General features: G+C 49.2%; 65 protein-coding genes (2 of these 65 cut by a window edge). 2 read left to right on the top strand and 63 right to left on the bottom strand.

Annotated elements, in window-relative coordinates; translation table 11 throughout:
- From prfA to L7E55_RS04460, 4 genes are all read right to left on the bottom strand, one after another.
- Nucleotides 1-14, bottom strand: partial view of a peptide chain release factor 1 gene (gene prfA / locus L7E55_RS04475; RefSeq protein WP_277442850.1) — the beginning only. It extends 1054 nt beyond the left edge of the window; 14 of the gene's 1068 nt are visible here — the first part of the coding sequence; the start codon lies at nucleotides 12-14; the stop codon falls past the left edge of the window.
- A gap of 2 nt (nucleotides 15-16) precedes the next feature.
- Complete coding sequence (locus L7E55_RS04470) at nucleotides 17-883, bottom strand: DUF1385 domain-containing protein (protein WP_277442849.1); 867 nt, start codon at nucleotides 881-883, stop codon at nucleotides 17-19.
- A gap of 71 nt (nucleotides 884-954) precedes the next feature.
- A complete protein-coding gene (gene rpmE, locus L7E55_RS04465) occupies nucleotides 955-1158 on the bottom strand; it encodes a 50S ribosomal protein L31 (RefSeq protein ID WP_277442848.1) in 204 nt (67 codons plus the stop codon).
- A gap of 175 nt (nucleotides 1159-1333) precedes the next feature.
- Nucleotides 1334-2587 carry a radical SAM family protein gene (locus L7E55_RS04460; protein ID WP_277442847.1) on the bottom strand — a complete coding sequence of 418 codons (1254 nt, stop codon included), beginning with the start codon at nucleotides 2585-2587 and terminating at the stop codon, nucleotides 1334-1336.
- A gap of 204 nt (nucleotides 2588-2791) precedes the next feature.
- Between L7E55_RS04460 and L7E55_RS04455 the strand changes: the two genes are divergently transcribed.
- Nucleotides 2792-3061 (top strand): hypothetical protein, encoded by a 270-nt coding sequence (locus L7E55_RS04455; RefSeq protein ID WP_277442846.1) that lies wholly within the window; start codon nucleotides 2792-2794, stop codon nucleotides 3059-3061.
- A gap of 115 nt (nucleotides 3062-3176) precedes the next feature.
- Here L7E55_RS04455 and L7E55_RS04450 read toward each other — a convergent pair whose 3' ends face one another.
- From L7E55_RS04450 to L7E55_RS04295, 32 genes are all read right to left on the bottom strand, one after another.
- Nucleotides 3177-4055, bottom strand: a complete 879-nt coding sequence (locus L7E55_RS04450) for a M23 family metallopeptidase (RefSeq protein ID WP_277442845.1) — start codon at nucleotides 4053-4055, stop codon at nucleotides 3177-3179.
- 108 nt (nucleotides 4056-4163) lie between these two features.
- Nucleotides 4164-5480 (bottom strand): transcription termination factor Rho, encoded by a 1317-nt coding sequence (gene rho / locus L7E55_RS04445; protein WP_277442844.1) that lies wholly within the window; start codon nucleotides 5478-5480, stop codon nucleotides 4164-4166.
- A gap of 160 nt (nucleotides 5481-5640) precedes the next feature.
- A complete protein-coding gene (locus L7E55_RS04440; protein ID WP_277442843.1) occupies nucleotides 5641-6129 on the bottom strand; it encodes a DUF2062 domain-containing protein in 489 nt (162 codons plus the stop codon).
- Between the two features lie 31 nt (nucleotides 6130-6160).
- Nucleotides 6161-6808, bottom strand: a complete 648-nt coding sequence (gene fsa, locus L7E55_RS04435; RefSeq protein ID WP_277442874.1) for a fructose-6-phosphate aldolase — start codon at nucleotides 6806-6808, stop codon at nucleotides 6161-6163.
- A 35-nt stretch (nucleotides 6809-6843) separates the two neighbouring features.
- Nucleotides 6844-7524, bottom strand: a complete 681-nt coding sequence (locus L7E55_RS04430; RefSeq protein WP_277442842.1) for a hypothetical protein — start codon at nucleotides 7522-7524, stop codon at nucleotides 6844-6846.
- Between the two features lie 160 nt (nucleotides 7525-7684).
- A complete protein-coding gene (locus L7E55_RS04425; protein ID WP_277442841.1) occupies nucleotides 7685-8413 on the bottom strand; it encodes a Yip1 family protein in 729 nt (242 codons plus the stop codon).
- 231 nt (nucleotides 8414-8644) lie between these two features.
- Nucleotides 8645-9568, bottom strand: a complete 924-nt coding sequence (sppA, locus tag L7E55_RS04420) for a signal peptide peptidase SppA (RefSeq protein ID WP_277442840.1) — start codon at nucleotides 9566-9568, stop codon at nucleotides 8645-8647.
- Between the two features lie 312 nt (nucleotides 9569-9880).
- Nucleotides 9881-11491, bottom strand: a complete 1611-nt coding sequence (locus L7E55_RS04415; RefSeq protein WP_277442839.1) for a CTP synthase — start codon at nucleotides 11489-11491, stop codon at nucleotides 9881-9883.
- Nucleotides 11492-11953: 462 nt separating this feature from the next.
- Nucleotides 11954-13639, bottom strand: coding sequence for an arginine--tRNA ligase (gene argS, locus L7E55_RS04410; RefSeq protein WP_277442838.1), 1686 nt, complete (start codon nucleotides 13637-13639; stop codon nucleotides 11954-11956).
- A 166-nt stretch (nucleotides 13640-13805) separates the two neighbouring features.
- Complete coding sequence (locus tag L7E55_RS04405; protein WP_277442837.1) at nucleotides 13806-14183, bottom strand: gas vesicle protein GvpG; 378 nt, start codon at nucleotides 14181-14183, stop codon at nucleotides 13806-13808.
- Nucleotides 14184-14201: 18 nt separating this feature from the next.
- Nucleotides 14202-14957 carry a GvpL/GvpF family gas vesicle protein gene (locus tag L7E55_RS04400; protein WP_277442836.1) on the bottom strand — a complete coding sequence of 252 codons (756 nt, stop codon included), beginning with the start codon at nucleotides 14955-14957 and terminating at the stop codon, nucleotides 14202-14204.
- A gap of 115 nt (nucleotides 14958-15072) precedes the next feature.
- A complete protein-coding gene (gvpN, locus tag L7E55_RS04395; protein ID WP_277442835.1) occupies nucleotides 15073-15984 on the bottom strand; it encodes a gas vesicle protein GvpN in 912 nt (303 codons plus the stop codon).
- 30 nt (nucleotides 15985-16014) lie between these two features.
- Nucleotides 16015-16278: a gas vesicle protein GvpO gene (gene gvpO / locus L7E55_RS04390; protein WP_277442834.1), complete on the bottom strand. Its 264-nt coding sequence runs from the start codon at nucleotides 16276-16278 to the stop codon at nucleotides 16015-16017.
- Nucleotides 16279-16281: 3 nt separating this feature from the next.
- Nucleotides 16282-16626, bottom strand: a complete 345-nt coding sequence (locus L7E55_RS04385) for a hypothetical protein (RefSeq protein ID WP_277442833.1) — start codon at nucleotides 16624-16626, stop codon at nucleotides 16282-16284.
- 113 nt (nucleotides 16627-16739) lie between these two features.
- Nucleotides 16740-16952 (bottom strand): gas vesicle structural protein GvpA, encoded by a 213-nt coding sequence (gene gvpA / locus L7E55_RS04380; protein ID WP_277442832.1) that lies wholly within the window; start codon nucleotides 16950-16952, stop codon nucleotides 16740-16742.
- A 298-nt stretch (nucleotides 16953-17250) separates the two neighbouring features.
- On the bottom strand, nucleotides 17251-18288 hold the full coding sequence (gene gvpJ / locus L7E55_RS04375; RefSeq protein ID WP_277442831.1) for a gas vesicle protein GvpJ: 1038 nt from the start codon (nucleotides 18286-18288) through the stop codon (nucleotides 17251-17253).
- A 51-nt stretch (nucleotides 18289-18339) separates the two neighbouring features.
- Nucleotides 18340-19479, bottom strand: a complete 1140-nt coding sequence (locus tag L7E55_RS04370) for a GvpL/GvpF family gas vesicle protein (RefSeq protein ID WP_277442830.1) — start codon at nucleotides 19477-19479, stop codon at nucleotides 18340-18342.
- An 11-nt stretch (nucleotides 19480-19490) separates the two neighbouring features.
- Entirely contained in the window at nucleotides 19491-19799 is a 309-nt protein-coding gene (gvpK, locus tag L7E55_RS04365; RefSeq protein WP_277442829.1) for a gas vesicle protein GvpK, read from the bottom strand.
- Between the two features lie 295 nt (nucleotides 19800-20094).
- A complete protein-coding gene (locus L7E55_RS04360; protein WP_277442828.1) occupies nucleotides 20095-20520 on the bottom strand; it encodes a hypothetical protein in 426 nt (141 codons plus the stop codon).
- Between the two features lie 41 nt (nucleotides 20521-20561).
- Nucleotides 20562-20939: a gas vesicle protein gene (locus tag L7E55_RS04355; protein WP_277442827.1), complete on the bottom strand. Its 378-nt coding sequence runs from the start codon at nucleotides 20937-20939 to the stop codon at nucleotides 20562-20564.
- A 32-nt stretch (nucleotides 20940-20971) separates the two neighbouring features.
- A complete protein-coding gene (locus tag L7E55_RS04350; protein ID WP_277442825.1) occupies nucleotides 20972-23104 on the bottom strand; it encodes a CDC48 family AAA ATPase in 2133 nt (710 codons plus the stop codon).
- 83 nt (nucleotides 23105-23187) lie between these two features.
- Nucleotides 23188-23697: an Hsp20/alpha crystallin family protein gene (locus tag L7E55_RS04345; RefSeq protein ID WP_277442824.1), complete on the bottom strand. Its 510-nt coding sequence runs from the start codon at nucleotides 23695-23697 to the stop codon at nucleotides 23188-23190.
- 466 nt (nucleotides 23698-24163) lie between these two features.
- Complete coding sequence (locus tag L7E55_RS04340; protein WP_277442823.1) at nucleotides 24164-25429, bottom strand: aminotransferase class I/II-fold pyridoxal phosphate-dependent enzyme; 1266 nt, start codon at nucleotides 25427-25429, stop codon at nucleotides 24164-24166.
- The gene (locus L7E55_RS04335; protein ID WP_277442822.1) at nucleotides 25426-25905 is read right to left on the bottom strand and encodes an Lrp/AsnC family transcriptional regulator; all 480 of its coding nucleotides are present in this window, start codon (nucleotides 25903-25905) and stop codon (nucleotides 25426-25428) included. Before L7E55_RS04335 ends, L7E55_RS04340 begins: the two co-directional genes overlap by 4 nt.
- Nucleotides 25906-26271: 366 nt before the next feature.
- A complete protein-coding gene (gene ypeB / locus L7E55_RS04330; RefSeq protein WP_277442820.1) occupies nucleotides 26272-27633 on the bottom strand; it encodes a germination protein YpeB in 1362 nt (453 codons plus the stop codon).
- Nucleotides 27634-27647: 14 nt separating this feature from the next.
- Nucleotides 27648-28343: a spore cortex-lytic enzyme gene (gene sleB, locus L7E55_RS04325; RefSeq protein ID WP_277442819.1), complete on the bottom strand. Its 696-nt coding sequence runs from the start codon at nucleotides 28341-28343 to the stop codon at nucleotides 27648-27650.
- A 246-nt stretch (nucleotides 28344-28589) separates the two neighbouring features.
- Nucleotides 28590-31850, bottom strand: coding sequence for a type I restriction endonuclease subunit R (locus L7E55_RS04320; RefSeq protein WP_277442818.1), 3261 nt, complete (start codon nucleotides 31848-31850; stop codon nucleotides 28590-28592).
- Nucleotides 31851-31864: 14 nt separating this feature from the next.
- Nucleotides 31865-32989 (bottom strand): restriction endonuclease subunit S, encoded by a 1125-nt coding sequence (locus L7E55_RS04315; protein WP_277442816.1) that lies wholly within the window; start codon nucleotides 32987-32989, stop codon nucleotides 31865-31867.
- A complete protein-coding gene (locus L7E55_RS04310) occupies nucleotides 32982-34583 on the bottom strand; it encodes a type I restriction-modification system subunit M (RefSeq protein ID WP_277442815.1) in 1602 nt (533 codons plus the stop codon). The genes L7E55_RS04315 and L7E55_RS04310 overlap by 8 nt, the downstream gene beginning before the upstream one ends.
- A gap of 26 nt (nucleotides 34584-34609) precedes the next feature.
- A complete protein-coding gene (locus tag L7E55_RS04305) occupies nucleotides 34610-37198 on the bottom strand; it encodes a S8 family peptidase (protein ID WP_277442814.1) in 2589 nt (862 codons plus the stop codon).
- Complete coding sequence (locus tag L7E55_RS04300) at nucleotides 37198-38199, bottom strand: AAA family ATPase (RefSeq protein WP_277442813.1); 1002 nt, start codon at nucleotides 38197-38199, stop codon at nucleotides 37198-37200. The genes L7E55_RS04305 and L7E55_RS04300 overlap by 1 nt, the downstream gene beginning before the upstream one ends.
- 30 nt (nucleotides 38200-38229) lie before the next feature.
- A complete protein-coding gene (locus L7E55_RS04295; RefSeq protein ID WP_277442812.1) occupies nucleotides 38230-38445 on the bottom strand; it encodes a helix-turn-helix transcriptional regulator in 216 nt (71 codons plus the stop codon).
- A 200-nt stretch (nucleotides 38446-38645) separates the two neighbouring features.
- Here L7E55_RS04295 and L7E55_RS04290 point away from each other — a divergent pair, with 200 nt between their 5' ends.
- The gene (locus tag L7E55_RS04290) at nucleotides 38646-39566 is read left to right on the top strand and encodes a DUF6550 family protein (protein ID WP_277442810.1); all 921 of its coding nucleotides are present in this window, start codon (nucleotides 38646-38648) and stop codon (nucleotides 39564-39566) included.
- On the opposite strand, the gene L7E55_RS04285 is transcribed toward L7E55_RS04290, so the two are convergent.
- The 27 genes from L7E55_RS04285 to rpsH form a co-directional block, all read right to left on the bottom strand.
- Complete coding sequence (locus tag L7E55_RS04285; protein ID WP_277442809.1) at nucleotides 39464-39919, bottom strand: dTDP-4-dehydrorhamnose 3,5-epimerase family protein; 456 nt, start codon at nucleotides 39917-39919, stop codon at nucleotides 39464-39466. The two genes, L7E55_RS04290 and L7E55_RS04285, sit on opposite strands and share 103 nt — an antisense overlap.
- 37 nt (nucleotides 39920-39956) lie before the next feature.
- Nucleotides 39957-40961 carry a dTDP-glucose 4,6-dehydratase gene (gene rfbB, locus L7E55_RS04280; RefSeq protein ID WP_277442808.1) on the bottom strand — a complete coding sequence of 335 codons (1005 nt, stop codon included), beginning with the start codon at nucleotides 40959-40961 and terminating at the stop codon, nucleotides 39957-39959.
- A gap of 17 nt (nucleotides 40962-40978) precedes the next feature.
- Nucleotides 40979-42046, bottom strand: a complete 1068-nt coding sequence (locus tag L7E55_RS04275; protein WP_277442807.1) for a glucose-1-phosphate thymidylyltransferase — start codon at nucleotides 42044-42046, stop codon at nucleotides 40979-40981.
- A gap of 156 nt (nucleotides 42047-42202) precedes the next feature.
- Nucleotides 42203-43006, bottom strand: a complete 804-nt coding sequence (cwlD, locus tag L7E55_RS04270; RefSeq protein WP_277442873.1) for an N-acetylmuramoyl-L-alanine amidase CwlD — start codon at nucleotides 43004-43006, stop codon at nucleotides 42203-42205.
- Between the two features lie 251 nt (nucleotides 43007-43257).
- Nucleotides 43258-44136 carry a lipid II flippase family protein gene (locus tag L7E55_RS04265; protein WP_277442806.1) on the bottom strand — a complete coding sequence of 293 codons (879 nt, stop codon included), beginning with the start codon at nucleotides 44134-44136 and terminating at the stop codon, nucleotides 43258-43260.
- A gap of 561 nt (nucleotides 44137-44697) precedes the next feature.
- Entirely contained in the window at nucleotides 44698-45090 is a 393-nt protein-coding gene (rpsI, locus tag L7E55_RS04260) for a 30S ribosomal protein S9 (RefSeq protein ID WP_277442805.1), read from the bottom strand.
- Between the two features lie 22 nt (nucleotides 45091-45112).
- Nucleotides 45113-45544, bottom strand: coding sequence for a 50S ribosomal protein L13 (gene rplM / locus L7E55_RS04255; protein ID WP_277442803.1), 432 nt, complete (start codon nucleotides 45542-45544; stop codon nucleotides 45113-45115).
- Between the two features lie 195 nt (nucleotides 45545-45739).
- The gene (gene truA / locus L7E55_RS04250) at nucleotides 45740-46498 is read right to left on the bottom strand and encodes a tRNA pseudouridine(38-40) synthase TruA (RefSeq protein WP_277442802.1); all 759 of its coding nucleotides are present in this window, start codon (nucleotides 46496-46498) and stop codon (nucleotides 45740-45742) included.
- Nucleotides 46499-46553: 55 nt separating this feature from the next.
- Complete coding sequence (locus L7E55_RS04245; protein WP_277442801.1) at nucleotides 46554-47351, bottom strand: energy-coupling factor transporter transmembrane component T family protein; 798 nt, start codon at nucleotides 47349-47351, stop codon at nucleotides 46554-46556.
- A 12-nt stretch (nucleotides 47352-47363) separates the two neighbouring features.
- A complete protein-coding gene (locus tag L7E55_RS04240; protein ID WP_277442800.1) occupies nucleotides 47364-48212 on the bottom strand; it encodes an energy-coupling factor transporter ATPase in 849 nt (282 codons plus the stop codon).
- Nucleotides 48203-49000 carry an energy-coupling factor transporter ATPase gene (locus L7E55_RS04235; RefSeq protein WP_277442799.1) on the bottom strand — a complete coding sequence of 266 codons (798 nt, stop codon included), beginning with the start codon at nucleotides 48998-49000 and terminating at the stop codon, nucleotides 48203-48205. Before L7E55_RS04235 ends, L7E55_RS04240 begins: the two co-directional genes overlap by 10 nt.
- 95 nt (nucleotides 49001-49095) lie before the next feature.
- A complete protein-coding gene (gene rplQ / locus L7E55_RS04230; protein ID WP_240083116.1) occupies nucleotides 49096-49434 on the bottom strand; it encodes a 50S ribosomal protein L17 in 339 nt (112 codons plus the stop codon).
- Between the two features lie 15 nt (nucleotides 49435-49449).
- Entirely contained in the window at nucleotides 49450-50397 is a 948-nt protein-coding gene (locus L7E55_RS04225; RefSeq protein WP_277442798.1) for a DNA-directed RNA polymerase subunit alpha, read from the bottom strand.
- Nucleotides 50398-50445: 48 nt separating this feature from the next.
- On the bottom strand, nucleotides 50446-51072 hold the full coding sequence (rpsD, locus tag L7E55_RS04220) for a 30S ribosomal protein S4 (RefSeq protein ID WP_277442797.1): 627 nt from the start codon (nucleotides 51070-51072) through the stop codon (nucleotides 50446-50448).
- A gap of 14 nt (nucleotides 51073-51086) precedes the next feature.
- A complete protein-coding gene (rpsK, locus tag L7E55_RS04215) occupies nucleotides 51087-51476 on the bottom strand; it encodes a 30S ribosomal protein S11 (RefSeq protein ID WP_277442796.1) in 390 nt (129 codons plus the stop codon).
- A gap of 226 nt (nucleotides 51477-51702) precedes the next feature.
- Nucleotides 51703-52074, bottom strand: coding sequence for a 30S ribosomal protein S13 (gene rpsM / locus L7E55_RS04210; RefSeq protein WP_277442795.1), 372 nt, complete (start codon nucleotides 52072-52074; stop codon nucleotides 51703-51705).
- 23 nt (nucleotides 52075-52097) lie between these two features.
- A complete protein-coding gene (gene rpmJ / locus L7E55_RS04205; protein WP_277442794.1) occupies nucleotides 52098-52211 on the bottom strand; it encodes a 50S ribosomal protein L36 in 114 nt (37 codons plus the stop codon).
- A gap of 152 nt (nucleotides 52212-52363) precedes the next feature.
- Nucleotides 52364-52582: a translation initiation factor IF-1 gene (infA, locus tag L7E55_RS04200; protein WP_240083110.1), complete on the bottom strand. Its 219-nt coding sequence runs from the start codon at nucleotides 52580-52582 to the stop codon at nucleotides 52364-52366.
- A gap of 25 nt (nucleotides 52583-52607) precedes the next feature.
- On the bottom strand, nucleotides 52608-52955 hold the full coding sequence (locus L7E55_RS04195; protein WP_277442793.1) for a KOW domain-containing RNA-binding protein: 348 nt from the start codon (nucleotides 52953-52955) through the stop codon (nucleotides 52608-52610).
- Nucleotides 52956-53026: 71 nt separating this feature from the next.
- Nucleotides 53027-53773, bottom strand: a complete 747-nt coding sequence (gene map, locus L7E55_RS04190) for a type I methionyl aminopeptidase (protein ID WP_277442792.1) — start codon at nucleotides 53771-53773, stop codon at nucleotides 53027-53029.
- An 8-nt stretch (nucleotides 53774-53781) separates the two neighbouring features.
- The gene (gene secY / locus L7E55_RS04185) at nucleotides 53782-55041 is read right to left on the bottom strand and encodes a preprotein translocase subunit SecY (protein ID WP_277442791.1); all 1260 of its coding nucleotides are present in this window, start codon (nucleotides 55039-55041) and stop codon (nucleotides 53782-53784) included.
- Between the two features lies 1 nt (nucleotide 55042).
- Nucleotides 55043-55483: a 50S ribosomal protein L15 gene (rplO, locus tag L7E55_RS04180; protein ID WP_277442790.1), complete on the bottom strand. Its 441-nt coding sequence runs from the start codon at nucleotides 55481-55483 to the stop codon at nucleotides 55043-55045.
- 53 nt (nucleotides 55484-55536) lie between these two features.
- Complete coding sequence (rpmD, locus tag L7E55_RS04175) at nucleotides 55537-55737, bottom strand: 50S ribosomal protein L30 (protein ID WP_277442789.1); 201 nt, start codon at nucleotides 55735-55737, stop codon at nucleotides 55537-55539.
- Between the two features lie 14 nt (nucleotides 55738-55751).
- Nucleotides 55752-56252 carry a 30S ribosomal protein S5 gene (gene rpsE / locus L7E55_RS04170; RefSeq protein WP_277442788.1) on the bottom strand — a complete coding sequence of 167 codons (501 nt, stop codon included), beginning with the start codon at nucleotides 56250-56252 and terminating at the stop codon, nucleotides 55752-55754.
- Between the two features lie 134 nt (nucleotides 56253-56386).
- Nucleotides 56387-56755 (bottom strand): 50S ribosomal protein L18, encoded by a 369-nt coding sequence (gene rplR / locus L7E55_RS04165; protein WP_277442787.1) that lies wholly within the window; start codon nucleotides 56753-56755, stop codon nucleotides 56387-56389.
- A 65-nt stretch (nucleotides 56756-56820) separates the two neighbouring features.
- The gene (gene rplF / locus L7E55_RS04160; RefSeq protein ID WP_277442786.1) at nucleotides 56821-57369 is read right to left on the bottom strand and encodes a 50S ribosomal protein L6; all 549 of its coding nucleotides are present in this window, start codon (nucleotides 57367-57369) and stop codon (nucleotides 56821-56823) included.
- A 45-nt stretch (nucleotides 57370-57414) separates the two neighbouring features.
- Nucleotides 57415-57671 carry the 3' portion of a 30S ribosomal protein S8 gene (rpsH, locus tag L7E55_RS04155; RefSeq protein ID WP_277442872.1) on the bottom strand. The gene runs 142 nt beyond the window's last position, so only the last 257 of its 399 coding nucleotides appear in the window; the start codon falls outside the window, past its right edge; its stop codon occupies nucleotides 57415-57417.

Below are 57671 nucleotides of genomic sequence, written 5' to 3'. Positions count from 1 at the left end.
AATTTATCCAGCACTTCTAATCACCCGCCTTAAGCACCGCCCCGAAGGCGGTTATCGCCACTTCCACCTGCCCGTCATCCGGCTGGCTGGTCGTTAATTTTTGCAGCCAAAGCCCCGGGGCGATCAAGCAGCGGCACCAGGGAACACTGGCATATTTACCTGATAGTTTAACCAATTCGTAAGAAATCCCCGCGATCACAGGCAACAGAAGCACCCTGGAGAGAATCCGCCACCAAAGGACCTGTTTGCCCAGCAGGGAAAATACCAGGATACTGACCACCAACACGATCAAGATAAAACTCGTGCCGCAGCGGGGATGCGCGGTGGAGTGCCGCTGCACTAGCCCCACGGATAGTTCGTCGCCGGCTTCATAGGCGTTGATCACTTTATGTTCGGCTCCATGGTACTGAAAAACACGCTTGATATCCTCCAGCCGGCCGATGGCAACCACGTATGCCAGAAAGATGACAATACGGAAGACGCCTTCAATCAGGTTTTGGATTAAGCTGCCTGGAGCGATTTTTTGCAGAAAATGGGCCAGGGCGGTGGGCAGCACGGCAAAAAGGAGCACAGCCAGTCCCAATGCCGCGCCGATGGTGAGCACCATTTCTTTCACGGTCAATTCTTCATCTTCACCGACGGCCTGGTTAGCCGAATAGGTCAGCGATTCGATTCCGAGCACCAGTGACTCAATCAGCACTACCACCCCGCGCACCAGCGGCCATTTTAAAACCGGCACCCGCTTGGTCAGTGAGCCCACCGGCTTCCGGTCCACCACAATGGTCTGGTCCGGCAAACGCACGGCGACGGCGCGTGAATCAGGCCCACGCATCATCACTCCCTCAATTACCGCCTGGCCCCCATACGGGTATTTCTCACCCATGACTTACACCTCTTTTAACGCTGACTGTCGCTTAAATCAGAAATAGCAGAGCGCCCGCCCTGCTACCTGTCCTACTTCGTTAAGCCGTATTTTTTACGGAAGCGCTCGGCTCTCCCGCCAGTATCTATGGTTCGTTGCGTTCCGGTGTAAAAAGGATGGCACTTCGAACAAATTTCCACCCGGAGTTCCTGTTTGGTAGACCCTGTTTCAAAAGTCTCGCCACAAACACAGGTCACCTTGGCTTTCCCATATTTCGGATGTATAGCTTCTTTCATCGGGTTTCACCTCTTTTCATTGCCAGGTATTCAGAATTCAGGAGTCAGGAGTCAGAATGTCTCTAGAAGATAAACTATCTTTTCATTCTGACTACTGATTACTGACTACTCTACTATAAAAAAAATACACTTATCTATTTTAGCATATCGATCAGCCGCCTGCAAGAAGAACCTGCTATCTTACCGGGCGGCTATAGTTTCCCACACTCAGCCCCGGCACTTCTTTCAGCGCCTCAATCAGACCTGCCACCCCGATAATGTCCCCCCCGCTCCCGGGTAAACGCTCAAAAAGCCAGTCCGGGTCGATATTCAGGTTGCGCAGCTGAACAAGATTCACACCTGTTTCTCTGACGAAAGCCGCTAGAGCCTTCACTTCATCCGCCCGGTCGGTCAGGCCGGGCAAGACCAGTAAATTCAGTGAAGTATACACGCCATGTGAGACCGCTACTTCAAGTGAACGGCGAACATCGGCCAAGCTATAGTCCTGTGGCCGGTAGTATGCGTCATAGGTGTCCCCAAGCGCGCTGATTAAGCTGACCCGGATCGCGTTCAGGCCGGCCCGGCAAATATCCTTCACACCGGCGGTACACCCGCCGTTGCTGTTCATATTAATCGTACCCTTACCTGTTAACCCGCGTACACGCTCAATTGTTTCCGCTATAGTGCCCGCCGCCAGCGCCGGCTCCCCCTCGCAGCCCTGCCCGAAACTGACGATTGCCCCATCCCCCCCGTTCAGGTGAGGGACCGCTACTTCCGCCAATTCCGCAGGGGAAGGCCGGAATTTTATGCGCGCCTGCGGCGAAGGGCAGCAACCCGCAGGTTGCAGCGATATACAGCCCAGACAACGGGCGTTGCAGGCAGGTGAAACTGGGATTCCGCCTTCCCACCGGCCATAAAAAATATTTTGGGCGGTGAAGCAGTGATACTCCAGGGCACAATGAGCCAGATGGCTGAGGATGCGATTTTCGGGTAATGACGCCAGCTTGTCGCGCACCAGCGCGGGTAGATCCGTTGTGTCATAATGAGCGGGGTCCCAACGGTGAGGCTCGTCGGTGCGCAACGCCGCTACATACAGCTCGCCATTACGGCAAGCCACGGCGGTGTAACCGAGCAAGGGCAGCGGCTGCGTTTTTTTGTCTCTTACATAAGAAGGCATCAAGGTACGGGTATAACCCTGGGGAAGCAGCGCCCCAACCGCCCATGAACGCCCGTCCGCCCAGGGGTTTTGTTCAAGAGTGGTAAATTGCCCTGTCCTGGTCAGCCCCACCGGCGTCCCGCCGGGCACCAGCGCCAGAGAAGCCCCTGAAGGCAGCTTTTCCATGTCGTCATCCATCAGTTCGACAAAACGGTCACCTGCCCGGCCGGTCGCACGCAGGGTACGGTGATCATATAATTGCCCGTCATCCCCGGCAAACAGCAGGTGGTACAATACGTATATCCCTCCGGTTCTTTGACCTAAAGCATTTTCAATATAATATCTTGAAAAAGTAGCTATGTAAAGGTTTTGCCGCAATATGGATATTATTGACATTTCATCATTTTAGCTATATACTAAACTTAAAATTAAGGAGAACTAGTTAGCTGTGGCCAATAAGCGAACAGAAAATGAAAAAAATTTGAAAGAAGAATAACAATGAAAGTTACTCGTCAAGATATAGCACAAAAAATAATAGATTATTTATTTCACCGCATTACCCTGTCAGAACTGGTAAACTGGGCTGAAATGTCTATGATGGATGCAGACTTTGAGGAAAGAAACTACGACACTTTGAGGGATATAACTAGCCGTTTGGGACTTGCAGACGTTAAAGCTTTCGGAGTCACCTGGGAAGAGTGTGAAAGTTTTTTGCAGCGATTAGGTTACAGGGTAGATCTAAAAGTAACGGAAATCCAAGCGATGTAGAGCGCGGGTGCCTTATTGAATATCGGATGTATGATTGTGTAGTCAGTAGTCAGATGACTACTGACTACTGACTGCCTAAATATTAAAGGCCGCTTTATTTAGCGGCCTTTAATATTTAGCTGTAATAACTCCTCCGCTCCAGCCAGTTCAGCGGGTCGAGCGGGACGCCGTTCTGCAGCACCTCCAGGTGCAGGTGGGGTCCGGTGGAACGGCCGGTGCTGCCGGCCAGGGCGATAATGGTGTTGGTGTCGACAACGCTTCCTTCAGTTACAAGCAGTTTCGCGCAGTGAGCGTATAGCGTGCGCAGCCCGTTGCCGTGGTCGATAATCACCGCCAGCCCGTAGGTTCCCCTGGGGCCGGCAAAGACCACCTTGCCGGGGGCCGCCGCCCGCATCGGGGTATTCTCCTCCGCGGCGATGTCAATGCCTTCGTGCGGTGAGCCGTCTCTGGCGCCGAAAGGCGAGGTAATCGTGCCCAACAGCGGCCAGGCCAACTGCCTAACCTGCGAGCCGGCAACCGGCAGAGTTGCTTCTTGGCTTGTAGCGCCGCGCGGGATCAGCAGTTGCCTGCCGGCAATAATGTTATTGACATCGGACAGTTCGTTCCGGGACGCGAGCGCATTCACGTCTACATTATACAGCCCCGCAATGCTTAGCAAGGTTTCCCCCGGCTGAATCTGGTGCACAACGTTATCCGCGGGCACTCTAATAAATTGGCCGGCAAGGATATTGTCCGGATCAGCCAGATCATTGGCCTTCGCTAGAGCTTCCACGGACACCCCTTTCCCTCTGGCAATATCGCAAAGGGTGTCACCGGTTTTTATCTCATATAAGCTTTGGGTTGCGGCTGCGACAACCGGCGGCGGCGTAGTGTAAGGAGCTCCCTCAAGAATACGCTCGTCCAGCCGGGCGCCGGCCGGGCATTCAGCCCACAGGATAGCCAGCGCCGTGATGACTGAGAAGGCAACAACCCCCAATATAGTTTTATGTTTCATAAAAATATCACCTCTTCCAAGCAATACAAAATATAGTTTTGCCTGAAAAGGTGAATTTAATACATTAGGCTATTTGCTGCAAATTTAAATTATCTATAAAACCAGAGATTAAGTACCTATGTTGTTGTAAGCGTTTTTACGGGAGGACTCAGCTCGCGTTGCGGCAACCGCCTCAGCGCGTCGCAGGTGGCGGAAGGCGTGCAGCAAGTCGTGGTTGGTCTTGGTGCGCTTGATCTGTTCCAGCAGCATTTCCATAGCTTCCAATGAATTCGCGCCGCTGGTTGCTTTGCGAAACTGCCAAATCATTTCCAATTCATCTTTTGACAGCAACAATTCTTCCTTGCGCGTACCCGACCGGTGGACATCAATAGCCGGGAAAATTCTTCTTTCCGCCAGGCGCCTGTCCAGAATCAGTTCCATATTTCCGGTGCCTTTAAATTCCTCAAAGATCACATCATCCATCCGGCTGCCTGTCTCAATCAGGGCTGTGGCCAAAATCGTCAAACTGCCGCCTTCTTCAATATTACGCGCCGCGCCGAAAAAACGTTTCGGCTTATGCAGTGAGGCGGGGTCCACACCGCCGGAAAGAGTGCGGCCGCTGGGCGGCACTACCAGGTTATGCGCTCTCGCCAGGCGGGTAATGCTGTCAAGAAGGATAACCACATCATATTTATGCTCCACCAAACGTTTTACCCGTTCCAAGACCATATCCGCAACTTTGACATGGTTTTCCGGCGGCTCGTCAAAAGTGGAACTGACTACTTCACCGTTCACCGAACGCTCAATGTCGGTGACTTCTTCCGGCCGCTCATCGATTAACAGCACCATCAAGACAATTTCCGGGTGGTTCCTGGTAATGCTATTGGCGATTTCTTTAAGGAGAATAGTCTTTCCTGCTTTGGGCGGGGATACAATCAAGCCACGCTGGCCTTTACCAATTGGGGCTACCAAATCAATAATGCGGGTGGATAATTTATCCGGTTCAGTTTCCAAGGTGATGCGCTGCATGGGGTAGAGGGGCGTCAGCCCGTCGAAGTGAAATCTTTCACCGGATTGCTCCGGGTCAATACCATTAACTTGTTCCACTCTCAACAAGGCGAAATACCGCTCGGTTTCCTTTGGCTTCCGCACCTGCCCGCCTACCAGGTCACCTGTGCGTAAATCAAAACGCCTGATCTGGGAAGCGGAAACATATATATCGTCATGACTGGGCAAGTACTGTAAGGGCCTTAGAAAACCATAACCGTCAGGCAGTATTTCCAGAACCCCTTGTGCAAACAAGAGGCCGTCTTTTTGGGTCTGAACTTTTAAAATTTCAAAGATTAACTCTTTTTTTCGCAATTTATAATATGCCGGCAGTTCAAGACCTTTAGCAATCTTATACAACTCAACCATGGTCTTGTTCTCAAGCTCGGAATAATTCAAAGGCACCCCTCCCGCTTAAGGGAATTAATATTTAAGTATTCAGAATTCAGGAGTCAGAATTCAGAATATATCAAGACAATAAACAACTCTATCACTCTTTTATTCTGACTACTGTCTACTGACTACTGTCTACTGATTTTATAACCAGCGCGGGCGCGTTTTATACGCCCTTTCGCTGTTTCCTCTTCAGTAAATACTTCAGCAAAAAATATACGGGCAAAAAAACCGCCACAGCGTTAACCAGGCTGCCCGCCAGAAACGGGTAGCCATGTTCGGCAATTCCCGACAATAAGGGGCTGAACATATTATCACCGGCAATTGCAATATCCGGTCCGGTCATACTACCCAACAAGGCATTTCCCGTCAACAGATCCAAGGTATAGAAAAACGGCACCGCCAGCTTAAAAAACACAACTGTGGCAACCGCCGCCACCGGGTTGCAGCGGATCAGACGGGCTACCAGGTAAGATAGCGGAATGCTGATGATAGGTATCGGGAGAAAATCAAAAGACAATCCCATGGCTACACCGCAGGCTATCTTTTGGGGCGAGTCAGGCAGTTCCATCATCTTGCGGTAATAATTCTTAACTGATTCCACAATCCTGGAAGTAATTTTTTTTTTGCAGTAAAGGTCACTTTCAGATAACACACTCTACTCCTTTAGAGATGGCATTATAACCTTATTTATTTTTTACAGTTTCCCAGTCTTCAAGGAATTTTTTTATACCGGCATCGGTCAAGGGGTGTTTGATCATTTGCATAATCACTTTGTAAGGAACTGTAGCAATATGAGAGCCGGCCTTCGCCGCCGCAGTAACGTGAACCGGGTGGCGAACGCTGGCGGTGATGATCTCGGTGGCTAGCGCATACCGGTCGAATATATCAACAATGTCGCAAATAAGCTCGATCCCATCCTGGCTGATATCATCCAAACGCCCTACAAACGGACTGACGTAAGTAGCTCCGGCGCGGGCAGCCAGCAGGGCTTGATTAGCGGAAAAGATTAGGGTAACATTGGTGTGAATACCTTTTTCGGCCAAAATTTTCGTAGCCTTCAACCCTTCAGCTGTCATGGGAATTTTGATCACTATATTGGGGTGTATGGCAGAAAGTTCCAAAGCTTCTTCGACCATAACCGGGGCTTCCGTGCCGACTACTTCGGCGCTAATCGGCCCGTCCACAATTGATACAATCTCACGGACTACTTCAGCGAAATTACGGCCTTCTTTAGCGATTAACGACGGGTTGGTGGTAACACCGCAAATAACCCCGAGCGAATATGCCTCTCTGATTTCTTCCACGTTTGCCGTATCAATAAAAAGCTTAATCCAAAACACCTCCCTTCGGTGCTTTATCCATAAAATTATGTCTCATTTCTTTTGCGTCGTGTTTTTTTTAACTTGCCTGCGTTCGCCAGACTGTCAAGGCACTTAAACCCATGTCGCGCAAGTTCAATAGATTCAACCTGCTGGATGACAGTCAAGTCCTCTTCTGTTTCCGCATAGACAATATTTATACTGTCGCAATTTTTACAGTGCAGTTCCAACCTGTCCGGAAATATATCCACTTCAATCTTGTGATTTCCGCACTGGCAGTACAACCCACCGGCGTCGGCAATATCATGCAATCGGCTCAGAACCTCAAACATAATTCTTGAATTATGAAAGTAACTTTCACAGCCGATTTCGCCAAAAAAGGTTTCCAGTTCCTGATCATGGCTTGTCATCATTTCGCTAATCTTGGATACAGGACCGACATTTCCCACAACCAGATCAGTCTCCTGGCAGGAAAGCCGGGTTACTTCCCCGGACCAGAGGGTCTTGCCGGGAATCTCGTGAAGGTGGCCGGTTTCGCAAACCATACAGGCCAGTTTTAATAAATAACCGGACCGGTTTTTAATAACCTCCAGTTTAGTGGCGCCGCAGGAACAGCTGATGGAAACAGCTTTGCCCCTGGGGAAGGCAAACCGGGAAAAGTTATGAACATCCATTTTTCCACACTCAGGGCAACGCATAGCCAACACGGCGTCTGTAGCTATCAGCATTGCTTACCCCCCCTGAAAGAGCTGTTAAAACCTTTCCTTCAAAACCTGTATATAGTACTTCGACAGCAGGAATAAAAGTCCTCTTTCTCCAAGGGAAATTAATAAATAATCGCCCTCCGGGTAAGCGACACGTCATACTGAGCTAACTCTTTAGATGCTACTAAAAGTAAACGGGGTTGTGCATGCCAAAAGGCATTGACGCCGCAACAGCCACCAGCGCCGCAATTATAATGATGAATAAAACCAGAAGGAGCAAAAAAGGTGATACCACAACCAGGAACGACCGGCCTGCGGTTAATCCGTGCACCTGCTTCAGACCGATCACCAGCAGGACAACGCTCCATACCACTGTCGCCAACCCTGCCAGCGCGATTATAATCAATCCGCCCGTACCCAGCCACAAGGACAACAAATTAACCGGAACCATAAAGATGGATGGCATGCCGGCCAGCCCTACGACCACCAAAACACCCGTAGCGACGCCTTTCCCGCCTAGCAATTCAGCTGCAAGGTGTATGAAAGCGCTGTAGCCAAACCATTTCAAATAGCCCCAGAACAGGCCGAAGACTGCTCCCAAAGGAGCCAGCGCCCGGAAAGACGACAGGAAATTTTCTAAATCGTTGTTGTAAAGACCTGCAGTCATTGCCCGTGAAACGGTAAGCAGCCCCATTGTAACGTCTAGAATACATATGACAGTAAATATCAGGAAAGCGAGGGCAACCGGCGGCTTTTTTGCGACAGCTTCCAGGGTTCTCAACGGATCAAAAAGCACACCGTAAACCAGTTCTAAAAAATCCTGGCGGCGAGGCTCGCCTCCGCCGGGGGACTGTTCAAATTCCAAGTTAATATCAGTTACTTCACCGTCTTCCCGGTCGAGATTAACGTCCAATAAAAACACCTCCCCGAAAATTAGTAGTCAGTAGCCAGTATTCAGTATTCAGTAGATAGAATACCCCGAGTATATGCTTTCAGCATTTACCAACCTCATGCAAAAAAAGTTTTGTTTTTCCCATCACCATCAAATGGATGAAAATGGTACAGATTTATTTTCAGGGGCAGATATTTCAAAACAATAAATCATTCTTTGACTACTGAATACTGACTACTGGCTACTGACCCGTTATCTCAACCCGTAAGGATAAGCTGACGTTCCTCCGGTTAAAGCCGGCATACTTTTGCCTGATAGGATGCTTTCCCAGGCGCCCCCTAAAAAGTTTCGCCAAATATTTTTATAACCAAGTTCAGCAATTACCGGCTCACCTGATAGTCCCGCCAGTTTTCCAGCCAATAGCACCGCGTCGTGAAAATCGCCAAGCTGGTCAACCAAACCGAGTTCAATAGCCTGCCGCCCGGTAAAAACCCTGCCGTCGGCCAGCTTTCTAATTTCTAAAACGTCTTTATGCCTGCCTTTCGCGACAGCATCAACAAACTGGTTGTAAATATCGTCAATCATCGATTGAAAAATAGCCCTCTCATCCGTTGTCACCGGCCTGGATGAGGATCCCATATCCTTATAGGGGCCACTCTTAAAAGTTTCTTCGCTTATTCCCAGCTTATCGTATAATCCCTGGAGATTTGGCGTCTGCATAATGACTCCGATACTTCCGGTCATCGTACCGGGGTTGGCAACGATTTGGTCTGTGCACGCGGCGACCCAGTAAGCGCCGGAAGCCGCCACGTCCCCCATAGAGGCCACTACTTTTTTACCCGATTGCCTCAATCTTTCAATTTCCAATCCGATTTCCTGCGAGGCTGCCGGAGTACCGCCAGGGCTGTTCAGCCTTATTACCACGGCTCCTATCTCCGGATCCCGGGCAGCTTTTCTTATAGTAGCGGCTATTTCTTCCGAACTGACACCGCTGCTTAACAATCCGGTGTCAGATTGACCGGACGCGATAGTGCCCTCAATATAAATCACACCGACTTTACCCTTGTCAGAGCCGGACTGCCGGGGCGTTCTGTTCCCAGTACGCAAATTAAACGAGAGAACGACCGACAGAGCTACCAGTCCAAGAATTATGCCTGCGATTATCTTCCTGCTCATTACCAACCACCTCTTTATCTCATGTTACCTTATCATGCTGTTTTGCTTGGAAAACATGCATGCTATCGGTAACAAATTACGAAAGACCTAAGGGCTTACATAAACGGCGATTTTAAGGCCTCATTCAAAGAGCGAATGAGCCCGAGGATAAGCGAGGGAACTGTTTGAAGCGCAAAGCGCCGAGTTTGACCGAACCCGAGGTTGAAAAAAGCTCGAACAATTATAGGGACCGAACATGAGCCGTGGTGTAAGCCCATAGGTCTCTGACAAAAAAGCTTTGGTTTAACCAAAGCTGCAATAGAATTCGTCAAGTTATTTACTTCGCTCCGCAAACTTCCGGGCCGCCCCGATAAATTCTCTGAATAACGGATGCGGCCGGTTGGGCCGGGATTTAAACTCGGGGTGAAACTGGGTAGCCACAAACCAGGGGTGGCCGGTCAGTTCAATAATCTCCACCAAATAACCGTCAGGCCGCGTGCCGGTAAATGCGAGGCCGCCACGCGCAAAATCCTCCCGGTAAATATTGTTCATCTCATAACGGTGGCGGTGCCTTTCTTCAATTATTTCCTCCTGGTATGCCTGCCGGGCTAGTGAGCCGGGTTGAAGCATGCACGGGTAGTGGCCCAAACGCATGGTTCCCCCCATCTGGTCGAGTGTTTTTTGTTCCGGCAGCAGGTCTATAACCGGATAAGGCGTATCGGGGTTAAACTCTATACTGTTCGCCCCCTGCCAGTTCAAAACATTGCGGGCAAACTCCACTACGGCAAGCTGCATTCCGAGGCAAAGGCCCAGGTAGGGCACTTTATTCTCACGGGCATACCGGATGGCCTCGATCTTGCCTTCAATGCCACGGTCTCCAAAACCGCCAGGCACCAGAACGCCGTCAACATCAGCCAAAAAATCCTCAACTTTTGCGCGTTCAACTTCTTCTGAGTCAATCCATTTGATCTTGATCGCCGACTCATTATAAAAGCCCGCGTGACGCAGGGCTTCCGCGACGCTCAGGTAAGCGTCGGGCAGAGAGACGTATTTTCCCACCAGACCTATGGTGGTAGTATAGCGTAAGTTTTTCATCTTTACCACCATTTCCTGCCACTCGGTCAAATCCGGCGGGCCGGTGGCGATACCCAGTTTGTCCAGCACAATATCAGCCAGGCCTTCTTCTTCAAGCATCAAGGGAACCTCATAAATAGACGGAGCGTCTACAGCCTGGATCACCGCGTCCTTGTCAATATCACAGAATAATGCCAGTTTATCTTCCATTTCTTTGGAAAGAGGCCGCTCGCTGCGGCAGACAATCACATCCGGCTGGATGCCGATGCTCCTGAGTTCTTTGACGCTGTGCTGAGTGGGCTTGGTTTTCAACTCGTTAGCTGCTCTCAGGTACGGAACCAGGGTAACATGGATATAAACCACATTATTTTTACCGAGATTGCCCTTCAACTGGCGGATGGCTTCTAAAAAGGGCAGTGACTCAATGTCGCCGACAGTCCCGCCGATCTCGGTAATGATTATATCGGCGCCTGATTCATCGGCCACACTGCGCACCCGCTCCTTAATTTCATTGGTGATATGGGGAATTACCTGCACCGTGCCGCCCAGGTAGTCACCCCTGCGCTCCTTGTTTATTACTGAAGAATATATTCCTCCGGTAGTGACGTTGCAGTTTCTGAAGATATTTATATCAATAAACCGCTCATAGTGCCCAAGGTCCAGATCGGTTTCCGCGCCGTCCTCAGTGACAAAAACTTCTCCGTGTTGATAAGGGCTCATGGTACCTGGGTCAACGTTAATATACGGGTCCAGTTTCTGAATGGCTACCTTCAGCCCGCGGCATTTTAACAGACGCCCTAGGGAGGCGGCCGTAATTCCCTTTCCCAGCGAAGAAACAACCCCGCCGGTGACAAATATGAATTTGGCCATAACTCCTGGTTTCTGGAATCTAAACAAATCATTTGTTAGATTCTCTCCCGTCCGACTAAGCGGGAGGCAGTTTCACAGGATTCAACTGCTCAGCTATGGACTCTCGTCCATATTCCGGGTGGCAGAGATGCCGCCTGGCTTTACAGTTCTGCCCGGAAGGGGGTGTTACCCACCGCCTGGTTGATTTAACCTCCGCGCCCGACTTTCACCGCGAGGCTAAAGCGACGCATCATCGGATGTAACTGCATAGAAACCTTTCCTCTCTAATTATTACTTAATACTCATATGCACTCACCTCCTGTATCTATTATAAAATAGAACAGGTGTTCGTGTCAACGGATCATTGTTCTTTACATACTTTTATTTAACTACTTACAACCTCCTTATTTCTCCCAATAAACTGCCTCTCCCATTCTATTGCTACCAACAGGACCTGTCAACAGTCGCCAACGGATTATCCGCTTACATACGCTGCGGCGCGGTTAGCCCCAGAAGACGCAGGGCATTTTGCAGGGTAATCCGGGTGGCGTCCACCAGCACCAAACGGGCGCCGGACAAGGCTTGGTCCGCGGTAATCACCCGGTTGGCGTTGTAAAAGCTGTGCAAAAGGCCGGCCAGTTCATGAGCGTAGCGCGCGATGCGCTGCGGCGCGAGCCCCTTGGCGGCGGAGGCTACCTCTCCCGGGAAGTCTGCCAGCTTCCTCGCCAGGGCAAACTCACTCTCTTCCTTGAGCAGGCTAAAATCAACTTCAGCCGGGTCCGGCACTTTGCCGCCCTGTTCTTTGCACTGCCTAAGAATGCTGCAAATGCGGGCGTGAGCATACTGGATGTAATAAACCGGATTCTCATTGGTTTCCGCTTTGGCCAGATCGAGGTCAAAATCCAGGTGGCTGTCGGAACTGCGCATAACAAAAAAGTAACGGGCGGCGTCCTTGCCGACATCCTCCACCAGTTCTTCCAGGGTCACAAATTGCCCGCTCCGCTTGGACATGCGCACCAGTTCACCGCCCTTGTAAAGACGGACAAGCTGCATAATGACAACTTCCAGGGCCGCCGGGTCGTAACCCACGGCCGCAACGGCGCCCTTCATCCGGGCCACGTGACCGTGGTGGTCGGCGCCCCAGATATCGATCACCCGCTCGAAGCCCCGCTGGAACTTGTTCAGGTGATAGGCTATATCAGTCGCGAAATAGGTTGGTATGCCATTGGAGCGCACCAGCACCTCGTCCTTTTCCGCGCCGAAAGCACTTGCTTTAAACCACAGGGCTTCTTCACTCTCATAAATATGGCCCTGTTCCCGCAATAAATTCAAGGTGTCCTTGACCGCCCCGGACTCGTGCAGAAACCGCTCGGAAAACCAGACATCGTACCGGACGCCGAAATCCCGCAGTACGCGCTTGATGGCTTCCAGTTTTTCGTTGAGGGCATATTCCACTAAGGCCGCCCGCCGCTCTCCTGCTTCAACCTTTAGGAAAGCGTCTCCGTGACGGCCAATAAAGCTCTGAACAGTACCGACAAGGTCCTCTCCATGATAGCCATCTTCCGGGAACGGCACATCCAGGCCTAACAGCTGCATATAGCGGGCTTCCAGGGAAAGGCCGAAGTTTTCAATCTGATTGCCGGCATCGTTTATGTAAAACTCACGGGTAACAGAAAAACCCGCAAAGTCCAGAATCGAAGCGATGCTGTCTCCCAACGCGGCCCCGCGGGCGTTTCCCATGTGCAGCAGGCCGGTGGGATTGGCGCTGACAAATTCCACCTGAACTCTTTTACCCTTTCCCTCGTCTAAACGTCCGTAGTTTTCCCGCAAGGCAATAATCTTGGGAAGAATCTCGTAGACCCAGGCAGGTTTAAGGTAAAAATTAATAAAACCGGGGCCGGCGATTTCTACCCGTTCCACCCAGGTCCCGGTTAAGGAAAAGTTATTGACTAGGATTTCCGCTATTTTGCGAGGCGCCATACGGGCCGGTCTGGCTAGCAGCATGGCCAGGTTGGCGGCAAAATCACCGTGGTCTTTTTCACGGGGCACTTCCACCGTAAATTCCGGCACTTGATCAACTTTGACAGACCCTCTGCCGCGGGCAGATTCCAGGGCTCCGGCCAGGGCACGGGCCAGACCGGAACTTACTTCTTCAACTATGCCGCCCATATATATTTAAACCTCCTTGACAGACACAATATAGCCAATTCAGTAATTAGGTTAATACTTTGCACTTAGTCTGTCAAGTCAACATTGAGCCGGAAACCGCCATACCGAAGGCTCATAAAGTTTGCTCAGGGTGGAGTGGCACTTGCCATAAGGGCGATTTTACTTATCAGTCTTCCATAAATCCGGCGAAATTAACTTCAATTTCCTCAGAATCTTCTATTTCTTCATATTCGTCTTCATCTTCTTCAAGATTATCAGTTTCTATAACTCCGTATTCACTTTCATCAAGGTTTTCGGATTCTTCTTCCGCCAGTTGCAGTTTTAATTCCCTGGCCGTGTGCAAGCGATTGATCAACACCTCTTCGATTTTTCCGTATTCTTCATCATCAATTTCACCCATATCATAACGAATCTGCGCTTCCAGCAACTGGCGGGTGATTACTGATTCATCCAAAAGTTCCGCCATGGCTTGATCATGTATTTTCTCAACAACAAAATAAAAAAAACGCCAGGGCGCCATCATCAAGTCGTCAAGTATAAACATACGCATTACCTGCTTTTATCATAAATTTATTTTAAGGTTTATAAAATTGTACGGGGGCCATGGGCCGGTATATTTAATATCTAAATTGTCCTGATACTGTTGGTAGATTTCCTCGACTGCCAGGTCAAATTCCGGTTCTTTTTCTTTGGCTACCAGGAATGAAGCATTTAACACCATTCTGGGCGTAACAATATCATTCTTCCGGGCAGAAACAGCCATCTTTTCCAGAGGTTCGAATATTTGCCCGTGATAATAGTTTCTTTTCTCACCAGCCGCCGCTTCAACCATTTTCCCCAAATCAATCCTGCCGTAATAGGCGGCATCGGGATTCTCTCGGGTGAGTTTTTCCTTAACATCTGAGATAGAACTGTTAACTTCCTGTATTTCTTTAACGAATGAATCTTTTTTCCAGTAAATTTTTAAACCAAGTTCAACTTTACCTCTGATTTTAGCAATCTCTCTTTTAAATTTGACATAATTTTTTTTCATCAGGTTGATTATTTCTTCCGTGCTTTCAGATATAATCCCGAAACTCATCGGAACGATATCGAATTCTTCCATCACGTCTGATATGACTCTCTGGTGGGCGAAGGCGTTTTCTTTAACAGGATCATAAATAATTACCGGAGTGTTGCTAGCCACAACCGCCAAATCCCGGTAATTAATCGTATATACAATATCCTCCCGGCCACCGATGCCTATGTTGCCAAAACTTCTTTTGTCCCTTGTTTCAATAATACCGTAAAGATATTTACCCTCTTTTTTTTTCGCCAATTGCATCACCCCACCCGGCGTTTATTAATATGACTCCTGATTTGACGCGGCGCTTACCCGTGGGTTTCAGATCACCCCAGCGGTAAGCGCCACACCGTCTGAACCGGCTTTATCATTAATGCTGAAAACAAGAATCCACTATACCCTCTACCAAACCCACAAGTTTTTCCCTCTCCCGCCCACTGACTCCAGGAATCAGAGAGAGCAGGATATCTATGCAAACTTGCCCGAATGTCTGTTCACCACTAACCGGGGACAAATGGTGTACCGACATCACCCTGGCAATTTTTATGCTGGTCCGTACGGAGGCGACAACCGGGTAACCGCAAGTCTCCCTGAACATCCTCATCACACGTACAATTCTTTCCGCAACTTCAGTATCCAGACCGGACTTTGCCGCAGTTATGGCTACCTCTGAATCAAAATCAAAATCATCAAGCTCAAGGGTAATCAACCTGTCGGAAAGAGCAACCTGCGCCTTGTGAATACCAGCGTATTCCACCGGATTACTGGTAAAAATAGCTTTAAACTGAGGGTGTACTTTCAGATCCTGTCCCTCGTTCTGAAAACTGGGCAGGCTCAGGGTTTTTTCCTCCAAAATCGAAAGCAGTATATTATTAACTTCCGCCCTGGAACGGGTAAATTCATCGTAGATCAATATATGGCCGTTGCGGCAGGCTGTCGTTATCCGCCCGTCCAGCCACTGCTGCTGCAAGCTCTCTGTAATGGAGTGAACGTAGTTGATGTAATCGTCAATTACTTTTTTGCGCCGGTAACCTACATTGCCACCCACCAAATCAGTTGTCGAGAAGTCTTCATTTCCGTGGATCAACGTTACCGGGCGGCCCATATTTTTGGCGATATTTAAGGCCAGGGAAGTTTTACCGGTGCCAGACGGCCCGCTTAAATGCACCGGAAAACCTGCCTCCAGGTACATCATGGCGCGATTTTCAATATTCCTGATATAGGGGGTTTCAATAAAAATTTCATTCTCCCAAGAAGTTTTTTCCGATTGTCCTGCCGGCATTCCTACCACCTCGGATGTATTTCTTCTATACTATTCTATACTATTCGCATTTCTTTCACGAAGGCTCAGGCGTTCAAACCCCAGGATCTGCAAGTCCTTATCAAGCGAAACTTCATACAGGGCCATCAGGTCATCTCTCGCTCTTTTTCGCATATATTCCGAGTCTTCCGCCACCTCGATTTGCACCTTCCAGCCTTCATCCGGTTGAGGGAATACCGCTATGACATCACCTGGCTTTTTTAATACCTCGCCAAAAAAATCCGCCACAGTATTAATAACTTTCAGTACAATCATTTTTTACTCCTCAAATTTATTCCTCTTTGGCTTTACTTTCTCCTTAACCTTATTAACTTTGTGAGTCCTGAGCTTTTCCATGACCGCCAGGGTTTCTTTCCAAATTTTTTGCGCTTCGGTCCTGTCGTCACAGTAGGAATCAACCAGTTTATTTACTTCTTCAACCCGGTTTAACCGGTCTTCAGCGAGAATTTCTTTCAACTTCGCGGACATTTCCAGTCGCTCTTGATGGTACTTTTCAAGCATCTGCTGTACCTCGGCTTGCATTGCTTCAAGCAGTTCAAGTCTCGCTTTAAGTGTGCTGACAAGATCTTCACCAACTGCGGCCAGGTCTTGGGAAAGTGACACTTGTATTACCTCCGTCCGTTTTATTTAGCTATAAAGACGCTATTACAACGCGTCATCTAAGTCTGGGATGCTCCCCGGCCGGAAACGAGTTCAAGCCGGGGAGTCAAATAGCGCTATGCTGCTTCGTGAAGCGGGAAGGCTGTCAAGCCGACTGCTTCAGCATACTTAAGCCAGGTTTCCACGCTAGCGATGACGACTCTCGCTTCAACGGCAAGAAGCTCAATACCGACCAGTGATACTCTTACCCAGAGATCGATAACGATACCTTTTTCAAGGATCCGGTCGACAACTTCCGCCAGGCTGGAAGCTTTAATGCTGTGTTTCACAATAAACACTCCTTTGTTTGGATATGTTGGATTATGCTAGTAGTTTATGTTTCTCTACCGTCCGATGTGCCAATAGTTTAAATAAATTCGAAAATACACCATATTTATTACAATGCACTTTCATCTGGGGTCTCAACTCAATTGAATTATGAAATTTATTCCATATTAAAAATTAATACTAAAATACTTCTATAAAACCCCTCCTTAGAAGCCTCCAGCTTCAATCTTACTAATGTATATTATGTAAATAAGTACCACATTGTTAATTATTTTCTGGTCTCTTTTAACTAATTATGATTCATGGTAAATGCCGTTTCTGCCGGGCGCTCACCCAGCCGCAAACAGCACAGCCGTGATCAAGCAATCTGTTAGCATGATCGGGAGCCCCACAGGCCGGGCAGGTTTCCAGAAGGTCGCGGCGAGCGTCCGCGAGCAGGGAAACCCATGGCCGCAAAACCTCCTCTTCACCGGCAAAGTAAACCTTTTCTGGGCTGAGCCGGCCGAGATAACGCAGCACCATTACTGATCTGCCGCCGGGGCCGTCCGGGACATCTTTAGTTGTCACCTCTACCTCCAGCACATCGGCAGAGGCCACCTGAAACAGTACCCCTTGCCCTGAACTACCCCGCCAGCACAGGCAACCTTCCCGCACGTAAAATGAGCCCGGCCTCCAGTTATATTTACCTGTGGGGTCATTTATCAGGTACCATATTCTCTTTTCGCTGTCCGGCGCCGGCTCGGCACAGTTTAGGGAATTACCTGTGTCGCGGGCTTTTTCCAGAGCGTTTAACAGCTGACTGCTGATGGCGCAGTGTAACCTCACTATGTTACCTGTAGTCAGGGTGATCCGGATCTCCTCCCTGTTCTGGCCACTAAAATGGGGCTCTTGCCGGGTATCCACGCCGCTCACCAGACCCAAACCGATGTCTAGCAGTGTTTCCGCCGGTTCCTGACGGTAGAGCAGCAGGCGCCTGTCGGTAAGATAAAGCAACCCCGGCTGCCAGGCGGAATAAATACCACGGTTGAACCAGCAGGAAGCAAACTGGGAAAAAAGAACCCGCTCCCCTCTCTCCAGGGGCGGCCCATCCACGGCCTTATCTTTTTGAACAGAAGAGCGTATAGCCTCATCCCAGTCCGTCATAAAACCATAGCGCAGCATAGTGGACATGCCTGCTAATGCCAGACGCAAATTCAGTCCCAGGAGGGGAATGCCGGAGACAGTAACAACCACGTCGCTGTATAACATCAGCCCTTTATTTAAAAGCCGGTCGAGAAGATCATTTAGTGTGGCTTCCCGCCGGCTTACAGGTCGCATTTTATTGCTTTCCTTCACCATTCCTTAAACCTCGCATATTAAACCTCACACCGTATGCCCGGCCGAAACAACTTATGACGGTACGACCGGTTGGCTGACAAAGCTGTAAGGCGGCCAGGGACCGGTAAAATCTATGTCAAGAGCTTCCTGCTGCTTGATTTCCGCCAGCGTTTCACTCAGCGCCGGTACAAGGTCTTTCTCCACCAGGCAGGAAAGGCTGGCAATCATACGCTTTCCTGGCGGTCCCTGCTTTGTTTTTTCCACTCGAATATCAGCGCATAACCGATGGAGAGCCCGGTAAACCTTTCTGAAATAAACTTCCGCCATTTCTTCCAGAGAATCTTTAACAGCCTTTTCCAGTCTTTCCTTGTAAAGGTAGCGCGTTCCTTCCGGTTTACCCTCAAGTTCCCTCTGCAATTCTTGCAGGCGGCTGTCTTCCCGCAGAGCCACCTTCTTTAAAACCTCTTCCGGCACTAGGATCTTAATTGCAAATTCTTCTTTGCCACGAAGGCGATCAAGCATTGATTTCAAACGGCCGCACTCCTGCGACAACCATTCCCTCAACACTTCCTGAGGCTTACGGGCGGCAGAGTGAATTATTGTATTAAAACCCATGGGAAGAATGGTCTCCAGCCGCTCTTTAGCGCGGTCCAGTACTTCCTGGTGCGCAAACAGCCACTCTTTAGCCTGCTCGTCGCTGTCCGGACGATAAGGCTCTGTGGAACAGTCGTGCACTACAGCACACAAGCCTGCGGCAGCCAAGGCATATACCCGGCACCCTGCGACACCGGCAACCCCCATTTCAAAATCATCTTCTCCGGCAGCCACACCGTAAATATACAAGCCTGTGGGAGCGGCTGCCGGCGCATGCTCTTGAGACTGGAGAGGTTCATGACAACCCGGCGACACCGGAGATTCGATCTTAGGATCCGCCTGCGCTTCAGCTGCCGGAGACGTATGCCTTAATACTTCTGCCATGTCTACTTGTACTGTCAGATCAGACGCCCCCTTCATGCCGGCCGTTTCGATGAGCACAGCCCGGATGGCATCCCGAACGGCTTGCTGCAAAACTTCCCGCGCCGCCACCAGTATTTCTTTTTCCAGTCCCATTTTTTTTAATTCAGCCTTCACCAACAGACGGGCAACAGAACTGACAGCCGCTACATTCTGATTCATCAAACCGCTGCCGCCGTCATCCACCCGGAGAGCCATTCTTCCACCCCCTACTGCTCTTCTTCCCATCGCCGGGGATCAAGAATCCGGTCCACCACTTCATCCACGATCCGGTCCAGGCCGTCCCGGACACTCTTCACCGACTCGCTGACACCATGCTCACACTTAATGTCCTCAATAGCCCGGTCCAGATCAAGCAACGCCCGGCCCAGCCGCTCGATCTCCGTTTCATTCAGACTGCCGTCCTCCATGCGCGACAGGGCCTGTAATTTTAAGGCATCCTTAATTATCTCCACCAGAGCGATAACCAGGCCCAGTAAACCTTGCTTTAAATTATCCTCGCTGATTTCCAGAGCCAAAGCGGCACCTCTATTCAGTAGTCAGTAGTCAGGAGTCAGTAGTCAGAATATTTTAAGACAAAAAATGCTCTCTATGCCTCCTGTATCCCAAACACTGAATTCTACCTTTTTTCGAATGCTTAAACCTAATCATGACGATACCATTCCGGCTAATTATTTCCAGGTTCCCGAACAGCGGTCGGCTGCCGGAATTAACAATTGATCCAGAATCGCCGCCGGTTTCAAATATGTTCACGAACCACTCTCCTGCCGCAGGCAGCGGGAAGACAGAACTCCTGACTCCTGACTCCTGCTGCTACCTGCCTTCAGAACGCTCGAACCTAATCATGACGATGCCATTCCGGCAGGTTACTTCCGGGTTACCGTAAACCGGCCGGCTGCCGGGATCAACAATTAACACCAGTTCACTTTCGGTTTCAAATATGTCCACAAGGGGTTCACCGGCCACAGGCGGCAGGAAGACAGGATTAAGCCACCAGTGGTTGTATATCTTCTCGCCCGTGCTTATGTCTGCCCGGCAGGGGGCAAATTCAACCGCCGGTTCACCCAGGATGGCCTCGGCGGCGGGATTAAGCGCCTGGCGAATGGCAAGTAAAACCTCCATCTCGCTATCCAGGCCGGCTGCCGCTGACATTCCGGCGATGTCCGCATGACCGCGGCAGTATAGATGCCACCAGACAGCCCGGCTCCGGCTGTCCAGGGCGGCTAATAGCCGCTTCATTTTACTTCATCTAATTGCAATGCAAGCTCCCTCCTCCCGCGCTATACCGGCAAGGACGAGTGGGCATCCAGGCGTTTTTTCGCCTTGGCCGAAATCCACCCGCACCACGGGCACCCCTCTGACAGGAGTTCCTCTTTGGACACCCGCTTTTCACATTGCGGACAGCTTTCCCTCTCCATCTGCGCGTCTTTCCAGGCTACGGTCTCAATATTGGTGCCGGAGGGAAATTCCAGGCCATACCGGGCCGCTGTTTCGAAGGAGGCTAGCGCCGCCCTGATTTTTAAGCCAAGCAATTCCACCCCTGCCACCGACACCAAAATATCGGCATTGATTACCAGGCCTTTGTCGAGCAGGCGGTCTACCAGCGCAGCCAGCGAATCTCCATCACGCTGTTTTTTTGGTTGCAACCCGGCAGTCATCTAAAATTTTCACCTTCTTTGTTTCTTTAGGCTTAACTTGAACCATCCGGTGTCGCCCGCAGCCCGATTTCCGCCAGAGCTTGCCTGAAATGCCTGTGGCAAATCTGTATGCCGGGAGCCCCCTGTGGCGACGAATCATTTCCGGCCAGGTATTCCCGTACCGCAGCGAGGGCCGCCCTGCTGCACAGGTGCCGGATATCCGCGCCGGAGAAACCTTCAGTTTCAACGGCCAGACCGTCTAGATCCACATCTTCCGCGACAGGCTTTTTCCTGGTGTGTACGTCCAGAATTTGCCGGCGGGAAGCCTGCGCGGGCAGTTCCATGCGTAGTTGCAAATCAAACCGTCCCGGGCGCAACAGGGCCGGATCGATTAGATCAAGCCGGTTGGTCGCCCCCAGCACCACTACCCGCCGTAAATCCTCAATACCGTCCATTTCGGTCAATAACTGGCTCAAAACCCGTTCAGAGGCAACCGAACCACTCATTCCCCGGGCAGCGACCAGGGCGTCAATCTCATCAAAAAAAATAATGCATGGGGCCGCTTGGCGAGCCTTATGGAAAACCTCCCGCACGGCTTTTTCCGACTCACCCACCCACTTGGACAGTAAAGCCGGGCCTTTAATCGAGATAAAGTTGGCGTTAGCTTCATTGGCAACCGCCCGGGCCAGCAATGTTTTACCCGTACCGGGCGGACCGTACAAAAGAATTCCCCGCGGCGCCTGAGCACCGGCCTGGTCAAAAAGCTCCGTGTATTTCAAAGGCCATTCAATGGTTTCCCGCAAGTGCTGTTTGACCCCGTCCAATCCACCTACATCCTCCCAATTGGCGCCGGGCACTTCTACCAGAAACTCCCTGGTAGCCGACGGCTCCACTTCCTCCAGCGCCTGCAGGAAATCCTGCATGGATACATGCAGTCGGGCCAGCAGTTCCGGGGATAAACCTTCCGGGTCCATGTAGGGCAGGATTCTTCTCAAACGGTGCATTGCCGCCTCCCGGCAAAGGGCCAGCAAGTCCGCCCCAACGAACCCGCCGGTTAACCCGGCTATCCGCTCCAGGTCCACATCACCGGCCAAGGGCATGCCCCGGGTATGGATTTGCAAGATCTCCAGCCGGCCCTTCTGGTCAGGCACACCAATAATTATTTCCCGGTCGAACCGGCCGGGGCGGCGTAAGGCCGGATCAAGGGAATCCGGTATATTGGTGGCTCCGATGACGATCACTTGTCCGCGTGAAGCCAGGCCGTCCATCAGCGCAAGCAACTGGGCCACCACTCTTTTCTCAACTTCACCGGTAACTTCAGCCCGTTTGGGCGCAATAGCGTCAATTTCGTCCAGAAAAATAATGCTGTTGCCCTTTTTAGCGGCCTTGTCAAAGATCTCCCGTAATTTAGCCTCGCTTTCACCATAATACTTATGGATTATCTCCGGACCATTAACGGACAAAAAGTATGCGTTAGCTTCGCCGGCCACCGCCCGGGCGATTAATGTTTTGCCGGTGCCCGGCGGCCCGCACAGCAGCACACCCTTGGGCGGTTCAATGCCCAGGTGTTGGAAGACAGCCGGGTACTTAAGCGGCAGTTCGATCATCTCCCGGATCCTGGACAGTTCCTTGCCCATCCCGCCGATGTCTTCATAGGTTACTTGACCGGCCTTCTTTAGCCCTGCCACTTTTGTTTGCAGCAATTCCACCACAGTGTCTTTTTTAAGCAGCACAAATCCATCAGGCACGGTTTCCTCAATCATGAATTCCTGGTTCCGCAAGCCTAGCACCGAAATGCGAACTTTATCCCCTTTAACCAATGGTATTCCTTGCAGCGAACGGCTAATGAACGCTTCGTCCAACTGCAGGTTAGATTCCGCGCCGATAGGGGTCAAGACAATTTTTTGGGCGGACCGGCCATTGACAGCGCTGACCTGAACCATCTCACCCAGCGACACTCCGGCGTTTTCCCTGATAATGCCGTCAATCTGCAGCAACTTGCCGCCTCTGTACTCGGCGTAAGCCGGCATAACCCGGGCAGCTGTCCGGCACCCGGAGCCAATAGCAATCAGATCCCCGACGCCCAGACCCAGCTCCTGGATGTCTGCGGGATCCAAACGGGCGATCCCCCTGCCAACATCCTTGCCCATTGCCTTGGTAACTTTAAAGGTAATCTGTCCAGCCACTTTAATAACTTCACCTACCAGCTACTGTCTCCAGACTCTTGTCTCTTGTTTCTATCTCCTGTCTCTTGACTACTGATTATTGACTACTGACTACTATCCTGCACATCCACTAGCACTTCCAAGATACCATTGCGAATATATTTACGCATTGTGCCAGGATTTACTTTTTTAGGCATGGCTATGCACTTACTGAAGGAAACATCTCTCGTTTCAACAGTCATATTAAGTACATTTTCTTTTATATCAAGAGCCACTTCATCATCCGATGCTATCGACAGTTCCGCTACGACACGGATGAAACCGCCCTCATCAAAAACATCAATCACCGGCTCACGTTTTTTTAAGGGAGGCTGCCATTCGACTTCACTCGGTGCAACGTCACCGGGAGCCGGTCTCCTTCTTCCCGGCAGACCCGTTCTCAGAGTAAAGCCATAGCGGGCACCTGTTCCCTGCTGCCCGTGGAAGTCGCCTAATGTTCCAAACCTGTTAATTTCCGTCTTCCCTTCGGCGTCCATTTTTTGCACCAGTTCGACCAGTTCACCGATACCTCTCAAAACATTACCCAGAATACTGCTTTCGTCACCGTTTTTCACCAATTATCACCCTCAGGACGGCCGCTTTTGTCCGGCTTTTATGAGCGGCGCCTTTTTATAGATGGTTTATTATTTAACCGTAACCCACCTTTTTCAGATATATGCAATCCCTGGACTTCATGTGACTGTTAAGGATACGTTTTATGCATAATATGCTTAGCGTATGATGACAATAACGGTTAATAATTTCCATATTTCGCAAAACACTGGCTTGCAACAGATTAATAAGAAGAACAAATTCGCCGGCAACCTTTGGGTATACAACGCGGCTCATGTTTGGCCCCTATAAATGTACGAACTCTATCGCCCTCGGGTTCGGTCAAACTCGGCGCTTTGCGCCTCAAACAGTTCCCTCACTTATCCACTAATCACAGAAAGCAAAACCCCGGCGGCGCCGGGGCTGGATATATCCTCTTACAGTAATTTAACTTGCCCTCAATCAAATTTTCTTAATAAATAACCTCTCTTATGGCAAGGCTAGAACAGTCCCTACTTGCTCTTCTTTTTCATTCTGCACAGGCTTTCTGAAAGAAGCAGTCAATACTTTCCCCCGTGACAGCCTGCGCTTGACGAAGCTGCCCATCCTCTTTAGCGCTTCACCCAAATCTTCCCAGGAGGCCGCATATGCGCAGCGGACAAATCCTTCACCCTGCTCTCCGAAAGCGTCGCCCGGCACCACCAGCACTTTTTCTTCTTTGAGCAACTGCATGGCGAACTCCTCCGAGGACAGCCCGGTGCTCCTTATGTCGGGAAACGCGTAAAATGCGCCGCGCGGCTCGAAACACGGCAGCCCCATTTCACGAAAAGCTTCCACGACCAGCCGGCGGCGGCGGTTATACATGTCAATCATTTTGCGCATTTCTCTCCGGCCGTTCTTTAGCGCCTCCAGGGCGGCAACCTGGGCGGTAATCGGGGCGCATAACATGGTGTACTGGTGGATCTTGGTCATGGCTGAAATAAAGTCGCCGTTGCCGGCCGCGTATCCGACGCGCCAGCCAGTCATGGCGTAAGCCTTGGAGAATCCGTTCAACAACACCGTCCGCTCGCGCATTCCCGGCAGGGAAGAAACACAAGTATGCTCTCCCACATAAGTTAGTTTGTCATATACTTCATCGGAGATGACAATCAGGTTATGCGCAGCGGCCACTTCTGTCATTTCCAGGAGGTTTTGCCGGTCAATAGTGGCGCCGGTGGGGTTGTTCGGATAGCTTAATACAAGAATCTTGGTCTTTGGAGTAATAGCCTTTTCAACTTGCTCCCCAGTTAACTGAAAACCGTTTTCCGCTGCTGTACTTATATAAACCGGTTTGCCACCGGTTAAAATGACGCAAGGCGCGTAGGAAACATATGACGGCTGGGGAATCAATACCTCGTCCCCGGGCTGGAGCAGGGCGCGCATGGCCAGATCCAGGCCTTCACTGACCCCGACAGTTACCAGAATTTCACTGCGCGGGTTATAGTCTACTTTATAGGTATCATGGATGTCCCGGGCAATCTCCTCGCGCAGTTCCAGCATCCCGTGGTTCGAGGTGTACATGGTGTAGCCTTTTTCCAGTGAATATAAGCAAGCTTCCCGGATATGCCAAGGCGTTACAAAGTCCGGCTCACCTACCCCCAGCGAAATGATGCCTTTTACTTCCGTAACCAAATCAAAAAAGCGCCTGATGCCGGAAGGCGGCAGATCACGCACAGCCGGGTTAATCATTTCCGACCAGTCAGTTTGTAAAGTCATGGTACGATCACCTGCCTTCTGTCTTCTTCTGCGTCATCAGTGATGACACCATGATGCTTATAAGTTTTTAAGACAAAATGAGTCGCGGTGCTTAGAACATATTCCATCGAGGCCAGTTTAAAGGAGACAAAATGAGCAACCTCCTTCATTGTGCCACCTTCTATCATCACCATCAGGTCATAAGCGCCCGACATCAATCTGACACTCCGCACCTCGGGGAACCGGTAAATGCGCTCGGCCACCGCGTCAAAACCCACGTCCCGCTGCGGTGATATTTTCACCTCAATCATTGCGGTAACCTTCTCGGATCCGAATTTATCCCAGTCAACCAGTGTAAAATAACCCTGGATTAGTTTTTTTTCTTCCGACTCTTTAATAATCCGCGCAACTTCTTCCTCATCCCGGCCGAGCATTGTGGCAATCTGCCCGGCGGTAAGCCTGGCGTCGGATTCGAGAAGTTCCAGTATTTCTTTCAATCCATATCACTCCTTCGTGATGAACTGACAAAAAAAACCCGCCCCCAAAAGGGACGGGATTTTCTCGCGGTACCACCCTAATTGGCCGCATACTGCACCCATTTTGGGTTTTCTATGCAGCCCTCTCCTGCCAGTTAACGGCGGCAAGCCGGCGGCGGCTTATTCTCCTTAAAAGGATTTTTCACCCGCGGCATCCGGGGCGGCCCCTGGCGCTTTCCTCGACCGGGCTTGCACCAAACCCCGGCTCGCTGGCGATTACAGCGCTTTTCTTCCCCTTCATAGCCTTGCGTATGCTTGATAAATTCATAAAATTATAGTTATTTTAGCACAAGCGCAACGAGGTGTCAACCGGAAAAGGCTGGACAGTTACATAGTCAATGTGCCGCCAGGTGTCTCGATTAGTTTTAAAACATTTTCCTCCCGCCCGTTAACAGCGTCAATATAAATTAAGTAGGAGTCCTCCCCCAATTTGCCATGGAATTCGTAAGCCAGTTTTTCATCTGAAACGCCAACCGGGATGAGCACAAGATCTCCTCCGGATACGTTTAATCGCGGGTTAATTGCCGCGCGCGCATGCTCGCGCGAAATGGCCGCTTCCGGCAGGGCGCGCTGCTTGTGGGACATCAGGTAACCGGAGGTTTCTGTTCCGGTAACTTCGCCGTTGTCTAAAGCAACGGTCACCTTCACCAAATCTGGATAGAGGGTAACACCATTCTGCAGCGCCGCGAAGTTAAAAGTGGCTGAATTTCCATGACGCTGAAAATATGTCGAGCGCATTTCCCCGAAACCACGGCCGGCCAGGAATCGCAAGGCTTTCTGCCGCGCTTCGTCAATGCTGACACTCTGAGTGCCGGTCGGCCGGGAATTCATCATCCAGATCACCTTGCCGCCCTGCCGGGACACATCCAGTATTGTTGCCGTGCCGTCCTGCCCACCTACCCGGGTCACTTCCACCCGGTGTGCCGGAATGCGCCCGTTGGTTGTCCCGGTAACCCTGGCCTGATATTCGGCGCTACCCTGCTTGTCAATAAAAGCTAGCGCTCTTTGCTCCGCTTCCGGCGCGTCCACATCGCTCATTCCGTTTAAATCCTCGGGCTCTGTTCGTTCCAGGTGTTCTGAATAAGGCCCGTCATAGATCAGCGCGGGGTAGCGCTGCATCTGTTTATCCATTGCCTGAAAATCAGTCTTGGCAAGGTCATCCGGAGGTTTTTGCAGTTTATTTCTAACCTGACGCACCATTTCTCCGAAATAAAAATTATTTTGAGCAACGCCGGCCTGCATTCCCTGCAGCTCACTGTTCAATGCGGTCGCCTGCTGGTAAAGACTGTTCAGGGTATCCCAGTGCTTGGTGTCAATAGCTTCACCCTGATTGACCTGCCGGGCTAAACTGTCCGCATAATCTCCCACCTGGCTTAGAAACTTGGCCGTGCGCCCGGCCATTGCATCGTTTAACGGCAGTTGCCCGAGGTTGGACTGGGCAAATGCCGCCTGCTGGCGAATATCCATCAGCAGATTGCTGTCCAGGCGCGGGTCTGAAGCAACCATGCTTTTTGACAAGAGCACTTCAAGACTTTGTGTTTGGCTTGCCAGGTCGTAAAAAGCGCGCTGGTATTTATTGCTTAAATAATTTTCCAGTTGACGGTTGGCCGTGTACTGGCTGTAGCCCCAGGAACCGGCCGCCGCCAGCGCCAGCAGACCGATGACCCCGGCTAAAATCCACTTTCTCATCAATCAACCCCCCTTCACTGGGCAAAAACGTGATTGCCGATTTGGGTAACAATATTTCTGCTCCATATCCATGGGCTTACTGATTTGGCCGGGTTCCAGAAAAAGAGCGATCCGCCTGAAGGGTCATACCCGCTCATGGCCATCTGGGCGGCCTGGAGGGATTCCTCGCTTAAAGGCCGGTAAGCTTGTCCGTTCTCAATCGACTCGAAAGCTTCAGGCTGAAAAATTACGCCGCTAATTGAATGCGGGAAAGAAGCGCTTTTTGTCCGGTTTAATATGACCGCGCCCACAGCTACTTTGCCGACCAGCGGTTCGTCCGCCGCTTCGCCTTCAATCACCCGCGCCAGGAGCGTAACATCACCCCGGTCGGTGGCCGCTCCTCTGGAAACTGCCGGCGCCTCATTGGGGACGCTTAATCCGAGAGCGTCCCAGGTAGCCTGCCCCACTATACCATCGGGAGGGATGCCGTTGCTTTGCTGGAAGTTACTGACTGCCCGAAAGGTATCATTGCCATAAAACCCGTCCAAGCTGCCATTATAATATCCCCATTGGTTAAGCCGTTGTTGCACGCTGATAACGTCATCCCCGGCGCTTCCCCAGTACAGGGTGGGGTTTTGCGCCGCGGCTTGCCTTCCGTGCAGTGAAAACAGTCCAATTGTCAGCGCCAGCAGGCAGGCTGCGTAAATTAATAATTTCTTTTTCGAAGACAAACCATTGCCGTTAATTGCTCATCACCCCCTGGCATTTTGATAATAATTTGATAATATTTTGTCTATCACCCCAAATTTTATGTAGGGCTGCCGGTAATTTTTCGAAAAAAAAAGACCTTTTGATAAAGGCACGGTTTAATAGGGAAACTTATTGAACCATACCCCAAACCGATACGGAAAAGCGAAGGAGAGGCGTTGTCCCGCAAGGGATAGCGCCTCTCCTTCGCATATAAAACACATATATGCTTATTCTCGGCTTGGCTTTTTCGTTTGATAATCGTTAACAGGAGCCTCTGCAACTTTATTATATTTATAGTACTCATTATCGTATACCGACTCACGAACAACGTAATCATTTGAAGTCCAAATGTCTGCAAGATTTTCAGCTTGCTTCATAACGAGATCTACGGCCATTTTTTGTTTGTCAGGAGGATAGCCGTATTTATTCAGTATTCTGCGGACTATCACCATGAGTCGCGCACGAACGCTTTCTTTTATTGTCCAATCGATGGTCGCATTCTTTTTGACCTTATCAGCTATTTCGCGAGCAATCGCACGAAGCTGGTCATTCCCAAGCACCTTAACTGCGCTGTCATTGGTTTCCAAAGCATCGTAAAAAGCGAGCTCGTCTTCGGAGAGGCCCATTTCCTCTCCGCGTTTATCAGCTTTGTTAATCTCCTTGGCAATGCGAATAAGCTCCTCGATGATTTCTGCGGTGGTCAACAGGTTGTTTTGATACCGTTTAATCGCAGCCTCGAGCATATCCATCAGGGATTTTGACTTGGTTAGGTTGTGCTTTGAACGCATCTTGATTTCGTCGTTAAGTATCTTTTTGAGAAGCTCAATGGCCACATTTTTGTATTGCATTCCCTCGATTTCTTTGAGGAACTCCTCTGACAGGATGGAGAGCTCAGGTTTCTCCATGCCTGCGGCGCTGAAGATATCTATGACCTGCTCTGAGGCGATTGCGGAATCGACGATGTTCTTGATAACTGTATCGTAACCATCACCGCCTCCGGCACCACCGGTCTCAAACTTCGCCAGCCTTGCCTTAACCGCCTGGAAGAATGCGATCTCCTCGGCGTTGTCTATCGTGGCCTGGTCGGGCTTGGCCAGAGCGTAAGCCTGCCCAAGTAGAGTGACTTCTTTTATGAAGCGTGACTTGCCGTCCTCGATATTAAGGATGAAGTCCTCGGCGCGCAGGATTAGGGACAGTTTATCTTTCACTGCCGCATCGAAAAAACCCGAATAATCAAATCCATGCAGAAGCTGGCGCACCACCTCCAGCTTTTCAATCATGATGGCGACGGCCTTTTCATGGGTCTCGGCGGGGACACCTTTACCACCACTCTCGGCATAGAAGCCGAGGGCCTTTTTCAGATTTGTGGCAATTCCTATGTAATCCACGATCAGACCGCCAGGCTTGTCTTTAAATACACGATTGACGCGGGCAATGGCCTGCATTAGGTTGTGATCCTTCATGGGCTTATCTATATACATCGTGTTGAGGCACGGCGCATCAAATCCGGTCAGCCACATATCGCGAACAATAACAAATTTGAGGGGATCATCCTCATCCTTAAGGCGCTGCGCCAAGGCTTTCCGCTGGGTCTTGGTGGTATGGTGCTTTTGGAGCTTCGGACCGTCGGAGCTGCTCGTGGTCATAACCACTTTTATAACACCCTTGTCCAAGTCATTGCTGTGCCATTCGGGGCGCTGGCTAATAATTTCATCGTATAGGTCGGCAGCAATACGGCGGCTCATCGCGACGATCATAGCCTTGCCTTCGAAGACCTGTTCTCGCTCTTCAAAATGCGTGACTATGTCTTTGGCCAGTGTCGTTATTCTATCCTTATTACCTACGATGGCTTCGAGCTTTGCCCATTTTAGTTTGGCAGCCTTAGCCTCGTCTACCTCTCCTATATCATCGAGCTCAGCATCAAACTGTTCGATCAGCTTCTTGCCTTCCTCGGTGAGGTTAACTTTTGCCAAACGGCTTTCGTAATAAATACGAACGGTAACTTTATCCTCAACCGCCTGGGCGATGTCGTAAATATCAATATAATTACCAAAGACCGCCGGTGTGTTTGCGTCCTGCTTTTCAACCGGCGTCCCGGTAAAGCCTATGAATGTCGCATTCGGAAGGGCATCACGTACATACTTAGCAAATCCATAGGCGATGCGCTGACCGGTCACCTGTTTGTTTTCATCCTTGATGTCACGCAACTTCGCATTGAATCCGTACTGTGTACGGTGCGCTTCATCGGCAATAACGATGATGTTGTCGCGTGAAGATAGCAACTCATAAACCGACTGGTCGTTGTCAGGGACGAACTTCTGAATCGTTGTAAATACAATGCCGCCGGACGCTACCCTCAACAGAGTTTTTAGTTCCTCGCAGGACTGCGCTTGGCGGGGTGGTTGACGGAGCAGATCGCTGTTATCCGCAAAGGTGTCAAAAAGCTGATCGTCAAGGTCGTTGCGATCAGTGATGACCAAAACGGTCGGATTATTTAGAGTCTGCACGATCTTGCCGGTATAGAAGACCATCGAGAGCGATTTGCCAGCACCCTGAGTATGCCATACCACACCGGCTTTCTTTGTGCCGCCGCTTTTAGCTGCTTCTTCGGTGCTGGCGACCGCCTTGTTTACGGCGTAATACTGATGGTATGCTGCGATCTTCTTTACCGTTTCAACCTTAACGACTTTGGTAACCTTGTCCTCGCTCTTGGATTTTTCATACGTTATGAAGTTATGGATATAGTCCAGTAGTGTGGCAGGGGTACAAAGACCGTGAATCAGTGTTGACAGCTCATCATCAAACTTGGACGCCTCGTTTATACCATCTTTCGTTTTCCATGCACTATATCTGGAATAGGAAGCAGTTAATGATCCCGACTTGGCCTCAAGCCCGTCAGACACGATGCAGATCTCATTAAACGTAAAGAGGCTCGGAATAGTCACTTTGTACGTCTCTATCTGATCGAATGCCTTCCGGATAGTGGCGTTTTCATCAGCTGGATTTTTTAGTTCGAATAACACCACCGGGATTCCGTTTATAAACAAAAGAACATCCGGACGCTTGTTGTTATTATTTTCAATGATGGTGTATTGATTGATGACGAGGAACTCATTATTCTTAACGCCATCAGTAGTAAAATCGCAGACACGAACATAGTCGCCGACGATGTCATTACCTTTGCGATATTCCACAGGAATGCCGTCAATCAGCATCCGATGGAAGGCTTCATTGTCAGCAAGCATATTTGAGGACGCAATACGGGAGAGTTTCTTTATTGCGCTCTCGATTGCATCTCTTGGTATTGTCGGATTCAGTTTTACCAGCGCGCGCTCAAGACGTCCTATAAGCAGTATATCGCCGTAGCTGTTTCTTTCGGCACCAGGCTCATCAGGCGCAATATCCACACCAGCAACATAGGTGTAGCCAAGGGAGACTAGCTCCTCGATCGCCATTATTTCAATTTCAGACTCACAGAGCTTTGGCAAGGTGTATCCCTCCTTTACTGTTTCACACGAACTTCTCCACTGATGAGCTTGGGCAACAGCGTGTCGCGGAGTTTTTGCAGGGTGAGAATTTGGGCTTGATTCCTGCTCACCTTATCCATCATGGGTGTCATTATTTCGTTGAACTCAATCAATCGTTTTTCATCCGGTTCGGGTGTTTCTATCTCTAAGATATACTCTGGCCTTATCCGCTGGTGGCTTCCACTTGTCCCTGTGGTGCTCATCGCAAAACTGGATACCACATCTTTCGATTTCATCAAGCAATACAGGAAAAGGTAATGTTTTTCATTATGTGGCTTCAACACTTGAAATTCGGTGGAGCAAACACTGTTTGGCTTTACATGTTTATCGATTCGCCAAACACGAGGCGTAATCGGATTTAGCTTAGAAACCAGAATAACGTTGGGTGGCACTATGAACTTGTTGCTCAGTATTGTCTTTCCCAATTCGACTGCCGGGGTTTGGGCATTATCAAACGCTGGGATGCTATAATGATAAAAAGGTTCCAACGGTTGTCGCGCCGGATTGATGCTGTTATTTTCAAGGGTGGCAATCTGCGACACTGGGATAGTATTATTGTCATTATCCTCAATAAACCATTGCCGGTAATACGTCTGCGCCAAGGCCTCCAATGTAGCGTTCTGCCGAGTGAGCAGGTCGACTTTATCGTCGAGGGAGGAGAGGACTTCGGCGATGGCATCTTGTATCGGTCGTGGTGGTAATGTAACAATAATTGATCTCAACATTTCTTGATTAAGTTTCGGTTGTGCTGAACCAGTTATATACTGGTCTAGGTCAATGCTGTTCAAAATGTAGTAGATCAATGCTTGATTGCTTAATTCATTAGAAGAAACAATGTGAGCGTGGTTGTTTACCCAGAATTGTCCCTTGACCTGAAAAGCGACATTGCTCTGGCGCGATTTTAGATTCTCTCCATCTTCGGCAATGAGCAAGTAAGAACCATCGAAAATATAATCATCAATGTAATCGATGATTCCTTGGGCACCGTAATAGGGATAGACTCCTTTTCTCTTTTCACGTTGCATGGTGGAAAGAGGAATTCTCTTGCTGTCATGAATGTCAATCACTGAGCCAAGATTGTATTCTCTCCACTCACTCACCACTTGCCACCTCTACTTTCGCGAGGTTTTCACGGATGCGATTGTCAAGAGCGACGCACACCGCCATCTGAGCCTCGAGCTCAGCTGTCAGTGTGCGGACACGCTCAGTAAAGTCAAAATCATCCTCATCATCTGGTAATCCAATATAGCGGCCTGGTGTTAGCACATAATCAAGCGCAGCAATTTCTGCGACTGTTGCGGATTTACAAAAACCGGGAATGTCCTCATACGCTCCATTATTCTTCTTCCAATTGTGATAAGTATCTGCGATGGTCTTAGTATCATCTGGTGTGAATTCACGTGTCCTACGGTTAATGAGTGTCCCCATATTACGGGCATCGATGAATAATACTTTGTTCCGGCGTGGGTGGTTCGAGTTACTTTCCTTTTCGCGGGAGAGGAACCACAGGCAGGCAGGAATCTGCGTGTTCAGGAACAGCTTTGTTGGCAGGTTGACGATGCAGTCCACAAGCCCAGCATCCACTAGGGCTTTACGGATTTTATCCTCACCGTTTGTCTTGCTAGATAGTGATCCTTTCGCTAATACAAACCCAGCCATTCCCTCCGGGTTCAGGTGATAAAGGAAGTGCTGAATCCATGCGTAATTTGCATTTCCGGCTGGGGGCGGGTTGTCTTTACCGCCGTACTGCCAACGTCCGTCATTTTTCAATAGCTCACCGCTCCAGTCGCTGTCGTTAAATGGCGGATTAGCTATGACAAAGTCCGCTTTCAGGTCTGGATGTGCGTCGTTCAGGAAAGATCCTTCGTTATTCCACTTTACGTTTGAGCTGTCGATTCCACGAAGAGCAAGGTTCATCTTGCACAAACGCCAGGTAGTCTGGTTGCTTTCCTGACCGTAGATGGATACCACGCGATCAAAGAGCTTGTCTATCTCGCGCGCTTTGCCATTATAACGATCAGCATGGGCTTCTATGAATTTCTCGCTTTGGACAAACATTCCGCCGCTGCCACAGCACGGGTCAAATACGCGGCCTTCATAGGGCTCAAGCATTTCCACCAGTAACTGAACAACGCACCTTGGCGTATAGAACTGTCCGCCCTTTTTCCCTTCCGCAAGGGCGAACTGACCGAGAAAATATTCATACACTCTTCCGAGGACATCGTTGGAGCGTGACACACTGTCGCCAAGGGCAATTGTACTGATCAGGTCGATCAGACCACCGAGGGACTGCTTGTCTAGCTTCTCCTTGGCATACTCTTTGGGAAGCACACCCTTCAGGGAAGGGTTGTCCTTCTCGATGGCGTCCATAGCGTCGTCAACGTCTTTGCCGATGGTGGAAAGTTTCGCTCGACCTTGGAGATAGTCCCAACGAGCCTGCGGTGGCACGTAAAAGACATTCTCAGCGCGATATTCATAGGGATCATTGGGGTTTGCACCCTCATAATCGCCCTCGCCGGATTCCAGCTTGCGGTATAACTCATAGAAGTTGTCCGAGATATACTTCAAGAATATAAGCCCCAATACGATGTGCTTGTACTCGGCGGCGTCCATATTTTTACGCAACTTGTCGGCAGATGCCCAAAGCACCTGTTCGACGGGTTGCTCTTTTGTTTCCTTTTTCTTCTTTGCCATATATACTTACCTCCAAAAAACGATAGTTATACTGTAATTCTCGGGCTGATCTTTGTCGACACCCTTTCGTAAACATCAATGTTAACAGTAGCGTCTATTTCAAAAGAAACCATTAATGCATACGGGACAGAGCCGCTGAAATTGTCATCTGCGACATTGGCACAATTAACTTTTAACTGAATGACATCGTCAGTACCCCATACAACAATTTCGTTGTTTTCAAATATCTCATGTTGTAAGCTTCCTCTTCTTGCAGCTTGCCAATCTACATCAATACGGTTGTCAATCAAGTGCTTTTTGGCACCTTCTATTGAGAACCACAGTTGTGCTGAACGATATGCCTGTCGAGAAGGTGTAATAGGAGAGAAACAGGCCAATGTGGCAGTCAATCTCCGAAGTATTTTTTCACGGCTGAATTCGTCAAAAGGCAGAGGTAAATCGAAAAGGTGGGCTTCACCATCTTTTAACTCACCATATCCAATCAGTGTTATACGATTTTTGGTACATTCAACTGACTTGTCAATGTTGGGTTTCCCGTACCCGAAGAATCTATATACAAAGTCTGATGCTCTTTGTGGGGACCCAAGAGCAAAATTAAATTTCTTAAAAAGTTCGCCCCATTCAGCTCCGTGAATTAACATAGCTTTGATAAGCAACGCAGTAAATTCGTAAGGCAGAACTTCTCCAGCATCACTAAAAACATCCGATAATGTATCAAAACACCGAGAGGCTTCATGCGAAGTTATTGCAGCAGCATTGCTTGTACCATATGAATACATTATTTTTTGGGCACCACCTGTTATATCAAATGGGGCAGCAGAAACAGTTCCCGGCGCTTTTGTTAAAGTCTCACGCCAATGTAGTTTAGTGGTACTCATAATGTTTTGCATTACAGTATTTCTGCCGCCGTAATAAATAATGTCAGGTTTAATGGAATTGTTTAATCCACGACCAAGAGCACTTATCGGACTTACCATGTCATCCGAACAAGGGAGAATTTGGCGCGCATCTGGGGTGTAAACTGAATCATCTGAAAACGTCGCTCCTACAGTCAGAGCATTCATGCTTTCTGCAGGAGAAAGTAATCTTTGAAAACGTAAATTATTGTTTAAGTGTCGTATGATAACCTCATCTCGTTGTTCCATACTGAGATCAGAAAAATCACTAAAGGACATCCCTACATCCATATCGTCTGAATGATTACCCGCGCTCACAACGAAAAGAACCCTGTATGTAAAGCTTAACCAATCAAGTAAGCGTGCCAGAGGGCTCATCAGTCGATCAAAAATCCGACACGGAAAACCAATAGAAAGATTTATAACCCTTACACTGGGAGCAACGCGACCGGCATCAGGTTCAAAAAGTCTGCGCACGGCTTCATGAACCTTGTCGACAATCAAAATGTCATCCGGAATTTCTTCTCCTGTTCCATTGAGAGTACTCTTGGACTTCATTATTGGTCTGACATAAATTTTATGTGTGACTTGGTGCCGGATATTATTTATGTCTCCATGTGCAATCAATGAAGCCATAGAAGTACCATGCATCCTTGCTGATACTGTGTAATGGGCAGCGTAGTTATCGGGATCGTCAACATTCAGCAGACCGTTTAAATAAGGGTGATTTTCTTGGGGCAATCCGTCAAATAGTGCAATAATTGGTTCATCACTGACAATGGAAGGTACGTTAACTTGTAGAGTGCTGTCTGAAATATTATCACCAGAAATTATCACGCTTTGTCCTACGGCTTGAAAGAACATTATTTGCTCGGCAGAAGCAAGAGCTACATCTTTTTTATCAATAATGGATTGAACTGTTTGTCGCGGCAAAGAGGCCAGAAGTGCATGATAATTGATTGCGTCAATAACCGTACTTCCTAATACTTGTCCCCCAGCTGATTGAATTAGATCTTTTACATCATTTTCTCGGCGTTGCTGTAGCTCCTTCGACTTTCTGTAAAAAAGTTCGATTTCACACTTTACTTCACTGAGCTCAGGTTCTAATTGCAAATCCTCTTTCCATGCTTCTAAAATACCGGTCTCCTCAATCCGTTCCTTATAGCCCCAAAAGTGAATATCGATGAGATTATTGAAAACATCTCGGAGCCCTGTTTTGCCGGTAGGGAAACTCATATTTGGATTTTTTGCATAGCTCTTCCACAGCGATACCATCTCTTCAAGGGCACGGTTATTCGCAAGAATACAATAAACTTTGCCGGTAAATTTGGACTTAGTTTCATCCCTTGATATTGTTTTTGTATGTTTATCCATCTTGCAGACATAAAAATCATCCGTAACAAGCATATATTCAGATGTATCAAATATCCATTCGACATCGTCCCCAAGATTTTTTACAGCAGTATAAAAAGATTTCAACTCTCCTGACACCTCGAAGACAAGAGTCTTTTCAGGCTCTATTCCTGTAGGTGACTGTTGAAGAAGTATTTTATTATTATCAATTACTTTCTGAAGGGCTTCCAACTTTGGTTCGAGTCGAGATGCCTGTCTTGAATGAGAGGGGAAACCTATTTTAGGTGATCCACCGCCTTTAGTGTTCCTGTCAGCAGTATTGGGTTTACCAAATAAAATAATTGGCCTTTCTGGTCTTTCGGGCATTATTCTACACCTTCTTCCTGACCTTTATCTATGTTGCCTTGCGCACTGGTAAGATAAAGGCTCAATTCTGTCTGTGTAATACTTTTTGCATTGCCATCGGGTAATTTTAAAACATATTTTCGATAAACAGATAATGCAAACTCTTCTGCTTCGGCATAGCTTTTTCCTAAAAATTTTTTTGCCAATGTAGAAGGCTCTAATCCAAAATCAAAGCCAACACGGCTCTCAAACTGTGCAAACCACAATTCTAAATCCCGACGTGAAGGCTTGGGGAGCGATAAGCGTAATTGAAAACGCCTCCATGCAGCTCTATCCAAGAGCGCATCGTGGTTTGTCGCTGCAATTACAATAACGTAGCTTGGTAAAGAATCAATTTGCAGTAGTAAAGAGCTGACTACCCTTTTTATTTCTCCGGTCTCATGCGTATCGCCGCGTTCTTTTCCAAGAGTCTCAAATTCATCAAAAAACAAGACGCACTGTCTTGTCTTAGCGTAATCAAAAAGTTTTCCGAGTCGAGTAGCTGTTTCGCCAAGATATGCACCAACAATGCTTTCATATTTTACCGTTAGCAAGGGCAACATCAAAGCTTCGGCAATAGCCTCAGCCAATGATGTTTTCCCATTTCCAGGCGGGCCAACAAGAAGAACTTTATTGCGGGGTTCTAATCCATGTGAACGTAACAAATCGGCACGTGACTGCTCTTCTATCAAATCACGGCAGCTATCCACAACTGATTGAGGCAATAGCAACTGTTCGAGTTTTCTGGCAGGAATCTTTTCAATAAATAAGCTCTGTTCACCATTTCGCACTGAAGGTTGAGAAATATCCCTCATCAATGGTCTGTTTTGAATCCTCAGCAACTCTTCAACTTTATTTGCCAACACACCGTGCTGTTTTGCCCGTTCTTCTGCGCAGATAGCTTCTGCTACCTTGCGGAAATTAGGATTGTCATTGTTTAAGCCATATTTTATTAAATCATAGAGCAAATCTGCTCTTGCCATTTTCAACACCTTCTCCTGGATAGGTTATTATTAGTTCTTTGCTTCGCTTTTCAATAGCTGAGACACATCAATGAAGTTGCTTTCACAAAAATCAAAAAAACTTTTTTGGGCAAGGTTACTTGGTACTACGTGCCCATTCTCCCATCGATTAATCGTTGTATAACTTACATTTAATGCTTGAGCCAACTGCTGTTGGCTTAATTTAAGTTCGAGCCTTACCTTTTTAACAACAGATGAAAAGACCATCTTAACGCCTCCTGCACTCCTGCTAGTTAATATAGCATTTGCAATAATTAATTATATCATATGCTATATCGGAATGGAATGGTATTATTCGATAAATTAAGCGCCGTTGGCTGGTTTGCCCTTTTTTATTGGATCGTCGCTTATAATTTAGTAGCTATCTCCCTCTGTCTGTGGTAGTGTCTGTTGAGGGAGATGGTATATTGAAAAAGCTAATTATCGTCGGAATAGGCATTATCGCCTGTGTCGCATTGTGTGCCGCTGTGTGGCCTCGGAACGCCGAGGTCGGAGATTTACCCGCCGAGCCTGTAAAAACCGCCGTAATCGCTGAAATTGAGGCGAGTCAAAAAGAAGTGTCGCCATTTATTCTTTCTGATGATACTCCTGTTGCCGAGCCGAAGACTGTTGCCGAAAATGAGCTAACGAAAAACGAAGTAATAAAGGCAGAAGAAAAAACTCAACCCTCTGCACCATCAAAACCTGCATCGCTGCCAGTGGTAACTTCTAAATCGTCAGCACAGCCGTCATCCAGCCAAAAGTCCGGCGACAGAGCTATCATCGACGGTAAGCCACATATATGGATACCCGGCTTCGGTTGGATTGAGGATCATGGAGGCGGGAGTATCGGGATCACCATTGACGGTGAAGGTGATATTAATAAGCAGGTTGGCATCATGGGCGGCGGTACGACTGTGGGCAATCCCGGCGATGAGCTAACAGGAAACAAGATCGGTATCATGGGCGGCGGAACCGTCGCCGAGGATATGTACGAGAACGGACATAAAATAGGGATTATGGGTGGCAGCGAATCATCATCAAGAGAGGCAACCTCTCCGCCGTCTGAGCAGTCGGAGCCGGTCAATGGAGAAATTCATATCGTGTTTGTCGAAGTGCCGGAGAAGAATAGCACCCCACCTCCATATAAGCCAAACACAACACCTCAATATCTGCTGTCTGCCTTACCAAACTACCTACGGTTCACATTACGTCCCTATGGACACGGGCATAAGGTCTGTCGTTCTTACCTGTTTTTTGTAGTCCAGTCAAAACCGATATCCGGATCATCCCAGGCCAGGCGTTTTTCGTCCGGTTTGTCCGGGTCGTACGAGGCAGTGGTAAAATAGACAATCAGCGCCGGCATGTTGCCGAGCACCCGGTAGCCGTGTGCCACCATTTTTGGTATCACCAGCAAGAGCGGATTATCTTCACCCAGATAAAAAACATTGGTCTCCCCTTTGGTTGGCGAACCTTCGCGCAGGTCGTGCAGAACCACCTGCGCATTGCCAACTGGAAAAAACCACAAGTCATCCTGGTGCTCATGATAATGAAAAGCTTTGACCACACCGGGGTATGTTCTGGACATCGAAGCCTGGCCAAAGCGGGTCAACAGTTGGTCATCGTCACGCAATATTTCCATAAAAAAGCCGCGATCATCGTTGTGTTTAACCAGTTTCTTTACCTGCACGTCTTTAATCATCGGACCACAACTCCTCACCCGCCGCGCCGGCAAGGATTCACCGGGCGGTATACATTTTTTCGTAATACTCCAGGTATTCGCCGGACTTAATTTTCCGCCACCACTCCTTATTGGCGCGGTACCAGTTGATCGTATCCTTCAGTCCCTGCTCGAAAGCGTATACCGGCCGCCACCCCAATTCTTCCTTAATCTTGGCGGCGTTAATGGCATAGCGGCGATCGTGGCCGGGTCTGTCCGGCACATATTTGATTAGTGATTCCGGCTTGCCCAGTTCGGCCAGGATGAGGCGGATTATTTCTATGTTTGCCCACTCGTTGTTACCGCCGATGTTATATACTTCTCCCGGTTTACCCCGGTGCAGAACCAGATCCAGCGCCCGGCAATGGTCCAGCACGTGGAGCCAGTCCCGCACGTGCAAGCCGTCCCCGTATAAAGGGAGCGACTTGTCTTCCAGAGCGTTGGTGACCATCAAAGGAATCAGCTTCTCCGGAAACTGGTAAGGCCCATAGTTGTTGGAGCAGCGGGTAATGCTAACCGGAACACTGAAGGTCCGGTAATAGGCCAGCGCGAGCAAATCAGCCGCCGCTTTACTCGCCGAGTATGGGCTGCCGGGCGCCAGGGAAGTTTCTTCAGTAAAAAATCCGTTTTCCCCTAATGAGCCGTAAACTTCATCAGTAGAAACCTGAAGAAATCTCGGAACGTTATGCCTGCGTACCGCTTCCAGCAATTCTTGAACACCCAGGACATTGGTCCGGATGAAAACGCCGGCGCCTGTAATACTGCGGTCGACATGTGTCTCCGCTGCGAAATTAATTACGGCGTCTATCCCCTGCTTAAAAATATTATCAAGACACGACCTGTCCGTGATATCGCCGCGTACAAATTGATAACCGGGGTTTTCCGCGACACCGGTAAGATTTTCTAAGTTGCCCGCATATGTTAATGAATCAAGGTTAATTACCTGATAACTATATTTTTCTAAAATATACCTGATAAAATTGCTGCCGATAAACCCCGCCCCGCCTGTTACCAAAATTTTCATTTCCAGTCCCCCTGCGGCTATAAAGTGATTTCCGTGTCATCTCCGACAAACAAGCGGCAAGCATGGCGCCCGGCGTCAGCGTGATTGACCCGGGTATTGCCGCCGATCAAGCTGTCTTCAATCCGTTCCACGCCGGATAGCCGGCAGTTTTCCAGCACCACTGAGTGTTCCACCCCGACTTTCTCGAGGATAGTACCCTTGCCGATAGCAGTGTAAGGACCGACAAAGGAATTGATGACCGCGGCGTTTTCCCCAATCACCACCGGCCCGCGAATGACACTGTTGGTTATTACCGCGCCACTGGCGATATCAACCCTGCCGGAAATCTCACTGGCGGCGTCGACCGACCCGCCCACCCGGCGGACGGCATATTCGTCTAAAACTACCCGGTTGGCTTCCAGAATATCATCCTTCTTACCGGTATCCAGCCACCAGCCTTCCAGCAGCCTGGCCTCCACGCGGCGCCCCGAGTCAACCATCTGCTGAATGGCATCGGTGATTTCCAGTTCCCCCCGCCAGGACGGTTTAATTTTGTCTATGGCGGCATGGATTGCCGGGTTAAAAAGATAAATACCCACCAGAGCCAAGTCGCTGAGCGGCTCTTGGGGTTTTTCCACCAACCTCAACACTTCTTGCCGGGACCCGAGTACTGCCACTCCGAACTGCCGGGGATCCCTAACTTTCTTTAATTGAATAATTGAATCGCTACGGCCGGCGCTAAATTCCCTGACTAGCGCGCCGACACCTCCCTGAATAAGGTTATCACCGAGAAACATCAGAAACGAAGAATTACCCAGGAAATTCCTCGCGGTTATTACCGCGTGAGCCAGCCCTGCCGGGTTCTCCTGAAGAATGTATGATATCACCGCCCCCCAGCGTGAACCGTCCCCAAGCGCCTCCTTGATGTGGCTGCCGGTTTCCGGGGATATGATAATGCCGATATCCTTTATCCCGGCGCTGCTGACCTGCTCCAACACGAAGTTTATAATCGGTTTATTGGCTACCGGTATTAATTGTTTGGCAGTGGTATACGTAAGCGGCCGGAGCCGGGTGCCGCGCCCGCCTGCCAGGATAAGAGCCTTCAAGAAAACAACCTCCGCATACCTGCTTTAATTTCAGTAGTCAGGAGTCAGTAGTCAGTAGTCAGAATAGAGAACGGTTAAACTCTTTAATATTCTGAATTCTGACTCCTGAATTCTGAATACCTGCTTTTATAGCAGTAATATATGCGAATATGCGGATCAAGGTTCCCCTATTGAGTCAGGGCTCTGTTCTTTGAATATTTTAATTACTTCTTCCTTGTCCTGGGACGCGCCGGCTTCCGCCGCCGAAGCGAAATACCTGGCGATACCCGCATAAATTGCCAAGCTTACTTTGCCCTGGTAGGCCGGATCCTGCAAAAGCCGGCTTTCACTTGCATTGGACATGAACCCGGTTTCCACCAGCACTGCCGGTATGGAAGTGTTCCTGGTAATGTAATAGTCAGCCTCTTTCGTTGAGCGGCCGGTATTTTTTAAAAAGTTGGATAACTCGGACTGAATGGCTTGACCGGCCTTTTTACTTTCAGGAAAACCGGGCTGGACAAAGGTCTGGGCCCCGTGCGGAGCGGTTGAAGGGAAACTATTGACATGAATACTAATTAAGAGGTCTGCTTTATGTCCATTGGCCAGCGCTACCCTGTTCTTTAAATCTTCCCGTTTTTTTTCCACCAAACCGATTGTGCCGGGTTCACTCAGGTCTTTATCAGTCTCCCTGGTCATCAATACTATCGCCCCCGCCTGCCTGAGATCAGTTGCCAGACGCTTTCCAATCGCCAAAGTGATGTCTTTTTCCATAACACCCTTTTCCCCAACGACTCCCGGGTCGAATCCACCGTGGCCCGGATCTACTACGATTACCTTATTGACAACCGACCATGCCAAAACAGCCTGGGATTGCCGTGACACCCTGGCATCCATATATTTGGCCACGGGTAGCGCCAAGAGCGCCAAAATAGCCATGACAAATAAATAACGCCTCTTGATTTTGAAAGCTTTTATAATCATTAATTTCAAAAAAATCCCCCCTTGGACAACTACCTTTTAAAAAGTATGCTGCCAAAGAGGGGATTATGAAAACGGGTTTGTATTATTAGAGTATTCAGGAGTCAGGAGTCAGAATTCAGAATATTTCAGAAGCCATAAACCAGTTTCTCATTCCTGATTCCTGATTCCTAACTCCTAAATCACAACTCCCAAGTTTTTGGCTCTCGATCCTTTTCTCCTGACTACTGACTTCTGACTCCTGACTACTGGGTTTACGAGATCCACCTGGTCAATATTTGCAGTCCGTTGGCGACCGGCTCAAAAATAATCTGACTGAATAGAGTTCCCAAAAGGTTGGAGAGCGCCAGGTAGAAAATAATTTGCTTCAACTCAAGTTCATCCTGTTCCCCTGCTGCCACTGCGTCGGTTACCTTGGCCAGGACCGGGTCGACCATCATTACATTAAGCACGATTGAGGCATTACCTACTATTGACGCCATCAGCACCGCGGTGGAGCGGAACTCGGGATAAAGAGCGCCGGCATAGAGTCCGGACAGAACGTTAGCAGTCCACAGGCTATAACTTATCAGGTTCCAAACAAGAAAAGCCCCGGGTGTGGCCATTCTCCTGAATATTATACTTTTCAACGAACGCAGTGAGGAAAACCGAAGCTTTAGAACACCACCGCCAGGTCTTAAGAAGGAAAACAATACCAGAGGTATTACTCGAAAAACCGAACCTGTCTGGCCGAAGGCCTTGATCGAGTTCGAAAATGACGTCACAAAACTGGGAATAAGCAGAATCCCCAGTATAGTCCCCACAGTTGCACCAAAAATAACGAAGCGAAGTTTTACATTTAAATCCGCCAACGCCTGTTGGTAGATTAATGTACCGGTCACAGCAGCATCTGGCGCTGCCAACAGTGACTGTGACTGATTATAGGCATGATCGATAATTTGCTCTACTGTTGAAGCCAGTAGTGGAGCTTGAAGTGTATTGGCAAAGCTTGCCGCCAGGTAAACCACTCCAAAAAGTGAAATGGCCGTGGCCAGGTGACCGGTGCGAACACCGGAAAGACGGGATGAACGGGTTAGCGTGTTTATTAAATTTATAAAAACCGTCAATAAAAAGACTAGTAGCAAACGTTCCACTTGAGCCTCCAAGGTCATTTCGGAAACTGGTAACTTATTACATCATAACATAATAAATAGAATATAATCAATCCGACCTTATGGCGTGTCGTTTTGAGGTTTACAATTGTTTTTTTATGAGGTGAAAAGAAATAGGCACTCACCTATTTCAACAGTAGTGTTCGAAAAGGCTTGACTTGCCGGACCGGGTGTTTATCCGAAGCGGCGCGGAGCACTGGGTGCGGTTTATAGCGCGTGCAGGCATGCAGAAAAGCTCAAATAGACGCGTAGGCAGCTTATGGCAGTCTGTCGCAGCGGTTGATAAAACGATGTTATTTAAGCTGCATGAAAATTGCGGAGAGAGCGAAGGATAACCCCGGTCCGACTACCCCAAATATTTTTCGAACACGGTCATATTTCAACAAGGCGACACATAACTTTGTCGTTCCTAAGCAAGAACGAATTCACCTGTTCACAATTTTTGAAAATCACGATATCCCAGATGAAAAAGGAAGGGTTCCCCTTCCTTTTTCGCAGACTATAAATTCTATTTCTATATAGCAAAATATACACGAATTGTATTTAACGTTTCGAAAATTGAGGCGCACGGCGGGCTTTTTTCAAGCCGTATTTCCTGCGTTCTTTCATCCGCGGATCTCTGGTTAAAAAACCGGCTTTCTTTAACATGGGACGAAGATTGGGATCTGCCTGAACGAGCGCACGGGCAATACCCATTTTTATCGCTCCCGCCTGGCCACTGATACCGCCGCCTAAGACCTTGGCTTGAATATCAAACCGCCCGGCCGCGCCAATCAGTTCAATCGGCTGGCGAACGATCATCTCCAGGGTTCTCCGGCCGAAATATTCGTTTAAAGGTCTTTTATTAATAGTCACATTACCTTCACCAGGCAGTAAAAACACCCTGGCTATTGCGTTTTTCCTCCGTCCGGTACCGTAAAACATCACTTGAGCCATTTTGTCGGTTCCTCCTTCCCTGTTACATCTGCCAGGCTTCGGGCTTTTGCGCTTGGTGAGGATGCTCAGGACCTTTATATACTTTAAGCTTCCTGCCCATATCCGCGCCCAACCTGTTATGAGGCAGCATCCCCTTGATGGCTTTTTCCACCGCTAGTTCAGGTCTCGTTTTCATCAAGGTGCTATAACTGACTTCTTTCAGGCCGCCGGGGTAGCCGGAGTGCCTTATGTATTTTTTATTTGCAAGTTTATTGCCGGTCAATACAATTTTATCAGCATTGATCACTATGACAAAATCACCGGTATCGACATGCGGAGTAAAGTCGGGTTTATGTTTCCCGCGTAATATCCGTGCCGCTTCAACGGCCAGTCTGCCGAGAACCTTGCCTTCAGCGTCCAGAGTATACCATTTGCGTTCTTTTATCTCAAGAGGTTTAGCCATGTAACTCTTCATTAAAATTCCCTCCTCAAAATAAGGCAAAAGAAATAAAGCAAACTTTCCCGTTTTTCAACAGCCGGGGCTATGAACCGTCAAAAAACCACGTATTACAATATAGCATAAAGCATTTCCAGTGTCAAGTTAAACGAGGTCAAAACTGACAGATAACTAACATATATAATACCATGGTTGCGGCATGAGTTTCGCAAATTAATGGTTTTCGCCGCCATACTCTACTTTTTCCAAACAAAGGCCTCTCGCCGGGATTGTGGGACCGCCTTTCAGGCTGTCCCGGCTCGCCAGAATGCCGGCAACTTCACATACCGGCAATTTTCCCAGACCCACCCGGAGCAACGTGCCGGAAATCATACGGGCCATATGATAAAGGAATCCTTCAGCCCGCAGCATTATGTATAAAAGATCGCCTTCGCTTGCCACCCGTGCCTGGTAAAGCGTGCGCACTGTTGTTTTAACCGGCGTACCCAAAGCGCGAAACGCGCTGAAGTCATGCCTCCCCTCCAGATAGCGGGCGGCCTCCCGCATGGCGTTTAAGTCCAGCTGTTTGGGAACATGGTAACTGTATAACCGGTGGAAAGGCGAATGCCATTTTCCGTTGTAAACCGTGTAGCGATATGTTTTGGCGGTGGCTGAAAAACGCGCATGAAACGACGCGGGCACTTCCTCTGCTTTTAAAGCCACAATATCCCGCGGCAGCAAACTATTTAAAGCATAAACGGTCCGCTCCACCGGCACAGGCCAGTCAGTTGCCGCAAAACTGATTACTTGCCCGCGCGCGTGCACCCCGGCGTCTGTCCTTCCGGCGCCGACAACCTGAACCGGCACTTTAGCCAACCGGAACAACCGCTCCTCCAGAACACCCTGTACAGTCGTGAATCTTGTACCGCGCTGCTCCTGGAATCCATGGTAATTGGTGCCGTCGTAAGCTATCGTTACTTTAATGTTGCACATAACACCCTCAGATTAACAATTACAGTGAATACGTTTGCTTGAACGTTCACCCTGCTTATGTATATCTCAACCAGACGGATAAAGCAAGCACCGCGAACGTTATGCTCATCGTCACATAATCGGGTACTCCCAGCGCCATGCTTTTCATCCTTGTACGGTTGGCTCCGCCCCGGTAGCAACGCGACTCCATAGCTACGGCAAGCTCTTCCGCGCTACGCAACGCCCCGGCGATAAGCGGCACAAACAACGGCAATAAACCTTTTACCCGGCTCATCGTCCCACCGGAGCTAAACCCGGCGCCCCGGGACCTTTGAGCTTTAGTAACCTTATCAGCTTCATTTAGGAGTGTAGGAACAAAACGCAGGGCTATAGTCATCATCATGGCTAATTCATGGGTAGGCACCCCGACACGTTTCAGCGGGGCGAGAATACTTTCCAGCCCGGCGGTGAGGTTTACCGGTGAAGTAGTCAGAGTAAGCAAGAAAGCGATTAAGATCAGCAAGGCCAGTCTTACAAAAATCTGGCCGCCCCCCATCAGTCCTTCCCTGGTAACTTTCAAAAATCCTAGTCCGAACAAAACTTCACCAGGCGTCAACAGTGCTTGCAGCAAAAAAGTAACAACCAACAGCAGCCAGATTGAAAACAAGCCCTTTAAAAACAATCTTGCGGGAATCCCCGTTAGAATCATGGATAAAAAAACAAATCCCGACAACAGAACAAACTCATACCATTTAACGACGACGAATACCGCGATTGCCGTTGCGATTACACAGATAATTTTTGTTCGTGGATCGAGGCGGTGTAACAATGAGTCGCCCGGAACAAACTGACCAATAGTTACAACGTTAATCATAACCAGGTTGCCTCATTTCAGTATTTTGGCAATTTCCCCAACCGCTTCATCAGTTGTTAGAATATCAGCGCGCACAGGGAGCCCACGGGCTTGCAGACAAAGCATCAGTTCCACAGCCGCCGGGACATCCAGCCCTAGAGCACGGAGTTCTTCAGCCCTGTTGAAAACATCCCGCGGCGCCGCCTCCATGGCCAAGCGGCCTTTATGAAGAACAGCAACCCGGTCTGCCCACAGAGCGACCTCCTCCATGCTGTGGGTAACAAGCAAAACTGTTGTGCCCCGCTCCATCCGGAGGCGGTCAATACGTTCCATCAACTGCCGCCTGCTCACCGGGTCCAAGCCGGCAGCCGGCTCATCAAGCGCCAACACCTCCGGGCGAAGGGCCAGTACGCCGGCAATTGCCGCCTTCCTGCGCAACCCCCCGCTCAGACGGAACGGGGATATTTGCCCCACTTCATCCGGGTCCAGGCCAACGAGTCCCAAGGCGTCAATAACCCGCTCCCTGACTTCTGCAGCGTTCAAACCCAAATTCCTTGGGCCAAAAGCCACATCGTCAAAAACAGTCTCCTCAAAAAGCTGGTGCTCGGGCTGTTGGAAAACCAATCCCACCCTGCGCCAGAGTTCCTGGCGCAATCTTTTGTTGGAAACATCCATGCCGCATACCCACACTTTCCCACCGGTAGGCGCCAGGATGCCGTTAAAATGCTGAACCAGGGTGGATTTACCGGAACCGGTCGCTCCGACTAGCGCGTAAAACTCGCCTCTTTGTATTTCCAGTGACACATTATCCAACGAGGTCACTTCAAAAGGTGTGCCCCGGGCGTAAATATGGGTAAGGTTTTCAACTTCGATTACCGGCATAGGTACGACACCATGTCCTTAACAGTGAGAATATCACCGGGCACTAAAAAGCCCCGCCTTCTCAGGCGATGGGCAATTTTAGCCGCAACCGGCAGTTCTAATCCTACACTTTGCAGTAGTTGTTCATCTGCGAATACCTCGGACGGGGGTCCTACTAACACAGACCTGCCGGAGGACATGAGCATTACTTTATCCGCCACGACGGCTTCTTCCATATAATGAGTAACTAGAACCACAGTGACGCCACGGGAACGGTTTAAACGGGTCAATATATCCATAAGTTCCCTGCGGCCGGCCGGGTCAAGCATGGAACTTGGCTCGTCAAGGACCAGGCAGTCCGGACGCATTGCCAGCACACCGGCAATAGCCAGCCGCTGTTTTTGGCCGCCGGAAAGAAGATGCGGCGCATGGTTCCGGTATTCTGAAAGCCCGGTTAAAGCCAAGGCTTCATTTACTCTGGCCCGGACCTCCGCCGGGGGCAGCCCCAGGTTTTCCGCTCCGAAGGCTACATCCTCCTCCACAAGCGAGCTGACAATCTGATTGTCAGGATTCTGAAAAACCATCCCGACCCTTTGCCGGATATCCCATATTTTATCAGGCTCGCGGGTGTCCATACCATCTACCAGGACTGTGCCTTCAGAAGGTGTGAGCAGGGCGTTGAAATGTCTGGCCAGGGTTGACTTCCCCGACCCGTTGGGGCCGACCAGAGCAAGGAATTCGCCTTTTCTTACATCCAGATCCACTCCGGCCAAAGCCACCTGCTCTGACAGCCCGCCACGGTTGTACAAATATGTGAGGCCTCTAACCTTGATATATACTTGACCATCAAGGGAGCGGCCGCGCACCGTTTGTTTATCAGGTAAATTATTAATGAGCATTTAAATCAGATTAGTTCCAGAATAACTGCTTTAGCGGCATCGCCCCGGCGGTAGCCAACTTTGACAATCCTGGTGTAGCCGCCCGGACGGTCAGCATACTTAGGCGCGATCTTGTCAAACAGTTTACGCACCACATCTTCTTCATAGAGATACGCCAGCGCTTGGCGCCTGGCTGCAAGGTCGTTCTGCTTGGCGGTGGTAACCAGTCTCTCGGCGATGCTTTTCACTTCTTTAGCCCTGGCTTCAGTAGTATTAATTCGTTCGTCCCGGAAGAGGGATGTGACCAGGTTTCTTAGCATAGCCTTTCTGTGGCCGGTGTTTCTTCCTAATTTCTGATAGCCCACTCTCAGATCCCTCCCTTACTCATCGTTCTTTCTCAGCAATAGGCCCAGTTCGCGTAATTTATTAACTACTTCCTCCAGGGATTTTTTCCCTAGATTTCTTACTTTCATCATATCGTCTTCATTGCGCTGGATTAACTCCTCAACCGTGTTAATTCCAGCCCGCTTCAAGCAGTTGTAGGAGCGCACGGATAAATCCAATTCTTCAATGGTCATTTCCAGGATTTTATCTTTTTGTTCCTCTTCCTTCTCCACCATGATCTCCACGTCGCTGACCGTCTCAGTCAACCCAATAAATAAGCGTAAATGTTCGCTCATGATCTTGGCTGAAAGGCTGATTGCTTCGTCAGGCCTGATGCTCCCGTCGGTCCAAACTTCAATTGTCAGTTTATCGTAGTCCGTAATTTGGCCGACCCGGGTGTTTTCCACATTATAATTGACCTTGCGCACCGGTGTAAAAACTGAATCTACCGGAATCACACCGATAATATGTTCATTCTTTTTATTGCGCTCCGCGGAGACATAACCCCGTCCTTTGGAAACGGTGATCTCCATGGACAGATTGGCATTGCCCGACAGAGTGGCTATGGTGAGCTCAGGGTTTAATATTTCCACGTCAGAGTCGTAGATAATATCTCCGGCCCTTACTACACCAGCGGCTTCAGACTCAATGCGCAGGATCTTTTCCTCATCGTTGTGGAGTTTCAGGCTGAGACTCTTAAGGTTCAAAATAATATCTGTAACGTCTTCCACCACTCCCGGTATGGTTGAAAATTCATGCAGCACTCCGTTAATCTTTACCGAAGTGACAGCTGCGCCCGGCAGTGAGGAAAGCAGGATGCGGCGCAGGGAATTCCCGAGAGTAATGCCGTAGCCTCTTTCCAGCGGCTCCACCGTAAACTTGCCGTAAGTGTAATCGTCGCTCATTTCTACAACTTCAATTTTCGGTTTTTCAATTTCAAGCACGGACGTTTCCCTCCTTTGGCGGGTCACGCAATCAACAACCCTAATGGCCTACCTGGAGTAAAGCTCGACAATCAGGTGCTCCTGAACGGGAGCGTCAATCTGATCCCGTGCCGGAAGCGCCACAACGCGAGCAATGGCCTGGTCTGCCTCTAATTCAAGCCATGCGGGAGGAGTGCGCTCGGCAGCCCGCTCCAGCAGTTCTTTCACTCTGGGTGATTCCTTGCTCTTATCCCGGACGGTAATTACATCGCCCACACGGAGCAAGTATGACGGTATATTAACTTTGCGGCCGTTAACAATAAAATGTCCATGGCGCACAAGCTGCCTGGCTTCGTTTCGGGATGCCCCGAGTCCCAGGCGATAGACAACATTGTCAAGACGTCTTTCCAATAAGCGGAGCAGATTCTCACCGGTGACACCCGGCTGCCGCTCGGCTCTCGCAAAGTAGCGTCTAAACTGGCCTTCCAAAATGCCGTATATCCGGCGCGCTTTTTGTTTTTCCCTCAATTGCAGGCCATACTCCGAAACTTTCTTGCGTCCCTGGCCGTGCTGGCCGGGAGCGTAGGTCCTGCGGTCGACGCCACACTTTGTCGAGTAACAACGGTCGCCTTTGAGGTATAGTTTCAGCCCTTCCCGGCGACATTGCCGGCACACTGCTCCAGTATATCTCGCCATACCGTCACACCTCCTTATACTCTCCGGCGCTTGGGTGGCCGGCAACCGTTATGAGGAATCGGAGTCACATCTTTAATCAAGTTAACTTCCAGCCCAGCCGCCTGTAAAGAGCGAATAGCCGCCTCACGGCCGGCGCCCGGCCCTTTAACCATAACTTCCACAACTTTCATGCCATGCTCCATGGCCTCTTTAGCGGCATTTTCAGCCGCCTGCTGAGCAGCGTACGGAGTGCTTTTCCGGGAACCCTTAAAGCCCACGCCTCCGGCGCTGGCCCAGGATATCGCATTACCCTTGGTATCAGTTATGGTTACTATGGTATTATTAAAAGTAGATCTGATATGCGCAACACCAGATTCTATATTTTTGCGTTCACGTCTTTTCGTCCTGGTTACGCGACGCGCCATCTAATAACCTCCTTAAATTTATTTACATGCGTCAAGTTTGCTCAGATTATCCGCTAGATCGCATGGCGTAGCGCTTACCTACAGGCTAACGCGTTCGCCCCCGGACCGTCTAAGCTCACCTATGCTGCTGCCCCGCCTATTTCGGGGACGGCCAAGCTAACAACTTAATCCTAAAACCGCCCTCCAGGTAAGCGCCACGCCACACTGAGCCAACTTAACACTCACGTTACTTTTTCCTGCGCACGCCGACTGTCTTACGCGGTCCTTTACGGGTCCTGGCATTAGTTTTAGTCCGTTGTCCCCGTACCGGCATACCACGGCGGTGCCTTAATCCACGGTAGCAGCCAATTTCAATCAGGCGCTTGATGTTTAAAGCAATTTCCCGGCGCAAATCGCCTTCCACTTTGTGATTCTTCTCAATAATTTCACGCAGCCTGTTAATTTCATCCTCAGTTAAATTCTTTACCCTGGTATCAGGGTTGACATTCGTCTGAGAAAGGATTTTTTGGGACGTGGGCTTACCAATGCCAAAAATATAAGTAAGGGCAATCTCGACCCGTTTATCTCTTGGCAAGTCAACGCCTGCGATACGTGCCATAAATTATTAAACACCTCCTGGTATTACCCTTGTACCTGCTTATGTTTGGGATTCTCGCAAATTATCATAACTTTGCCCTTCCTGCGAATGATCTTGCACTTCTCACAGATGGGCTTTACGGATGGCCTCACTTTCATCGTAAACCCTCCACATTTAGTCGTTGGTCGTCGGTTGTTAGTCGTTAGATTGTTTGTTGGAATTCGGTTTCGCCGAATTCCTTCCTAATTCTTAATTCTGACTTCTGATTTCTGACTTCTGACTTCTGATTTCTGACTTCTGACTTCTGATTTTACTTGTATCGATAAATAATTCGCCCGCGATTCAAATCATAAGGTGAAAGTTCTACTGTCACCCGGTCACCGGCCAAAATCCTGATAAAGTTCATCCTAATCTTGCCGGAAACATGCGCCAACACTTTATGGCCATTCTGGAGTTCCACACGGAACATGGCGTTTGGCAACGGTTCAATGACAGTACCTTCAGCCTCGATAACATCTTGCTTTGACATTAGGTATCTGACCAACCTCCTTATCCTAAAATGAACACTTATCAAAGTTTTTTACAAGACTCTTGAGCTCTTTCCGAATGTCCGCGTTGGTTATCCTTTTCCCGTTTTCGGCTTTGCTTGATACTTCTCCGGCAATAACTTCATAAATATTTAAGTGCTTGATATTTTTAAATTTGGGATTTTCCACTTTTCGCCCTTCTCCGTCTGCCAAGCGTACCCTGGATGATAGATTTTCACAACCTATCACCAGATAGAATCTGCCTCTATCGCGGCCTTTTGTCGAGCTAACCAAGCACCCGACCTGTAAAGCGTTTCGGTTGCCGGATATCCGGTTTAAGACGATATTGCCACTATTAGGCACTGACTGAGACATCCATTTCCTTCCTCTCATCATTAGAAACAGCTACCAGCAATCAGTACTTTTCTTTAATGATAGCCTGCTAGTCATAATATTGTCAGTATCTCCGGTTTGTCATCTGTAATGGCAATAGTATGTTCGAAATGAGCTGAAAGCTTTGCGTCCAAAGTTACTACCGTCCAGTTATTTGAAAGAGTCCGCACTTCATAAGTGCCCATATTGATCATCGGTTCAATCGCTAATGTCATTCCCGCTTTCAGTCTGGGGCCTCTTCCGGGCTTGCCAAAATTTGGCACCTGCGGGTCCTCGTGCGGGCTACTGCCAATTCCATGCCCGACAAAGTCACGCACTACCGAATAACCATAGCCTTCAGCGCAAGTCTGCACGGCGTTGGATATATCCGATAGCCTGGCGCCTTCCCTGGCGTGTTCAATTCCACGGTAAAGGGATTCTTCCGTTGCCTTTAAGAGCCGCATGGCGTCGCTGCTTATTTCCCCCACAGGGACAGTGACGGCACTATCTCCATAGTATCCATTTACTTCCGCGCCAATGTCAATACTAATAATATCTCCACTTGTCAACTTCCTTAAACTGGGAAACCCATGTACAACCTCTTCATTTACCGAAGCGCAGATGCTGTAGGGGAAACCGTACAACCCCTTAAAAGCCGGTCTTGCGCCGGCTTTGACAATATAGTCTTCCGCCAGCCGGTCCAACTCCCGGGTTGTTACTCCGACACTCACGGCACCGGTAAGTTCCGCCAGTGTTTCAGCCACAACTCGCCCGGCATCTCTCATATAGGAGAGTTCTTTTTCAGACTTACAGGTAATCATATGCCCACCTACTTAATAAACCCCTGGTAACTGCGCATCAACATGTGCGATTCCACCTGTTTCATAGTATCCAATGCCACGCCAACCACAATCAACAGCGCGGTGCCCCCGAAATAGATATTTGGTATCCTGGTCGTCAGGAGCACAAAATTCGGCAATATCGCAACCAAGGCCAGGAAAATGGCTCCAGCCAGGGTTATCTTGTTCATTATCCGGCTGATGTATTCCGCTGTCGGCCGCCCGGGGCGCAACCCCGGGATAAAACCGCCGTATTTTTTGATATTATCGGCCATATCCACCGGGTTCATAATGACTGCTGTATAAAAGAAAGTAAATCCGATAATCAAAAGAGCGTAAATGACCGTATGCGCAACGGTCCCCCAACCAAACCACTTCGTGTAGAACGCGGCAGCTCCGCTGTTGGAAAACCATTTAACGATAGTTTCCGGAAACATCAATAATGATGAGGCGAAAATCACCGGAATAACGCCGGCCTGATTGACCCGGAGCGGCAGGTGAGTGGTCTGTCCGCCGTAAACCCTGCGTCCGACTACACGTTTGGCATATTGCACCGGTATGCGTCGCTGCCCTTCTTGTACTGTAACCACACCGGCGATCACTAATGCTCCAATGACGATAAGCAACAAGAGACTCAGTATGTTAATGGTGCCCGCGTTCAAATATTCAACAACCCTTACGATCCCTGCCGGAATCCTTGAAACAATACCCGCGAAAATTAACAGTGATATACCGTTGCCAATTCCTTTTTCAGTAATTTGTTCACCCGTCCACATCAGGAATGTAGTGCCGGCGGTTATAGTGATGGCAGTCATAAGGTAAGTCGCCAGACCGGGATTCTGCAACGAACCACTTACTCCGACCACCATGCCGATACCCTGGATAAACGCCAGTACCACGGTAAGATAACGGGTGTATTGAGTAATTTTCTTGCGGCCTTCTTCACCTTCCTTATTCAGACGCTCCAAGTGCGGAATTACCACTGTCAAAAGCTGCATGATAATCGAAGCGTTGATATAAGGCATAATACCCATGGCAAATACTGAAAAGTTTTTCAGCGCGCCACCGGAAATCACATCGAAGAAACCGAAAATTGCGCCGCTGCCAACCAACTCGGCAAATCTTTCCGGGTTAACCCCGGGTACAGGAATATGAGCGCCCAGTCTGAAAACAAAGATCAACCCAAGAGTATAAAGAATCTTTGTTCTTAATTCTGTTGCTTTCAGGGCATTCGCAAAACTACCCAGCAATTTAAATCACCTCAGCTTTGCCACCGGCAGCTGCGATCTTTTCTTCGGCCGACTTGCTGAAAGCTTGAGCACATACGGTTAGAGATTTCTCAAGATTGCCGTTGCCCAGTATTTTTACACCGTCACCAATCTTTTTGATCAAGCGTGCGTCAAGCAAAGTTTCGGGTGTTACGGTAACACCGTCTTCAAACCGGTTTAGCGCTGCCACGTTGACAGCAATAATTTCCTTGGCAAACTTATTATAAAATCCACGTTTCGGCATGCGACGCTGCAGCGGCATTTGCCCGCCCTCAAACCCAGGGCGCACGCCCCCGCCAGAGCGTGACTTTTGCCCTTTATGGCCGCGTCCGGCCGTCTTGCCCAAACCGGAGCCGATCCCCTGCCCCTTGCGGGTGGGTTTAGGTCTCGCTCCAGGAGCCGGCCTTAGTTCATGCAGTTTCAAGATGACACCTCCTTAACATTCCTCTAGACCAGCGCTTCTTTGGCCCGCTCAACTTAAGTTTGCGGGTCCGACGCCCCGGCTTCCTCGACCTTCAACAAATGCGCAACCTTATTAATCATGCCCCTGATTTGCGGAGTGTCTTCGTGTATTACCGAGCGGCTTACTTTGGTAAGGCCTAAGGTCCGCACAGTGATCCTCTGTCTTTCCGGATGGCCGATCAGACTCTTGATCAGGGTTATCTTCAACTTGGCCACGACATTCCCCCCTTTTACCCAAGTAGTTCCTCTACCGTTTTATTTCTCAGCCGGGCCACTTCTTCCGGGGTTTTTAGACTTTTCAAGGCTTCCATGGTAGCGCGAACCATATTGTTAGCATTGTTGGAACCCAGTGACTTGGTAAGAATATCATGCACACCGGCCAACTCCAGGATCGCCCGGACGGGACCGCCCGCGATCACACCGGTTCCTGGCGCCGCTGGTTTTAGTAAAACTTTACCTGCCCCGAAGTTACCAGTTACTTCATGAGGAATGGTTGTTCCGGAAAGAGGTACTTTTATTAATGATTTTTTCGCATCTTCAATGCCCTTGCGGATGGCCTCGGGAACCTCACCCGCTTTGCCCAGACCGGCACCGACATGGCCGTTGCTGTCGCCTACTACCATTAGAGCGGAAAAACTGAACCTGCGTCCGCCTTTTACGACCTTGGCCACCCGGTTTATATATACCACTTTTTCGGTTGTTTCCAGTTTGCTGGCGTCAATCCTCGCCATCTATTTCCCTCCTTTCTCCAATCGGGGACATTCCTTCACTAGCCTGCACTAATAGCAACTAGGTCATTAACAGACCACGTTCAGGATTAATGCCTCCAGGTTTATTCAACACAAGAAGGTGTGTCCCCATTCCGCTAAAATTCCAGTCCGCCTGCCCGCGCCGCGTCAGCCAGAGCCTTGATCCGGCCATGGTAAATATAACCGGCACGGTCAAAAACCACCTGTTTGATTCCGGCCTCAATCGCCTTTTTGGCCAGCAAATCGCCCACTGCCGTAGCAGCAGCCGTATTACCGCCCGTGGCCAGTTTGCCTTTTAGTTCCGGTCCAATGGTAGATGCGGCCACCAGAGTTAAACCGCTTTCATCATCAATGATCTGGGCGTAAATATTTTGGATGCTGCGAAACACGTTCAGTCTGGGCCGGCCGGCAGAGCCGGTTATTTTCTTGCGCACCCTGAAGCGCTTTTTTGCCCGCAGGGCCTTACGGTCGGGTTTATTCAGCACTTAGGACTTCACTGCCTTTCTTAAATAAGTATTATGAAAATGTTATCACTTTTGATCACTAATCTTTACTTCTTACCTTTACCGCCGGCCTTGCCGACCTTGCGCCGGACTTTCTCACCTTCGTACCTGATGCCTTTCCCTTTATAGGGTTCCGGTTCACGTACAGCACGAATAAACGCCGCCAGGGCTCCCACTTTTTCCTTGTCGATACCTTTTACACTGATCCTGGCCGGCGCCGGAACTTCAATTTCCAATCCCGCTTCCGGTTCAATCTCTACCGGGTGGGAATAGCCCATGGCCAAAACCAGTTTGTTACCTTGTTTGGAGGCGCGGTAACCAACGCCAACTAACTCCAGGTTCTTCTGAAAACCTGCTGTAACTCCTACCACCATGTTGTTGACAAGGGTACGTGTCAAACCGTGGAGCGACTTATGTTGCTTATTATCAGAAGGACGCTCGACCAATAATTGTCCTCCCTCATATTTCACAACCATGTCCCGGTGCAACTCTCTTTCCAACTGCCCCTTCGGGCCTTTAACCCGCACCCGGTTACCGTCGATCTGTACATCAACACCGGCGGGCACTGGTACAGGCTGTCTACCAATCCTGGACATAAATTACACCTGCCATCCTAAATGTATTCAAGCGCATGGTATTAATTACCATACGTAGCAAATTACCTCGCCGCCGAGTCCTTCTTTACGCGCCTTTCTATCAGACATGAATCCTTTAGAAGTTGAGATAATGGCTATTCCGAGACCGCCTAAAACTTTCGGCACATTATCTTTTCTGGCGTATACCCTTAAACCCGGCTTTGATATGCGCTTGAGACCGGTGATCACCCGTTCCTTATTAGTTCCGTACTTAAGGTAAACCCGGATAATCCCTTGCTTTCCATCGTCTACAAATTCGCAAT

The organism is Pelotomaculum isophthalicicum JI (assembly GCF_029478095.1).
In the GTDB taxonomy this organism is placed as follows: domain Bacteria; phylum Bacillota; class Desulfotomaculia; order Desulfotomaculales; family Pelotomaculaceae; genus Pelotomaculum_D; species Pelotomaculum_D isophthalicicum.
This window is presented reverse-complemented; position numbering and strand designations above follow the sequence as displayed.

What these genes read in the sequence shown, in the direction of transcription:
- L7E55_RS04455 (WP_277442846.1), top strand. Translation starts at nt 2,792, where the DNA reads ATGAAAGTTACTCGTCAAGATATAGCACAAAAAATAATAGATTATTTA.
- L7E55_RS04360 (WP_277442828.1), bottom strand. Translation starts at nt 20,520, where the DNA reads ATGAAGCGGCTATTAGCCGCCCTGGACAGCCGGAGCCGGGCTGTCTGG.
- gvpO (WP_277442834.1), bottom strand. Translation starts at nt 16,278, where the DNA reads ATGATTGTACTGAAAGTTATTAATACTGTGGCGGATTTTTTTGGCGAG.
- rplF (WP_277442786.1), bottom strand. Translation starts at nt 57,369, where the DNA reads ATGTCCAGGATTGGTAGACAGCCTGTACCAGTGCCCGCCGGTGTTGAT.
- rpsI (WP_277442805.1), bottom strand. Translation starts at nt 45,090, where the DNA reads ATGGCTCAAGTGATGTTTTACGGTACCGGACGGAGGAAAAACGCAATA.
- gvpN (WP_277442835.1), bottom strand. Translation starts at nt 15,984, where the DNA reads ATGCCGGCAGGACAATCGGAAAAAACTTCTTGGGAGAATGAAATTTTT.
- map (WP_277442792.1), bottom strand. Translation starts at nt 53,773, where the DNA reads ATGATTACCTGTAAGTCTGAAAAAGAACTCTCCTATATGAGAGATGCC.
- L7E55_RS04340 (WP_277442823.1), bottom strand. Translation starts at nt 25,429, where the DNA reads ATGACTTTACAAACTGACTGGTCGGAAATGATTAACCCGGCTGTGCGT.
- L7E55_RS04285 (WP_277442809.1), bottom strand. Translation starts at nt 39,919, where the DNA reads ATGATTAAAGACGTGCAGGTAAAGAAACTGGTTAAACACAACGATGAT.
- rfbB (WP_277442808.1), bottom strand. Translation starts at nt 40,961, where the DNA reads ATGAAAATTTTGGTAACAGGCGGGGCGGGGTTTATCGGCAGCAATTTT.
- rpmJ (WP_277442794.1), bottom strand. Translation starts at nt 52,211, where the DNA reads ATGAAAGTGAGGCCATCCGTAAAGCCCATCTGTGAGAAGTGCAAGATC.
- L7E55_RS04245 (WP_277442801.1), bottom strand. Translation starts at nt 47,351, where the DNA reads ATGATTAACGTTGTAACTATTGGTCAGTTTGTTCCGGGCGACTCATTG.
- L7E55_RS04300 (WP_277442813.1), bottom strand. Translation starts at nt 38,199, where the DNA reads ATGGCAAGAGCAGATTTGCTCTATGATTTAATAAAATATGGCTTAAAC.
- L7E55_RS04240 (WP_277442800.1), bottom strand. Translation starts at nt 48,212, where the DNA reads ATGCCGGTAATCGAAGTTGAAAACCTTACCCATATTTACGCCCGGGGC.
- L7E55_RS04450 (WP_277442845.1), bottom strand. Translation starts at nt 4,055, where the DNA reads ATGAAACATAAAACTATATTGGGGGTTGTTGCCTTCTCAGTCATCACG.
- truA (WP_277442802.1), bottom strand. Translation starts at nt 46,498, where the DNA reads ATGTGCAACATTAAAGTAACGATAGCTTACGACGGCACCAATTACCAT.
- L7E55_RS04310 (WP_277442815.1), bottom strand. Translation starts at nt 34,583, where the DNA reads ATGGCAAAGAAGAAAAAGGAAACAAAAGAGCAACCCGTCGAACAGGTG.
- L7E55_RS04405 (WP_277442837.1), bottom strand. Translation starts at nt 14,183, where the DNA reads ATGTTTATACTTGACGACTTGATGATGGCGCCCTGGCGTTTTTTTTAT.
- sppA (WP_277442840.1), bottom strand. Translation starts at nt 9,568, where the DNA reads ATGAGCAGGAAGATAATCGCAGGCATAATTCTTGGACTGGTAGCTCTG.
- infA (WP_240083110.1), bottom strand. Translation starts at nt 52,582, where the DNA reads ATGTCAAAGCAAGATGTTATCGAGGCTGAAGGTACTGTCATTGAACCG.
- gvpJ (WP_277442831.1), bottom strand. Translation starts at nt 18,288, where the DNA reads ATGGTGAAGGAAAGCAATAAAATGCGACCTGTAAGCCGGCGGGAAGCC.
- L7E55_RS04295 (WP_277442812.1), bottom strand. Translation starts at nt 38,445, where the DNA reads ATGGTCTTTTCATCTGTTGTTAAAAAGGTAAGGCTCGAACTTAAATTA.
- L7E55_RS04305 (WP_277442814.1), bottom strand. Translation starts at nt 37,198, where the DNA reads ATGCCCGAAAGACCAGAAAGGCCAATTATTTTATTTGGTAAACCCAAT.
- L7E55_RS04470 (WP_277442849.1), bottom strand. Translation starts at nt 883, where the DNA reads ATGGGTGAGAAATACCCGTATGGGGGCCAGGCGGTAATTGAGGGAGTG.
- L7E55_RS04415 (WP_277442839.1), bottom strand. Translation starts at nt 11,491, where the DNA reads ATGGCCAAATTCATATTTGTCACCGGCGGGGTTGTTTCTTCGCTGGGA.
- L7E55_RS04370 (WP_277442830.1), bottom strand. Translation starts at nt 19,479, where the DNA reads ATGGCTCTCCGGGTGGATGACGGCGGCAGCGGTTTGATGAATCAGAAT.
- cwlD (WP_277442873.1), bottom strand. Translation starts at nt 43,006, where the DNA reads ATGATTATAAAAGCTTTCAAAATCAAGAGGCGTTATTTATTTGTCATG.
- L7E55_RS04430 (WP_277442842.1), bottom strand. Translation starts at nt 7,524, where the DNA reads ATGCTGATAGCTACAGACGCCGTGTTGGCTATGCGTTGCCCTGAGTGT.
- rpmE (WP_277442848.1), bottom strand. Translation starts at nt 1,158, where the DNA reads ATGAAAGAAGCTATACATCCGAAATATGGGAAAGCCAAGGTGACCTGT.
- L7E55_RS04355 (WP_277442827.1), bottom strand. Translation starts at nt 20,939, where the DNA reads ATGACTGCCGGGTTGCAACCAAAAAAACAGCGTGATGGAGATTCGCTG.
- L7E55_RS04195 (WP_277442793.1), bottom strand. Translation starts at nt 52,955, where the DNA reads ATGTCTCAGTCAGTGCCTAATAGTGGCAATATCGTCTTAAACCGGATA.
- ypeB (WP_277442820.1), bottom strand. Translation starts at nt 27,633, where the DNA reads ATGAGAAAGTGGATTTTAGCCGGGGTCATCGGTCTGCTGGCGCTGGCG.
- argS (WP_277442838.1), bottom strand. Translation starts at nt 13,639, where the DNA reads ATGGGCGGCATAGTTGAAGAAGTAAGTTCCGGTCTGGCCCGTGCCCTG.
- rpsE (WP_277442788.1), bottom strand. Translation starts at nt 56,252, where the DNA reads ATGGCGAGGATTGACGCCAGCAAACTGGAAACAACCGAAAAAGTGGTA.
- rplM (WP_277442803.1), bottom strand. Translation starts at nt 45,544, where the DNA reads ATGAAGAGTTACATGGCTAAACCTCTTGAGATAAAAGAACGCAAATGG.
- rpsK (WP_277442796.1), bottom strand. Translation starts at nt 51,476, where the DNA reads ATGGCGCGTCGCGTAACCAGGACGAAAAGACGTGAACGCAAAAATATA.
- rpsD (WP_277442797.1), bottom strand. Translation starts at nt 51,072, where the DNA reads ATGGCGAGATATACTGGAGCAGTGTGCCGGCAATGTCGCCGGGAAGGG.
- rpsM (WP_277442795.1), bottom strand. Translation starts at nt 52,074, where the DNA reads ATGGCACGTATCGCAGGCGTTGACTTGCCAAGAGATAAACGGGTCGAG.